Below are 57,671 nucleotides of genomic sequence, written 5' to 3'. Positions count from 1 at the left end.
ACCTTCAGGGTAGGTCGATTGCCACGAACGTAAACGCTCTGGCGTGTGGGAACTCGGAGCGAGACCTCACACGCCAGGGCAGCCGCGCATCAGGGCGTGCGTGGGACCGCAGACACCGCGGGGCGGAAATGGTCGGCGGAAGCGGATGGGGCGACACCGGAGCCGGGCGCGCTGTCCACGCCGGTCGTGGCGGGTGGTGGGATCTGGTCCTGACGGTTGGCCGAGGCGCCCCGGTAGACGGCGCTGAAGGCCAGCGCGACCATGCCGATGCCCATCAGCAGCGCGAGCAGCCAGGCCACCGGACGGTGCCACCGTGCGGCACCCCGGTAGGGGCGCAGAGAGCCGCCGTGGCGCCCGTACGGGCCGTTGTCGTAGTCGTCGAGCCCGTCGTGGTCCAGCGGGTCGCCGTAGGGGCTCCCGCGGCCGTATGCGCCGCCCGACCCGTATCCGTCGTCGTACAGTTCGTCGTCGGCCGGGCCTCCGCCGGCGCGGGCCCGGGCGGCCTCGGCCTCGGCACGCGCCTGGGCGGCCGCCAACAGCCGCTCGACCGCGGTGGCTTCATGGAACTCGGCAGCCCGGACGAAGTCCTCGTCGAACACCACGGAGGCGAAGTCCTCGTCCGCGCCCCCGCGGTCGTCGTCGGGCTCCCAGCCGTCCGAAAACGGCCTGCCCCCCACGTCGTCCGGCACAGCTTCAGCGTAGCCCCGGCGGGTCGTTTTGGGCAGGGAGACTGCAAACTCGCCGGGCACCGAAGATCACCGTACGTGACCGTCCCCGGTCACGATGTACTTCGTCGAGGTCAGCTCCGGCAGGCCCATCGGGCCCCTGGCGTGCAGTTTCTGGGTGGAGATTCCGATCTCCGCACCGAACCCGAACTGCCCCCCGTCGGTGAACCGGGTGGACGCGTTCACAGCGACCGTCGTGGAATCCACCAATTGAGTGAACCGGCGGGCGGCAGCCTGCGACGTGGTGACGATCGCCTCGGTGTGGCCGGAGGACCAGAGCCGGATGTGGGCGACGGCCGCGTCCAGCGATTCGACGACGGCGGCCGCGATGTCGTACGAGAGGTACTCGGTCTCCCAATCCTCCGGCGTCGCCGGCACGACGGTGGCCTTGGACCCCTCGGCGAACTCCAGCACCCGCTCGTCGCCGTGCACCGTCACCCCTGCGTCGGCCAGCGCGTCCAGCGCCCGGGGCAGGAACTCCGCGGCGATGTCCTTGTGAACCAGCAGCGTCTCGGCGGCGTTGCAGACACTCGGCCGCTGGGCCTTGGAGTTGATGAGGATGTCGACGGCCATGCCGAGATCGGTCTGCGCGTCCACGTACACATGGCAGTTGCCGGTACCGGTCTCGATGACCGGAACGGTGGACTCCTCGACGACCGTGCGGATCAGGGAGGCACCGCCGCGCGGGATCAGTACGTCGACGAGACCGCGGGCCCGCATCAGTTCCCGTACCGAGTCACGGTTCTCGCCCGGCACCAGCTGCACCGCGTCGGCCGGCAGCCCGGAGCCGCCGACCGCGTCGCGCAGCACCCGGACGAGTGCGGTGTTGGAGGCGTACGCGGAGGACGAGCCACGCAGCAGAACGGCATTGCCGGACTTCAGGCAGAGCGCCGCGGCGTCCACGGTGACATTGGGCCGGGCCTCGTAGATGATCCCGACCACGCCGAGCGGCACCCGGACCTGGCGCAGGTCGATGCCGTTGGGCAGGGTGGAGCCGCGCACCACTTCGCCAACCGGGTCGGGCAGCGCCGCCACGTCCCGCACATCGGCGGCAATGGCCCGGATCCGCTCGGGAGTGAGGGTGAGCCGGTCGACGATCGATTCGCTGGTCCCGGCCTCGCGGGCACGGGCCACGTCCTCGGCGTTGGCCGCGACGATCTCGGCCGTCCGCACTTCCAGCGCGTCCGCGATCGCCAGCAGCGCGTCGTCCTTCGCCGCGCGCGGCAGTGGCGCGATATCGGCGGCGGCGGAGCGGGCCCGGTAGGCGGCCTGGGCGACCGGGGACATGTTGTCGTACGGCGAAAGCGTGGTCATGCCCGCAGAGTAGTGCGCACACTGCTGGTATCCCGCAGGTATCCCGTGATGCGAGACGCCCGTCCCAAGTGGAGCCGAACTGTCAGTACGGGTGCACACCGACCGGGGCCGCCGGGGGCGGTCCGTATCCCTCGGCGATGCGCTGGTGGTACGTCTCCCGGTCGATGACCTCCAGGCCGACGATCTCCCACGGCGGCAGCTTGGCGCTGGAGCGGTGCTCGCCCCACAGCCGCAGTGCGACCGCCGCCGCGTCGTGCAGGTCCCGCGCCTCTTCCCAGTAGCGGATCTCCGCGTGGTCGTTGGCGTACCGGCTGGTCAGCAGGAAGGGGTGGTCGTTGGCGAGCTGTTCGAGACCGCGTCTGACCTCCTTCAGCGGTGTCTCGGTACCCGAGACGCTGAGCGTGATGTGCCACAGCTTCGACCGGGTGTGTTCCTCCTTCGCCACCACCGGCTCGGGGTCGGTGGTGGTCCCGTCGGCGGTCCGGTCGACGGACCGGACCTCGTCGAAGCCGACACCTGCTCCGACGCTGGTCAAGGCGCGGCCACCCGTTCCTCGGGGCGGCGCCCCCGGGCGAGCTCGTCTCACCGGCGGCCTCCTGTGAATGCGTTGCTGTGCTGTACCCCGCTGTGTCCCCGTTACAAAGTTGACCAGCCCGGGGCCTGGCGTGGGGCGGTTTTCATGAAGGTCTCTGCCCGAAGTCCGGACTTTCAGCCGTTTCAGGGGGCCGGTCAGCGGTGCAGGATGACCAGATCGTCCCTGTGTACGACCTCGCGTTCGTACGCCGGGCCGAGTTCGCGCGCCAGGTCCCGGGTGGACCGGCCGAGCAGCTGCGGAATCTCCTTGGCGTCGAAGTTCACGAGTCCGCGGGCCACGGGGCGGCCCTGGAGGTCGCGCAGTTCCACCGGGTCCCCCGCGGTGAATTCGCCCTCGACGGCGGCGATCCCGGCCGGCAGCAGCGAGCTGTGGCGTTCGACGACGGCCTGCACCGCCCCGTCGTCGAGGGTCAGCGACCCCTGCGGGGTGGAGGCGTGGGCCAGCCAGAGCAGCCGGTCCGCCGAACGACGTCCGGTGCGGCGGAAGTACGTACCGGTGTCGCGGCCGGCGAGGGCGTCGGCGGCGCGGCTTGCGGAGGTCAGGACGACCGGCACTCCGGCGGCCGTGGCGATTCGGGCGGCTTCGACCTTGGTGACCATGCCGCCGGTACCGACGCCCGACTTTCCCGCGCTGCCGATGGTGACATCGGCCAGATCGGCCGGGCCGGTCACTTCGGCGATGCGTGAGGTGCCGGGGGTGCTGGGATCGCCGTCGTAGAGGCCGTCCACATCCGAGAGGAGGACCAGCAGATCGGCGCGGACGAGATGGGCGACGAGCGCGGCGAGCCGGTCGTTGTCGCCGAACCGGATCTCGTCGGTGGCGACGGTGTCGTTCTCGTTGACGATCGGGAGCGCACCCATCGCCAGGAGCTGGTCGAGGGTGCGGTAGGCGTTGCGGTAGTGAGCGCGACGGCTGGTGTCGTTGCTGGTGAGCAACACCTGGCCGACGCGTACGCCGTAGCGCGCGAAGGAGGCGGTGTAGCGGGCGACGAGCAGCCCCTGGCCGACGCTGGCCGCGGCCTGCTGCCTGGCCAGGTCCCGGGGCCGGCGGTGCAGGCCGAGCGGGGCGAGTCCGGCGGCGATGGCTCCGGAGGAGACGAGGACGATCTCCTTCTCCCCGCCGCTCCGGACCTTGGCGAGGACATCGACGAGCGCATCGACCCGGTCGGCGTCGAGGCCGCCGGCCGCGGTGGTCAGGGACGAGGAACCGACCTTGATCACGATCCTGCGCGCTTCGGTCACGCCCTGCCTTGCCCCTGCCACGTGCACGTTCCTGCCCTCGTCGTCTTCATCGCCATCGGCTGCGTCTGCCTGGCCGTCAGGGTACGCGAGCGGGGTGGGCCATCGGACCGAACAGGCGTTCCCGATAATCGGACTCCCGCTTTCCATCTTCCGGCCACGGAGTAATGACCGCACGGCCCGTGGATGTGGCGTGACAACGAAAGTCACATCAAATGATTCACATATTCCGTACCGCCGCAGCCGGTCTCGATCATTGCGCATCAATCCAATTGGCCATCGGGACATCTCATTCACCGGAGCCATGGACGGCGACAATTCCCGTTAAATTGACTTCGCCATTCCGGTCTGTCTCAAATGCCAGAACAAGGATGTGATCGCATGCGGCAGCTCTCCTTGCCCGGGGCCTGGGTGCATGAACCCAAGCTCTTCCCGGACAGTCGCGGCAGCTTCCACGAGTGGTTCAAGAGGTCCGACCTCAACGACGCCGCCGGACACGGTCTGCAGCTGGCACAGGCCAACTTCTCGGTCTCCAGCCGGGGCACCCTGCGTGGCATCCACTTCGCCGATGTGCCGCCGAGCCAGGCCAAGTACGTCACATGCGTACGGGGCGTGGTACTCGACGTCATCGTGGACATCCGGGTCGGCTCCCCCACGTACAAGCAGTGGGAAGCGGTACGCCTCGATGACGTGGTTCATCACGCCGTCTACGTCGCCGAGGGGCTCGGCCACTCCTTCATGGCGCTGACCGACGACACAGCGGTCGTCTACCTGTGTTCCGAGGGCTACGCGCCCGGCCGTGAACGCGGCATCAATCCGCTCGACCCCGAGCTGGGCATCGATTGGCCCGAGGGCGTCACGCCGCTCCTCTCCGACAAGGATGCCGCCGCACCCTCGCTGGCCGAGGCCGAGGAGCAGGGGCTGCTGCCGTCGTACGAGGCCTGTCAGGCGTACTACGCGGAGCTGCGCGCCCGAGGCTGAGCCGGCCGGGACCGCGCGGGAAGTGCGGGCGGCCCCGGCGGAATTCAGCGGGCTTCAGAGGCCGAGGTCATCGCTGCGAGCCGCGCCGTTCCGCTGCGAGCAGGGCGGGAAACGCTTCCTCCAGCGCCGCCCGCCAGTCGCGGATCGGTTCCATCCCGGCCGCCGCCCAGCGGTCGTGCCCGAGCACACTGAACGCGGGCCGGGGTGCCGGCCGGGCGAAGGCGTCGCTGGTGGTGGGGCGGACACGCGTCGGGTCGGCCCCGAGCAGCCGGAAGATCTCCCGGGTGAAGCCGAACCAGGTCGTCTGCCCGCCGCTGGTGCCGTGGTAGATGCCCGCGGGAACGGTGCCGGCCAGGGCGGCCTGCCCGAGCCGGACGAGCCGGTCGGCCAGATCGACGGTCCAAGTGGGCTGCCCACGCTGGTCGTCGACCACATCGAGGGCATCCTTGACGCCCTCCAGTTTGATCACCGTACGGACGAAGTTGGGACCGTACGCGCCGTACAACCAGGCGGTGCGGACGACGTAACCGGTGTCCGGGAGGGTGTCCAGCACCGCGCGTTCCCCGGCCAGTTTGGTCCGGCCGTAGGCGCTGCGGGGGCCGACGGCGGCGTCCTCCGGGTACGGCTTCACGGCGTCCCCGGCGAAGACGTAGTCGGTGGAGACCTGGAGAAGCACGACGCCGTGCTCACGGCAGGCCTCGGCGAGAACCTCGGGGCCCGTGCCGTTGACCCGCAGCGCCGTCTCCTCCTGGGACTCGGCCTCGTCGACGGCGGTCCATGCGGCGCAGTTCACCACGACGGCGGGGCGGTGGAACTGCAGGGCGGCATGCACCAGGGCGGGGTCGGCGATGTCGACGGCAACGCGGTTCGCGGCGACCGCGGTGACGGACTCGCCGGCGAGCCGGACCAGGACGTCCCGGCCGAGCATTCCGGCGGCTCCGGTGACCAGCCAGACGGGGCTCACAGCGCGGCCCTGTCCTTCAGCGGCTCCCACCAGGCGCGGTTGTCGCGGTACCACTGCACGGTCTCGGTGAGACCGGTACGGAAGTCCTTGCGGGGCTCGTAGCCGAGCTGGTTGCGGATCTTCGTGCAGTCGACGGAGTAGCGGCGGTCGTGGCCCCTGCGGTCCTCGACGTGAAGGACGCCGGTCTCCCAGTCGGCACTGCAGGCGTCCAGCAGCAGGCCGGTGAGTTCCTTGTTGGACAGTTCGGTGCCGCCGCCGATGTTGTAGACCTCACCGGCGCCGCCCTTCGTGCGGACCAGTTCGATCCCCTGCACGTGGTCGTCGATGTGCAGCCAGTCGCGGACGTTGGCGCCGTCGCCGTACAGCGGGACCGGCTTGCCGTCCAGCAGGTTCGTGACGAACAGCGGGATGACCTTCTCGGGGAAGTGGTGGTGCCCGTAGTTGTTGGAGCAGCGGGTCACGCGCACGTCGAGGCCGTGGGTGCGGTGGTACGAGAGGGCGATCAGGTCGCTGGACGCCTTGGCCGCGGAGTACGGCGAGTTGGGTGCCAGCGGGTCGGTCTCGGGCCAGGAGCCCTCGTCGATCGAGCCGTAGACCTCGTCGGTGGAGATGTGCACGAAGGTCTCGATGTCCGCCAGATGCGCGGCGTGGACCAGGGTGTGAGTGCCCATCACATTCGTACGGACGAACTCGGCGCCGCCGTCGATGGATCGGTCCACATGGGACTCGGCGGCGAAGTGCACCACCTGGTCGTGCTCGGCCATCAGCTTGGCGACCGGCTCCGCATCGCAGATGTCGCCCTGCACGAAGGCGAAGCCGGGATGGTCCCGGACCTCGTCGAGGTTGGCCGGGTTGCCCGCATAGGTGAGCTTGTCGAACACGGTGACGGCGACATCTCCAGGCCCCTGCGGGCCGAGCACCGTACGGACGTAGTGCGAGCCGATGAAGCCGGCCCCGCCGGTCACCAGGATGCGAGTGGTCATGAGGAGATCTGCACCTTGCTGTGGTCGCCGAGCACGAGTCGGTGGGCGGACGGGGAGCGGGGCGCGGGGGTCACTTCGACGTCATGGCCGATGAGTGACGCCTCGACGCGGCGGACACCGTCGATCGAGGCGCCCCGCAGGACGATCGAGTACTCGATCTCGCTGTCCTCGATCCGGCAGTCCTCCGAGACCGAGGTGAACGGACCGACATATGAGCCACTGATCACCGAGCGGGCGCCGATGATCGCGGGGCCGACGATCCGGCTGCCGCTGACCTTGGCGCCCGCCTCGATCCGGACCCGGCCGATGATCTCGCTCTCGTCATCGACATCGGCGCCCTCGACGGACGGCTCGACGGTCTCCAGCACCGTCCGGTTGACCTCCAGCATGTCGGTGACGTTGCCGGTGTCCTTCCAGTACCCGCGGATCGTGGTGGAGCGGACGTCGTGCTTCTCGTCGATCAGCCACTGGATGGCGTGCGTGATCTCCAGCTCGCCCCGCCAGGAGGGCGTGATGGAGCGCACCGCCTCATGGATGACGGGGGTGAAGAGATAGACGCCGACCAGCGCCAGATCGCTCTTCGGCTCCTTCGGTTTCTCCTCCAGCGCCACCACCCGGCCGTCGCCGTCGAGTTCGGCGACACCGAAGGCGCTCGGGTCGGGCACCCGGGTCAGCAGGATCTGCGCATCGGGCCGGTCGGCGCGGAACTCCTCGACCAGGCCGGCGATCCCGCCGACGATGAAGTTGTCACCGAGGTACATGACGAAGTCGTCGTCCCCCAGGAAGCGCCGGGCGATCAGCACCGCGTGCGCGAGCCCGAGCGGCTCGTCCTGCGGGATGTACGTGACCTCGATGCCGAACCGGGAACCGTCGCCTACGGCCGCGCGGATCTCTGCGGCAGTGTCGCCCACAATGATGCCGACCTCGGTGATGCCCGCTTCCGCGATGGCTTCCAGGCCGTAGAACAGCACCGGCTTGTTCGCCACCGGGACCAGTTGTTTGGCAGAGGTGTGCGTAATGGGACGGAGCCGGGTGCCGGCCCCACCGGAAAGTACGAGAGCTTTCATTTTCCCTGCCCGATGGTGAGATTCCGGTCATGTCGCGACCGCGACCTTCGGGGCGATTTTACTGAGATTCACTGTCCGATCTGCCGCGAATGCACCCACGGAATCGAGATGTGCTCGATTGACACTCGAAAACATTTTCTCGTCTCGTACGTTTCTTCCACTGCGAGAGAGGATTGCGGGAATTATTCTCCGCACCGACCGCGTCCCCGCCCGCCCGGGGCCTCCCCGGGCGCAGGTCCGCACTCCATCTACAGGGAGCGGCCCGCGAACTGTCCGCTCACAGTTGCCTGACGGGGTGTGCACAGCCGCACGATCATCATCTAGAATGGTTGTACGAAGCTGCATATTGTTACATAGTCCTCACCTGCGCCACACAAGTGGATGACGTGCCTTCTCTACGGTGGGGGCGGTTCACACCCACTTCCGGGGCCCCGGCCCTGGCTTGACCAGTCGGCCCGATCACCGTGCCATCCGGCCGCAACGTGCCCTGCGCGAGCTCGAGCTGCTTGGAGTCCCCCGAGTGCAACCTCTTCCCCTCACTATGCGGCCTGCCGCGAAGCCCTTCTTCATCTTCGTGCTGGCCGCGTCGTTCGTCGCCCAGGCCACCGCCGCGCTTCTTCCGAACGTCCCCCTGCTCATCGCAGCCACGGCAACCGGTCTCGCGACAGAAGCCGCCCTGCACCGCTGGCAGCCAGGCCTGAACTCGCAGTTCACCAAGGTCAGGGCCGATGTCACGATACGACAGGTCATACGTGACCTCCTGCTCGTCGTGGGCGTGCTCGAGCTGAACAGCCGGCAGCAGGAGACGGCCTACCTCCCCCTCGTCTGCGGGCTGCTCTTCTTCTACGCGCTCCACTTCGCCGGCCACGCCACGGCGATACTTGTGCGCACCAGCCGCACCATGCCCCTGCTCACGCGCAACATCGACGCCTCCGCCCTGCGGATCACCCCGGCGCCCCCGGCGCTGCTGATGGGCGGGCCCGGACCGCGGCTGCTGCTGTTCGGTCTGCCCGCGACCGCGGGTCTGCTGGTGACGGCGGCGAGCGACGAGCCGGAGTTCGCCGCGGCCGGCATCGGGCTTTCGGTCCTTCTCGCCTGCGCCGGACTGGCCACGCTGCTGTGGCGGCTTGCCCGTCGCCGTCCTGCCTCGCAGGAAGAGGTGCTCGCCTGGTTCGACGCCTGGCTCGCCGAGTACCGGCCGACCGTCGGCATGTACTTCTCGGGCGGCTCCTCGTCCGCCTACCAGGCCAATATGTGGCTGGACACGCTGGCCCGGACCGACGGCCGCCCGCTCATCGTGCTGCGCGAGCGCTTCATGATGCAGAAGATCGGCGCGACGGACATCCCCATCGTGTGCATCCCCAGGGTCGCCCAGCTGATGCGTCTCGAGCACTCGACGCTCAAGATGCTGATCCACCCCGCGAACTCGGGCAAGACCTCGCAGGTCCTGCGCATCCCGACGATCAAGCACGCCTTCGTCAACCACGGTGAGAGCGACAAGCTCTCCAGCTGCAATCCCTACGCGAAGGCGTACGACGAGGTCTGGGTCGCGGGACCGGCCGCCCGGGAGCGCTACGCCCAGGCCGAGGTCGGTATCGACGACCGTGACGTGGTGGAGATCGGCCGCCCCCAGCTGGCGCCGATCGCCCCGTACGCGGGCCCGCCCACCGGCCCGTTCACCACCGTGCTCTACGCCCCGACCTGGGAGGGCTGGGACGGCAACCCCGGCAACACATCGGTGATCCTGGCCGGCGAGAACATCGTCCGTGCGCTGCTCGCCGATCCCGGGGTACGGCTCCTCTACAAGCCGCACCCGATGACGGGTTCGGTCGATCCGCGTGCGGGAGCCGCGAACGAGCGCATGCAGGAGCTGATCCGCGAGGCCAACCGCCGGCGCACCGGCTCCCGGCCCGGCCCCGAGGCCGCGGCCGCGCTGGCCCTGCGGACCACGGAGCTGGAACGGATCACCGCCTCCTCCTTCCGGAAGGGTTCGGACGACGCGGAGCGGATGCTGGCTCAGAGCGCGCCGGTTGCGGGCCGCGCCGAAGCGGTCGCCGCGGCCACCGCCGCCTGGGAAGAGACCTACTGGGAATCCCTGCCCGACTGGGAGCACCAGATCATCACGGCCCCGCAGCCGGCGCTGTACGCCTGCTTCAACCAGGCGGATCTGCTGATCAGCGATGTGTCGAGCGTGGTCACCGACTACCTGGCGAGCGAGAAGCCGTACGCCGTCGCGAACACCAGCGAGCTGCCGGAGGACGCCTTCCGAGAAGCGTTCCCGACGGTCCGCGCGGCGACGATCCTCACCCCGGACGCCGAGGGTGTGGCGGCGCTGCTGCACTCCGTACGCAATCCGGAGCACGACACTCTGGCCCGGAGCCGTGCTGAGCTGAAGCTTCATCTGCTCGGCCCCTCGGATCCGCCGTCGCTGGAGCGCTTCAACGAGGCGGCACGCAGTCTCTGCGCGACGGCGGACGGTCACCGTGCGCGCATGGCGCAGCGGCTGCTGTCCATGATTCCGGCGCCGCGCGGGGCCGTGGCCGAGGAAACGACGGCGGTGGAGGCTTCGAAGTCCCTGCTGAAGGCAACGCCCGAGGCATAACGCCCGGCGCACCGGCACAACGGCGAAGGGGCCCGCAGGTATGCGGGCCCCTTCGCCGTTGCTCTTCGTCACGGGTGGTGGAGCTTACGGGTGTTGACGGATTTACGGGTGGTGGTGGAGCCAGCCCTGCCACGCTGAGTCGATCATCTCGTCCACTCCGTACGTGGCCGACCAGCCCAGCTCCGTCCGGATCCGGTCGGCCCCGGCAACCACGCGCGCCGGGTCACCGGGACGGCGGGCCGTCACCTCCGGGGTGAGGTCGCCGCGGCCGGTCACCTTGAGGATCCGGTCGACCATCTCCTTCACGGAACTGCCCTCACCGCGGCCGATATTGAGCGTGAGGTCGGTACCGCTCCCGGCCTCGTCGAGCCTGCGCGCGGCCGCAAGGTGCGCGGAGGCTATGTCCTCCACATGGATGTAGTCACGGATGCACGTGCCGTCGGGCGTCTCGTAGTCGTCGCCGAAGATCCTCGGTCCCTCACCGGCCGCCAGCCGCTCGAAGACCATCGGAATGAGATTGAACACTCCGGCATCGGCGAGCTCGGGGGATGCGGCACCCGCGACATTGAAGTAACGGAGCGAGGCGCAGCGCAGTCCGTGGGCCCGAGCGGCTGCATGGATCAGCCATTCTCCGACGAGCTTCGTCTCGCCGTACGGGCTCATCGGCAGACACGGAGTGTCCTCCGTGACCAGATCCACATCCGGCATGCCGTAGACGGCGGCCGACGAGGAGAACACCAGCCGGTCGACGCCCGCCGCGACCATGCTCTCCAGGAGTGTCTCCAGCCCGGTCACGTTCTCCCGGTAGTAGTGGAGCGGCCGCTCGACGGACTCGCCCACCTGCTTCTTCGCCGCGACATGCACCACGCCTGTCACACCGTGGTCACGGATCGCCGCGTCGAGCAGCTGCCGGTCGAGCACGCTGCCGACCACCAGGGGCACCCCGGCGGGAACCTTCTCGGCGTTTCCCGTCGACAGGTCGTCGTACACGACTACCGACTGACCGCCCGCGAGCATCGCACGCACGACATGCGCGCCGATATATCCCGCCCCACCTGTAACCATCCAGGCCATTTGCGCGTCTCCCTGTACGAGGTCATACCGTCGGCTTCACTCTACGTGTGGGAAAAATGGAGTCGAGTAAATAGGACCAATCGACACTATCGTTCAATATGCCCCCTCGCAGGGGGGCGCCGGGACGGACACCTCCGGGTGAAGTCCCGGCCAACGCAGGGCCACAACGAGCCAATGACGATCAATTACGCTGTCCGGGTACTTCGGCGCCGTCCCGTCGTTCGACGGTACGAATCGGTGCCATCACACGGACCCTCGACAGCTCTCAGGACTGGTGAAGGATGCCTCGACTGACACTCATCGTGCCTGCCTACAACGTGCAGGGATACATCCGGGAGTGCATCGACTCCGTACTGCAGCAGGACTTCACCGACTTCGAGATCGTCGCCGTCGACGACTGCTCGCCGGACAGTTCCGGCGAGATCCTGGACGAGTTCGCCCGTCGCGACACCCGCGTGCGCGTCCTGCACCTCGGTGAGAATATGGGCCTGGGCCGCGCCCGCAACGCCGGCATCGAACAGGCGACCGGTGACTATCTGCTGTTCCTGGACAGCGACGACACCCTTGCGCCCGGCTCCCTGGGCGCCATCGCCCGGCGGCTCGACGCGACGGACGACCCCGACGTCCTGATCTTCGACTACACACGCAGCTACTGGGACGGCCGGCGCCTGCCGAACCAGCGCGCCGACCTGCTCGCCGAGACCGGCCCCGCGGTCTTCTCGTTGGCGGACCGGCCCGAGCTGCTGGATCTGCTGCAGATCGTATGGAACAAGGCATACCGACGCGACTTCGTCACCCAGCACGGCTTCCAGTTCCCGCCCGGCTATTACGAGGACGCCCCCTGGACGTACTCCACCCTGATAGCCGCGGACCGCCTGGCGGTGCTCGACCGCACGTGCGTCTTCTACCGGCAGCGACGCGAGGGCGGCAACATCCTCCGTACCGTCAGCCGCAAACACTTCGACGTCTTCGACCAGTACGATCGCATTTTCGCCTATCTGGAAAAGCACCCCGAGCTCGACCACTGGCGCACGGCAGTCTTCCGGAAGATGGCCGACCACTATCTGACCATCATGGAGAAGCCGGGCCGGCTGCCGCGCAACGCACGGTCCGAGTTCTTCCACCGGGCGTCCGCGGACTACAGACGCAGACTGCCGGACGGCTTCGTACGCCCCTCGGGCGGCCGCGGCTACAAGTACGCGCTGCTCGGCATGGGCTCCTATCCGGCGCTGGCCGCCGCCACCCGGGCCCGTCGGCTGCGCAACCGGTCCCGCCTTCGCAGCCGCGAACGCGTCATCCGCGCCAAGCGCGCTGCCATGGGGATGTTCTACCAGTCCCAGCTGAGGCTGGGACTGGACGACAACCTGGCGGTGTTCTCCGCCTACTGGAGCCGCGGCTACTCCTGCAACCCCGCGGCCATCGACGCCGAACTGGCCCGTCTGGCCCCGCACATCCGCCGGGTCTGGGCGGTCAGGGCCGACCAGGTCGGCCGGGTGCCCAAGGGCGTCGAGGTGGCGGTCGTGGGCTCCCGTTCGTACTGGACGGCGGTGGCCCGCGCCAAGTACCTGGTCAACAACGTGAACTTCGCCAACGCGGTGGTCAAGCGCGAGGGCCAGGTTCATCTCCAGACCCATCACGGCACCCCGTTGAAGACCATGGGGCTCGACCAGATGAACTTTCCGGCCTCCACCAGCATGGACTTCGAGGACCTGCTCAAGCGCTGTGACCGCTGGGACTACAGTCTCTCCTCCAACCGGTTCTCGACCACTGTGTGGGAGCGGGTGTACCCGTGCCGGTACACCTCCCTGGAGACCGGCTATCCGCGCAACGACGTCCTGATCAACTCAACTGCCGCGGACGTGGCAAGGGTTCGCCGCGAGCTCGGCCTGAAGGACGGCTCCAGCGTCTTCCTCTACATGCCGACCCACCGCGAGTACCAGAAGGACTTCACCCCGCGGCTCGACCTTCCGCGGCTGGCCGATGAACTGGGCGAGGACGTCACTCTCCTGGTGCGCGGCCACTACTTCTACAAGCCGAACGGGCGGATGGCCGAGCTCCAGACCAGCGGCCGCATCATCGACGTGTCGGCGCACCAGCGGGTCGAGGACCTGTACCTCGCCTCGGACGCCCTGATCACCGACTACTCGTCAGCAATGTTCGACTATGCGAATCTTGATCGGCCGATCGTGATTTTCGCCGACGACTGGGACACCTACAAGGCGGTCCGCGGTACGTACTTCGACCTGATGGCCGAGCCTCCCGGCGCCGTTGCGACCAGCCAGGCGCAGCTCACCGAGATCCTCGGATCCGGCGAGTGGCAGAGCGAGAAGTCCGCCACCTTCCGCAGCCGGTTCCGCGAACGATACTGCGACTACGACGACGGTCACGCGGCGGAGCGTGTCGTCCGCAAAGTCTTCCTGCGCGAGGAGAGTCTCCTTCCCGTCGTACCGCTTGCCGAACGCAAGCCGGCACCCTCCCCAGCTCAGGCGCTCGAACCGGTCGAGCGGGTCTGACCCGAAAGGAATCCTGAAAGACATGACCCCTCGGCTCAGTGTCATCGTCCCCATCTACAACGTGGAACGCTATCTCCCGGCCTGCCTCGACTCGCTGGCGTCGCAGACGCTGCGTGAGATCGAGGTCCTGATGGTGGACGACGGGTCCCCGGACGGCTCCGCGGCGATAGCCGCCGAATACGCGGCCCGCGACCCGCGGTTCACCCTCATACGCAAGGAGAACGGCGGTCTCGGCGCGGCCCGCAACACGGGCATCTCGCACATATCTCCCGATGCGGAGTTCCTGACCTTCGTCGACAGCGACGACATCATCCCGCCGGACGCCTACCGGCTGATGACCGCGAGCCTCGACGAAAGCGGCTCCGACTTCGCCACCGGGAACGTCTTCCACCTCAAGGGCGAGAAGTCCTGGCAGGTGCCGCTGCTCAAGATGCTGGCGGGCGAGGCCCGCAAGCGGACGCACATCTCGAAGAACCCCAAGCTCGTCGCCGACCGCATCGCCTGCAACAAGGTGTTCCGGCGCACCTTCTGGGAGAAGCACGGGTTCGCCTTCCCCGAGGGCATCCTGCACGAGGACATCCCCGTCGTCCTCCCTGCCCACTACCGGGCCGAAGCGGTCGACATCATCGGTGAGCCGACGTACTTCTGGCGGCTGCGCGAAGGCGAGTCCGCCCCGTCGATCACCCAGCGCCGCCGGGAGCCCCAGGCGATCAGGGACCGGGTCACCGCGGTGAGCCTGGTCAGCGACTTCCTCTCCCAGCAGGAGGGCCCCGAGTTCGCCGAGTACAAGCGGCAGTACGACGACCGCGTACTCCGTGACGACCTGCGGCTGTTCCTGCGGGTGCTGCCCGACGCGACCGCGGAGTTCCACGAGGCCTTCCTCGAGGCCGCCAACCGCTATCTCGACACGATCGACCCGCAGATCGTCATGGCCCTGCCCGCGGACCTGCGGGTGCAGTGGCTGCTCGTGCGCAAGCACGCCATGCCCGAGCTGATCGCGCTGCTGGCCTCGCAGCGCCGCAAGGAACCCGTCGAGGTTTCCGGCGCCTTCCGTAAGTACGCGAGCTTCGCCCCGCTGGAGTCGAGCTCCGTCGAGCTGCCCAAGGCCGCACTGCGCATCGACCGGGACCTGGACCTGCGCGCGCCGCTGCGCTCGGTCGAGTGGAGGAACGGCCGGCTGGTGCTGTCCGGCGACGCCTGGATCGACAAGATAGACATGTCGACGAAGCGCAGCAGCATCAAGGTCGTCCAGCTCAAGCGGGACAACTCGCGGCGCCGGCTGTTCCTGCCCGCGAGGAACGTCCACCGCCCCGAGTGCACCACCAGCTCCGGTCAGAAGCGCTACAACTACGACTGGGCCGGCTGGGAGCTCGAACTCGACCCCGCCAAGTTCCGCAAGGGCGGCGCCTGGCAGGAGGGTCTGTGGCACGTCGGCATCAACGTCTACTCCTCGGGCCTGGTGCGGCGCAGCGGTGTGTGGGCGCGCGGCGGGTCGGCGGCCAACTTCCCGCCCTACCAGTGGCTCGACAAGGACTTCCGGCTGCTGCCCAGCGTCGAGCGCAGCGCGCTCAAGCTCCGCATCGAGAAGGTCCTCGCCCTCGTCACCGACCGCCGGCTGGACGGCGACCAGCTGAAGATCCGCGGTGAGCTGCGGGTCACGCTGAAGCAGGGCGAGACGCTCGACCTGCGGCTGGCCAACCCCAAGAGCGGTGAGATCAAGAAGTTCCCGGCGACTGTGGAGCGGACCGGCGACACCGCCACGTTCCGCGTGCGCGTACCCGTCGCCGAGGTGGCCCTGCTCGCCGCCGACGCGGTGGACGAGAAGGCCCAGCCCGAGCGCCGGCTGTGGAGCACGACCCTGCTCGCCACGGCCTCCGACGGCACGGAGCGCCAGTTCAGCAGCGTCGTCCGGGAGGGCCTCGCCGACCTCCGCCTCGACCTGCCGGAGAGCTTCGGCGACGAGGGCACCCATCAGGAGCTGGCCCTGGTCTCGGGCCACAACGGATATCTGAAGATCATCGGCCGGGCGCGGCGTGCCGTGATCACCGACATCTCCGAGCGCGACGGCCGGATCGTCGTCAGCGGCCGCACGAGTCCCCGGCTCGTCGGCGCCGAGCTGGTCCTCAAGGCCCGCAGCCGCTTCGACGAGCGGGTGGCGACCGTCGAATGGGCCGCGGACGGGACCTTCACCACCTCTTTCGACCCGTCGGTCATGGGCGGCTCCGGCCAGGTTCCGCTCAAGGCGGGACGGTGGAACCTCTTCCTGCGGTCCGGACAGGAGAGCGTCCCGGACGCGGCCTTCGTCATCGACCGGCTCGCCACCTCCCAGTTCCCGCTGCACACCGAACTGGGCGGCCGCCGCTACTGGTTCGAGCACCGCTGGGGCGACTTCCCGCAGCTCAACTGCCGTTCCGAGCTGAGCGACATGGAGCTCGGCCCGTACCGGCAGCTGCAGCTGCGCCGTGAGGTCTACGAGCTCGGCCGCGAGAAGCCGCTGCTCGACCAGGTCTTCTACCTGAGCTACAACGGCAAGCAGTACTCCGACAGCCCCCGCGCCATCCACGAGGAGCTGCTGCGCCGCGGCAGTGACCTCAAGCACCTGTGGGCCGTCCGGGACGGGCAGGTCGTCCTGCCGCCGGCCACGGAGAAGGTCCGCATGTGGGGCCGCGAGTGGTTCGAGGCCCTGTCCAGATCCCGGTACATCGTCACGAACGGGCACCTGCCCGAGTGGCTGGTGCGCCGCCCCGGCCAGGTGATCGTGCAGACCTGGCACGGCACGATGCTGAAGAAGATCGGCCATGACATCGAGACGCTCTACTTCGACCGCGAGTACCAGAACCGGCTGGCGCTCGAGGCGAACAACTGGAGCCTGCTCGTCTCGTCCAACCGGTTCAGCACGCCCATCCTGAAGCGCGCCTTCTCGTACGACGGCGAGATCTTCGAGGCGGGCTACCCGCGCAACGACTACCTCTACTCCCCCGACCGGGAGAAGATCGTCGAGCAGGTCAAGGCGAAGCTCGGCCTGCCCGCCGGGAAGAAGGTCGTCCTCTACGCGCCGACCTGGCGCGACGACCAGTCACACAGCGCCGGCCAGTACCTGTTCGACCTGCGTCTGGATCTGGAGGACGCACGCCGCCGGCTCGGGGACGACCACGTGCTGCTGATCCGCCGCCACTCCAACGTGGTCGACGCCGTGCCGGGGGCCGGGAACGGCTTCGTCTGGGACGTCTCCGAGTACCCGGACATCGCCGATCTGTATCTGGCCGCCGACATCATGATCACCGACTACTCGTCCGTGATGTTCGACTACGCCCACCTCAAGCGGCCGATGCTCTTCTTCACGTACGACCTGGAGCACTACCGCGACACCCTGCGCGGGTTCTACTTCGACTTCGAGAAGGACTCGCCCGGCCCGCTGATCCGCACCTCCGGTGAGCTGATCGATTCCATCCGGAACATCGACAGCGTCTGGCCCGAGTACCGCGAGCGCTTCGACCGCTTCCACCACCTGTTCTGCGACCTGGACGACGGCCGGGCCTCGCAGCGGGTCGTGGACCGCATGATGGAGCAGCCCGCGGAGCTCTCCGACGGGAACTAGCCACATACAGAAGGGCGGGCCCGCGGAGAAGATCTCCGCGGGCCCGCCCTTCCGTCCCCTGTCCGTGCCGTCCTACGGCTGTACGTCCACCGTCTTGAAGGCGAGCTGCGACAGGGCCGTGAAGTACGGCCTGATCTCGATCCTGGTGACCGGAAGCGGTACCGGCTTGCCGCCGTTCAGCGCCCTGGTCACCCGGCGCCTCACCTTGGCCGGCAGTGTCGTGCCGGGCTCGGGCAGTACCCGGATCACCGGACGGGGGAAGGTGAACACCCCGATCGGTTGCAGGACGTCGGTGGCCAGCTTGCCGACCTGGACCCGGTCCGCCTCCTCCGCGGGCCGCAGCCACATGTCCCAGATCTGCTCGGGTCCCTCGTGCGCACGCACCAGCGCGGCGCAGTCGACCCGAGCGGCGATCCGGCGGCCCTCCACGGCCGCCACCGGGAAGGTCAGCACCCGTTCCTTGTCCTTGCGGTGCACCGCCTCCAGGACCGCGCCCCGGCCGAGCTCCACACCCCAGCCGACCGCTTCCACCTCGATGGTCTCGGTGCTGACCGCCAGCGCGTCGATCTCCACATGGGCGTCGCGCACCACGCTGCGGATCCGGAGGCGGTCCATCTCCCCCCGATGCGGCAGCAGCAGCTCCAGGGCCGGGGCGCCGTCCTCCCTGGGCAACGGGACATTGAACACATCACGTAGGTCGCAGCCGTAACCGTCCACCGTCAACGGCGCCTCGTTGCCCGCCGGTGTGCGTAGCGACAGCTCCCAGGTCCCCTCGGGCAGTCCGCCGCGCCACGGCACCACTGCGGTGCCCCCGGGTTCGATCGCGAACCGCCGCTCCTGGTCCAGCCTGCCGACCAGCCGGCAGGCGATCTCGGCGCAGTGCGCCTCCGGGGGCAACGCGCCGACCTCGATCCGGACCGATCCCTCCGGGTCCACCTGTACGCCGGCCGCCGTCAGCAGTGCCCGGCGGGCGAACGCGTCGTGCAGGATCGCCTCGAAGCGCTCGCAGCTCGCGGGCTCGTGGAAGCGCACGGCATTGCGTACCGCGGCCTCGCCCATCAGCTTGCGGCGCTCGTCGTTCTCGACCAGTTCGAGGACGGCCTCGGCCATGGCGTCGCTGTTGCCGCACGGGACGAGGAGACCGTCCTCGCCGTGGGTGATGATGTTGCGCGGTCCGTGGTCGGCGTCAGTGCTGACCACAGGCAGACCGGCGGCCATCGCCTCGACGATCACATTGCCGAACGCCTCCCGTCTGGACGGGAGTACGAAGATCGAACCCTTGCTGAATTCCGGGGCGACCGGGGCGACCGGTCCCATCAGCGCCACGGTGTTGTGCAGGCCGAGGTTCTCGATCTGCTTGCGCAGATTGGCCTTCTCCGTTCCTTCGCCGTAGATGCGCAGCCGCCAGTCGGGATGCTTGCGTACGACGGTGGCGAAGGCTTCGACGACCGCCGCGAAGTTCTTGTTCTCCTTGAGGAGACCCGCCGCGATGATGATCTTGTTGGTGCTCTTGGACTGCACCGGGGCGGCGGGCACGCAGTTCGGCATGACGGCCAGCCGGTTACGGACGCCGGGCACCTGCTTGCCGATGCTCTCGGCCTCTTCGGGCGTGGCAGCGGTGAGCGCGTCCAGCGAGTGGTACGCCTTGAACAGTCGGCCCTGGTAGTACTTCGCGTAGATCGAGGGCATCGAGTGCTCCTGCGTGACCCGCAGGTAGTCACCCTCGGCGTAAGAGAGCATGATCGTGTTCCGCGGGCTGGAGCTCACCACGACATCGGAGTCGGTGGTCGCGAGGAATTCCAGCAGCCGCAGTTCGGCCAGCCTGCTGACCACCGGCTTCTTCTCTGCCGGGTCGACCGGGTAGACCTTCGGGAAGGCCTCGATCAACGGGTGCTCCAGGTCGGAGACGGGGGAATGCCCCCGCAGGTCGGTGAGGACGCGCACAGAGACCCGCGGGTCGAGCGGGAAATACGACTTGTCCCGCACCTTGCGCAGGGCCACGATCTCCACCTCGTGCCGGGAGGCGAGCGCGCCCGCAAGGTTCTGCGTCGCGCTGACCACCCCGCCCATATGGCACAGGTCACGTACCAGGAATGAAATCTTCAACAGCGTCTTTCGGCCGGGCCGCAGCTCGCAGCAATCCCCGGGCAGCCTCGCGCGACTGTCATCAACGCTCCCCCTACCCCCTCGGTCGGCGCGAGGGCAGGCCTCTGTCCTCGCATGAGGTAGACAGACAGAAGTACCAAAAGGCTGCGCAGCGGGCGCAAGTTTATCCAATCTTTGGACAAAACCCGCCGTTTACCATGTTCCGTACGGAATCAGGCCGCGCATTCGAACAACAGGCCGTCCGACAAGGAGCAGGAGAGCCGGCCGGACACTCTCCCCGGAACGGCCGAGGGGCCTGTCCCCGGACCAGAGATTTCTCTGGTCCGGGGACAGGCCCCTCGGCATCCCGCGCTACGCGAACGGGTCGAACTCCTGATATTCCTTGCTGACTTCGTCCCGCTCCGACACACGGTCGCGACGGCGCTGAGCGGCCGGACGCGGCGCTTCGAGACGGTGGTCCTCGCCACGGCGCCCGAGCATCTCCGCACCCGCCGCCACGGTCGGCTCCCAGTCGAAGACGACCGCGTTGTCCTCGGCGCCGATGGCCACACCGTCGCCCGCCCGGGCGCCGGCCTTCATCAGCTCGTCCTCGACACCGAGACGGTTGAGACGGTCCGCCAGATAGCCGACGGCCTCGTCGTTGTTGAAGTCGGTCTGCCGCACCCAGCGCTCCGGCTTCTCGCCGCGCACCCGGTAGATGCCGTCCTCCTCCAGCGTGACGGTGAAGCCCGCGTCGTCCACGGCCTTCGGGCGGATGACGATGCGGGTCGCCTCCTCCACGGGCTTGGCGGCACGCGCCTCGGCGATCACACCGGCGAGCGCGTAGGAGAGCTCCTTGAGGCCGGTGCGGGCGACGGCGGACACCTCGAAGACGCGGTAGCCGCGCTCCTCGAGTTCCGGTCGGATCAAGTCGGCGAGGTCCTGGCCGTCCGGGACGTCGATCTTGTTGAGGACGACGATGCGGGGCCGGTCGTCCAGACCGCCGTACTGCTTCAGCTCCTCCTCGATCATGTCGAGGTCGGAGACCGGGTCGCGGTCGGACTCCAGCGTCGCCGTGTCCAGCACGTGCACGAGGACCGAGCAGCGCTCGACGTGCCGCAGGAACTCCAGGCCGAGGCCCCTGCCCTGGCTGGCGCCCGGGATCAGGCCCGGGACGTCGGCGATGGTGTAGACGGTGCTGCCCGCGGTGACCACGCCCAGGTTCGGGACGAGCGTGGTGAACGGGTAGTCGGCGATCTTCGGCTTGGCCGCGGACAGGACCGAGATCAGCGAGGACTTGCCGGCGCTCGGGTAACCCACCAGAGCCACATCGGCGACGGTCTTGAGCTCCAGGACAATGTCCCGGGACTCGCCCGGCTCGCCGAGCAGCGCGAAGCCGGGGGCCTTGCGGCGGGCGGAGGCGAGTGCCGCGTTGCCGAGGCCGCCGCGGCCGCCCTGGCCGGCCACGAACGTGGTGCCCTGACCGACCAGGTCGGCCAGCACGTTGCCGTTCCTGTCGAGCACGACCGTGCCGTCGGGGACCGGCAGGACGAGGTCCTGACCCTCCTTGCCGGTGCGGTGGTCGCCCGCGCCGGGCTGACCGTTGGTGGCCTTGCGGTGCGGACTGTGGTGATAGTCGAGGAGTGTGGTGATGTCCTGGTCGACGACCAGGGTCACATCGCCGCCACGGCCGCCGTTGCCGCCGTCCGGGCCGCCGAGCGGCTTGAACTTCTCACGGTGAACGGAGGCACAGCCGTGGCCTCCGTTACCCGCGGCGACATGCAGCTCGACGCGGTCCACGAAGGTGGTCATGGTTGGAACCTCCAGTTACATACATGCAGAAATGTTTCAAGCTCATGCTGTCTCTCTTAGGAGAAACACGCGAAAGGCGGACCCGCTTCCCATACGGGAAGTGAGGTCCGCCTCCGCAGAAACCGCTCGACGAGCGCCGAAATTACTCGGCGATCGGAACGATGTTCACGACCTTGCGGCCACGGTGGGTGCCGAACTCGACCGCACCAGCGGCGAGCGCGAACAGCGTGTCGTCGCCGCCACGGCCGACGCCCGTGCCCGGGTGGAAGTGGGTGCCGCGCTGGCGGACCAGGATCTCACCGGCGTTGACGGCCTGGCCGCCGAAGCGCTTGACGCCGAGCCGCTGAGCGTTGGAATCGCGCCCGTTCCGGGTGGACGATGCGCCCTTCTTGTGTGCCATCTTTTCTCAGTCCCTTACTTCGCAGCCGCGGGGATACCGGTGACCTTGATCGCCGTGTACTGCTGGCGGTGACCCTGGCGACGGCGGTAGCCGGTCTTGTTCTTGTAGCGAAGGATGTCGATCTTCGCGCCCTTGTGGTGGTCCACGATCTCGGCCTGGACCTTGATCCCGGCCAGCACCCACGGGTCGCTGGTCACGGTGTCGCCGTCGACCACGAGCAGGGTCGAGAGCTCGACCGTGTCACCAACCTGGGCAGTGGAAATCTTGTCAACCTCAACGATGTCACCGACAGCAACCTTGTGCTGGCGGCCACCGCTGCGCACGATGGCGTACACGCGGATCTCACTCTCGCTCGGAACGGAAACCCCTGATGCCAGCCGCTCACACGGGTCCGAAGACCCGCGACGATCCGGATTGGACGAGCGGCCTCTCCCGTACGAGCGGGAGGTCAGTGCTCAGAGGTGTGGCGAACAAACGCCGACGGTCAAGGCTACGGGGCCTTGGACAGCCGGTCAAACCGGGCCCCTGATTCAGGCCTCGACAGCCTTCACGTACTCGGCGTAGGCATCCCGGATCCCGTCCGCGGACAGATTCAGGTGCTCCAGGATCGTGTAGCGCCCCGGCCTGGTCTGAGGAGCGAATTCGACCACCGAGACGAACTCGTCCGCAGTGAAGCCGATCTCCTCGGCCAGCACGGGCAGGCCGTGGCCCCGCAGCGTCCGGGCCATCTGTACGGACTCCTCGCGGGCACCGCGCAGATGCATCGCGAACGCCGCGCCCAGACCGCACTGCTCGCCGTGGCTGGCGGCACGCCGAGGGAAGAGCAGATCGAAGGCGTGGTTGATCTCGTGGCACGCGCCGGAAGCGGGGCGGCTGTCGCCCGCGACCGACATCGAGATACCGGTGATCACCAGCCCTTCGGCCAGCACCTGCAGGAAACTGTCGTCCCCGATGCCGCCGGGGTGGCGCAGCACCGCCTCACCGGCCTGGCGGGCCATCGCGGCAGCGAGGCCGTCGATGTCCTCGCCCTTGACCTCATGGGCCAGCTCCCAGTCCGCGACCGCGGAGATGTTGGACAGCGCGTCGCCGATCCCGGAGCGCACGAACCGGGCCGGGGCCTCGCGGATGATGTCGAGGTCGATCAGGACCGCGATCGGGTTCGGGACACCGTACGAGCCACGGCCCGCGTCGTTGTCCAGCGTGGCGACCGGCGAGCAGAGACCGTCGTGGGAGAGGTTCGTCGCCACCGCGACCAGCGGCAGCCCGACACGCGCCGCGGCGAACTTCGCACAGTCGATGATCTTGCCGCCGCCGAGGCCGACCACGGCGTCGTAACGCCCGGACTTCATGGCCTCGGCGAGCTTGATCGCATCTCCCAGGGAGCCGCCGCCGACCTCGAACCAGGAAGCACTCGGCAGGCTCGACGAGAGCCGCTCGCGCAGCGCCTGACCGGACCCTGCGCTGATCGCGACCGCCAGCTTGCCCGAGCTGGAGATCCTCTGGTCCGCGAGGACGCTCGCGAGATCGGCCAGGGCACCCGCGCGGATATCGACGACGATCGGCGCCGGTATGAGGCGGGTCAGTACTGGCACGCGATCCTCCTGCCCTTGGCGAGGTCCTCGTGGTTGTCGATCTCGACCCACTGGATGTCGCCGATCGGCGCCACGTCGACCTTGAAGCCGCGGTTGACGAGCTCCTGGTAGCCGTCCTCGTAGTACAGGTCCGGGTCGCGCTCGAACGTCGTCCGCAGCGCGTCCGCGAGCTCGTCGGCCGCATCGCCCTCGATGAGGGTGACACCGATGTACTCGCCCGTCGCGTCCGCCGGGTCCATCAGCTTGGTGATCCGCTGGACGCCCTTCTCGGGGTCCACGACGACCTTCATCTCCTCGTCGGCGAGCTGCTTCACCGTGTCGAGGGCAAGGATGATCCGCTTGCCGTCACCGCGGGCGGCCAGCAGCGTCTTCTCGACAGAGACCGGGTGCACCGTGTCGCCGTTGGCGAGGATCACGCTGTGCTTGATCGAGTCGCGGCCGCACCAGAGGGAGTACGCGTTGTTCCACTCCTCGGCCTTGTCGTTGTCGATCAGCGTGATCGTGACGCCGTACTTCGCCTCAAGAGCCTCCTTGCGGGCGTACACGGCCTCCTTGCGGTAGCCCACGATGATCGCGACCTCGGTCAGCCCCACCTCGGCGAAGTTGCCCAGCGTCAGATCGATGACGGTGAGGCTCTCCTCGTCACCCTCGGGGCCTACCGGCACCAGGGCCTTCGGAAGGGTGTCGGTGTACGGACGCAGACGCCGTCCGGCACCGGCTGCGAGTATCAGGCCGATCATGAAGGTTCTCCTTGCTTCCTGGGTCGTGCTCTACGAGCTCATTGTCCGGTCGCGGCGCGTCCGACGACGGCCCGAGGACAGTTGCCTCGGTCACTTGAGCGAAGCCGCCCCGGCCGGGTCCGGTCCCGCGCAGTCTCCGAGGACCGGGGCGGGTGCGGCAGGTGCACCGAACGCATGCCGACCGGCCACTGGTACGGGCCGGTCCGGAAGCGTCGGCTGCTGCAGAGGCCGGGCCTGGTCAGGCCCGGCCTCTGAAAGGCCTGCGGCGACTACTGCTCCGCCGCCGCCGTCTTCTTCGCCGCCGCCTTCTTGGCCGTCGTCTTCTTCGCGACGGTCTTCTTGGCAGCCGTCTTCTTGGTGGCTGCCTTCTTGGCGGTGGCCTTCTTGGCGGTCTTGCGGGCCGTCTTCTTCGCCGGGGCCTCGGCCTCCGCGGTCTCCGCGGCTTCCGGGGCAACGGCGGTGGCGTCGGCCGGGGCCGGTTCGGCCTCGGGCTTCGGCTCGGTGGAGCCCGTCACCACGACGACCTCCGCACCTTCCGCACCTGCGGGCGAGCCCGCGGGGGCGGTGACCTTGCGGGTCACCCGGCGCCGGGCACGCGGCGGGGCGGCCACCTCCTCGGGTGCGGCCTCGGCCACCGGGGCCTCGACCACCACGGCCTCGGCAGCAACCACGTCCGCTACGGGCAGCGGCGCCTCGACCGGCTCGGCCGCGGCCGGCGAGCCCGCCGGAGCGGTCGCCTTGCGGGTCGCGCGACGGCGCGTACGGCCCTGCGGAGCCTCGGCCACCGGCGCCTCGACGACCGGGACAGGCTCGGTCACCGGCTCCGGCTCCACGACCGGGGTGGGCTCGGCCGCCGTCCTCGGGGCGCCGGCCGGGGCCGATGCCTTGCGGGTCGCGCGCCGACGGCCACGGCCGCGCGAAGCGGCCGCCTCGGCCTCGGCCGGGCTGCTGTACAGCTCCTCGTCCGGTACGAACTCCGGCTCGGGAAGTGCCACCGGAGCGGCGACCTCGGCAGCCACCTCGGCCTCGGTCTCCACCTCGGCCTCTACATACTCGTGCTCGTGCTCGAGAGCCTCGGGCTGCTCACCGGCGCCACCGCGGCCGCGCTTCTTCGCACGCTTGCCGTTGCCGCCGCCTCCGACCGTGGTCGGCTGCTCCATGTGCACGATCACGCCGCGCCCGTTGCAGTGGACACAGGTTTCGGAGAAGGACTCCAGCAGACCCTGGCCCACCCGCTTGCGGGTCATCTGGACCAGGCCCAGCGAGGTGACCTCGGCGACCTGGTGCTTCGTACGGTCGCGACCCAGGCACTCCAGCAGACGCCGCAGCACCAGGTCCCGGTTGGACTCCAGGACCATGTCGATGAAGTCGATGACGACGATGCCGCCGAGGTCGCGCAGCCGCAGCTGGCGCACGATCTCCTCGGCCGCCTCCAGGTTGTTCCTGGTGACGGTCTCCTCGAGGTTGCCGCCCTGACCGGTGAACTTGCCGGTGTTGACATCGACGACGATCATCGCCTCGGTCTTGTCGATCACCAGCGAGCCGCCGCTGGGCAGCCAGACCTTGCGGTCCAGCGCCTTCATCAGCTGCTCGTCGATCCGGTAGGTCGCGAAGATGTCGACCTCGGAGGTCCACCTCGACAGACGGTCCGTCAGGTCGGGGGCAACGTGTGCGACGTAACCGTGGATGGTCTCCCACGCGTCGTCACCGGCCACGATGACCTTCGAGAAGTCCTCGTTGAAGATGTCGCGGACGACTCGGACCGTCATGTCCGGCTCGCCGTAGAGCAGCGTCGGCGCGTTGGCGCTGCCGTTGCTCTTCGACTTCTTCTGGATGTCCTCCCACTGCTGCTGCAGCCGCTCGACATCGCGGCGCAGCTCGTCCTCGCTCGCACCCTCGGCGGCGGTGCGCACGATGACGCCCGCGTCCTCGGGGACGATCTTCTTGAGGATGGTCTTCAGCCGGGCGCGCTCCGTGTCGGGCAGCTTGCGGCTGATACCGGTCATCGAGCCCTCGGGCACATAGACCAGGTAACGGCCGGGCAGCGAGACCTGGCTGGTCAGGCGGGCGCCCTTGTGGCCGATCGGGTCCTTCGTCACCTGGACGAGGACGGACTGGCCGGACTTCAGCGCGGTCTCGATCCGGCGCGGCCCATGGGCCATGCCGAGCGCCTCGAAGTTGACCTCACCGGCGTACAGGACAGCGTTGCGGCCCTTGCCGATGTCGACGAAGGCAGCCTCCATGGACGGCAGTACGTTCTGCACCTTGCCCAGGTAGACGTTGCCGACGTAGCTGGTGGCCTGCTCCTTGTTGACGTAGTGCTCGACGAGCACGTTGTCCTCGAGGACGCCGATCTGGGTGCGCTCGCCGTTCTGACGGACGACCATCACGCGCTCGACGGCCTCGCGGCGGGCCAGGAACTCCGCCTCCGTGATGATCGGGACGCGACGGCGGCCCTGCTCACGGCCTTCGCGGCGACGCTGCTTCTTCGCCTCCATACGGGTCGAGCCCTTGATGGACTGAACCTCGTCGAAGCCGGTGCCGGGCTCGCGCTCGGCTTCCTTCTTCCGGGGCTCACGGACCTTGACGACCGTACGCTCCGGGTCGTCCGTACCGGCTTCGGCCTCGGGCGAGGCGTCACCGCTGCGACGGCGGCGACGACGCCGACGACGGCTGCTGCTGGAGCCGGAAGCGGACAGCTCGTGGTCCTCTTCCTCCTCCTCGTCGGCCTCGTGAGCGCCCTCGTGCTCGTCCTCGGACGTGTCGGCGGCGTGCTCGTCGGCGTACTGCTCCGCAGCTTCTTCGGCCTCGGTCGACTCACCGCGGCGACGGCGACGGCCACCGCGACGGCGACGGCGCGAAGGCCGGTCCCCGTACTCGTCCGGCTCCTCGCCCTCGTGCTCGGCCTCGCCTTCGGCCTCCAGCTCGTGCTCGTCCTCGGCCGGCTCCTCAGCCGGGGCGGGCGTGCGCTCGGCGGCGGGCTCGGTCTCGGCGGCCTCGCCGCGACGGCGGCGACGCCGACGGGAGCCGCCCTGCGGCGCGGCCTCGGCGACGGGGGCCGCCTCGGCAGCGGCCTCGTCGGTCACGGCGGTCTCCTCGACCGTCTCGATCTCTTCCTCGGCCTCGTCGTAACGCGAGGGGGTGCCGGCGGCCGCAGCCGCAGCCGCGGCGGTCTCCGGGGTCTGGAACATCGGCTCGGCGAAGACCGGCGCCTGGAAGACGGCCACGGCCGGGCGCGTCGCGCGACGGCTCTTACGGGCGGGCTCCTCGACCTTTCCGGTGAACTCCGGCCTGCCCGCGGCGGCGGTGGCCCGCCGGCGCTGACGGCCACGCGGCGCGGCGCCCTCGGCGCTCTCGGCCGCCTCCTCCGGCTCGGCGGCCGGCTCCTCGGCGGCAGCGGCCTCGACCGGGGTCTCGGTGACGATCTCGACAGGGGCAACGGCCTCGGCGGCCTGCGGCGCACCCGCCGGAGCGGTCGCCTTACGGACCGCCCGACGACGGCCGCGCGGGGCCTCCGGCTCGGCGGTCTCGGCGACAGGTGCGGCCTCCACGGCCTCCACGGCCTCAGCGGTCCCGGTGTCGGCCGGCGTGGTCTGCGGCGTACCGGCCGGAGCGGATGCCCGGCGGCGGGTACGGCGGGGTGCCTCGGCCACGACCGGCTCGGCGGCGGGCTGCTCGGGCGCCTCGGTCTCGACGGCCGGGGTGGGCTCGACGACCTCCACGACCTCGGCGGCCGGCGGAGCACCTGCCGGAGCGGTGGCCTTGCGGGACGCCCGGCGACGCGCACGCGGCGCCTCAGCGGTCTCAGCGGCCTCAGGGGTCTCTTCGACGGGGGCGGTCTCGGCCTCGGCGACTTCGGCGGTCTTCTCGGCCTTCGGCGTACCCGCCGGAGCGGTCGCCTTACGGGTCGCCCGGCGACGCGCACGCGGCGCCTCAGCGGTCTCAGCGGCCTCAGGGATCTCTTCGACCGGGGCGGTCTCCGCAGTCGCTACGGGGGCAGCACTGGAGGTCTCCACGACCTCGGCGGCCTCCGGCGCACCCGCGGGGGCGGTCGCCTTGCGGACCGCACGGCGACGAGTACGCGCCGGCGGTGCGGCCTCCGCCTCGTCGGCGGCGAGGGTGGTGTCGGACACTGCGGCGTCAGCGGCCGGTATGGCCGGCGCCGCAGCCTCCGAGCCGGCGGCGCCCGACGGCGGGCCGGCCGGGCGGGAAGCTGCACGGCGCCTGCGGCGCGGCGGCAGCTTGTCCCCGGGGGTGTTGTTCTCTTCGGCGTTCCCGGTCGTGCCGGGCTCGTTCGGTTCGAGCATGCGGGCGGTTCTCCCGTCACGCTCCCGGGCGCCACGCCTGATTCCGGTCCGGCACGGTCCGCATGGGAAACGCGGTACCGCCGTCCGGGGCGCGGGCGCCGCACAGGAGCTGAATGTCTGGCTCGCCGGTTCCGTACGCGATGTACGCACGGCCTGGCGAAAGTCTTATGGGTCAGCGCGCGGCCCGACCCAGGTGGCTCCCGAGTCCGAGGACTGCGCTACAACGACCGCCTTACGCGGAACCTGCACCTTCCGGCGCCGTCGCGACGGCGGTCCCGGTGGCCGTGGGTAGCACGGTCGGGGCTGCTTCGCGGTCGGGCGCGAGCGGGTCGGTCACCGTGCCGGACTCCTCGTCGAAGAGCCCCTGCGCCAGCCTGGTCACCGCTGCGGGGACCGGCGGCGCCAGGTCGGCCACAACGCGGAGACCGGACAGGACGTCGTCAGGTCGCACGGCAGGTGTCACGTGCCGAACAACCAGCCGCAGTATCGCACAGGGCTTGTCCCCCGGCCTATCAGCCTGGGGATCGACGGCTTCCAGATCCGCGACAGCCGCGCGGGCGTCGAAGGTCCGCATGCCGTTCTTCGTGCGGCGCTGGACCTCGACGCTCTCGGCGCCGAGGAAACCGGCGACGGCCTTCTCGGCGTCCTCGAACGGGACCCCGTCGAGCCGCATCTCCCAGACGGAGGCAGTCAGCCGATCGGCGAGACCCGAGGTGCGGGCCTCCACGGCGTCGGTGATGTCGAGGCCGTCCGGGAGCGACGCGTCGAGCAGGTCGCGCAACGTGTCGGGATCCCGCGGCTCGGCGAGAGCGATCTCCAGGAACTCGGCCTCGCTGCCCGTGCCGGTGGGTGCGGCATTGGCATACGACACCTTGGGATGCGGGGTGAAGCCCGCCGAGTAGGCCATGGGCACCTCGGCGCGCCGCAGCGCCCGCTCGAAGGCACGCTGGAAGTCGCGGTGGCTGGTGAACCGGAGGCGGCCGCGCTTGGTGTAGCGCAGTCGGATGCGCTGCACTGCCGGTGCGGGCGGCGGGCCTTCGGGCTGTCGCTTGCCCAGTGGTTCTTCTCCTCGGTGCGGAGCGGACGCGGTGGCACGCCGCCCTCGAAATACGGGTGGCCCGGGGGTGTCCGGTCCGGCTCACCCCTGCTTTCGCAGGGAGATCTCTGGTTCGGGCGCCGCGCTGGGCACAGTCGTTGTACTACCCAGAGTACGCGCAAGAGGGGCCACCGGTTCCCGGGGCTCGGGGACCGGGCCCCGGCCGACCAGCGCCCGCCATGCGTCGCGGCGGGCCCGGCGCACGGTCTCGCGTGCGGTGCGCAGGGCGCCGCGGGCCGCGCGTCCCGCCTCGACGGCGGCGCGTCTGGCCGGGGCCCAGACCATGTCGCGTACGAAGTGTCCGACGGGTGTGCACACCGTCCGGTAGGTCCAGGCCACCGGGGCGCCGATGAGATGCCACGCCAGCCAGGCGAGAGCGCGGCCGACGGCCCGCGAGAGGTACCTGGCGATGCGCCAGGCGACACCGATCGCGGTGGCGATCTCCCGGCCGACCGGGGCGAGGACCCGCCGCCAGATCCACCCCACGGGGGTGACGAGCACCGTCATGACCAGCCAGGCGACGGCTGCACCCAGCCCCCGGGCCGCCGCGACGAGGCCGCGCGCCACCACGCCGGCCAGCCAGGCGATGCCGTGGCCGAGCGGGGTCAGCAGTTCGCGGTACGTCCAGGCCAGCGGCGCGACGATCAGGTACTCCGCGAGCCGGCTGAGGGTGAGCGCGAGCGGGACCAGGACGTACCGCCACACGCCGGCCACCGGCCACACGAAGAGAGCGGTGAGCAGCCGGCCGATCGCGGTGGCGACGCCCCGTCCGGCGGGGGCGAGCAGTACGCGGTACACCCGGCGCAGCCCGTGCCCGACCGGGGTGAGGACCGACGCGTAGAGCCTGACGGCCGGCGCGACGATGCCGTACCGAACCGTGGGCACGACCACGTACCGCCACAGCGCCACCCACGGCCGGACGAAGACGGCCGCGCCCAGCCACCGCACGCCCCGGCCGACCACGGCGGCCAGCCACCACAGTCCGTGCCCCAGCGGGGTGAGGACCGACTCGTACAGCCGGACCAGCGGGATCACCAGGAGGACCTGGCACAGCCACGCCAGCGCCCGGCCCACGGGGCGCAGCAGCATCCGGTCGGCGGCGCGGGAGGTGGCGACGAGCGCGTCCCAGACCATCCGTACGGGCAGGACGATCACGAGCACCACGATCCGTACCGGAATCCTGATGAGCGTGGTCAGACAGCCGTCGCCGGACTCGTAGTACGCGGGCGCCTGATGGTTGCCGTACGCGCGGGGCTGCTTCTCCTGGTCCATGCCGGACAGGACGCGAAGACCCGGCCCAGAGTTTCCCGGGCCGGGTCTTCGTCATCGAGCTGTCAGAGGGGCGGGGGAACACACGCCCCTCCTGGGCGTGCTCGCACCACTGGGCGTCTACCTGGTCATGGGGGAACGAGCGAAGAATGTGCTCGGCAACTGGCGCGACTGGGCCGTACAGCACAACGTCGCAGTGATGGCCGTCCTCTCCCTGGTACTCGGGCTCAAGCTGGTCGGGGACGGCGTGAGCATCCTCGCCTCTTGAGGGTGGCCGCCGGAGCGGCCACCACCTCGTCCTCAGTCGCCCCGGCCAGGGCATGACTCACCCGACCGGGTACCTCGCTCGCCTCAGTGCGCGTGCCCGCTGGGAGCAGGCGCGGCGTTCTTGACCGCCAGCGGCAGCAACTTCTTGCCGGTCGGCCCGATTTGGATAGACGTATCCATCTGCGGACACACGCCACAGTCGAAGCACGGGGTCCAGCGGCAGTCCTCGACCTCGGTCTCGTCGAGCGAGTCCTGCCAGTCCTCCCAGAGCCAGTCCTTGTCGAGACCGGAGTCCAGGTGGTCCCAGGGCAGGACCTCCTCGTACGTGCGTTCACGGGTGGTGTACCAGTCGACGTCCACCCCGAATCCGGGAAGCGTCTTCTCGGCGCACGCCATCCAGCGGTCGTACGAGAAGTGCTCGCGCCAGCCGTCGAAGCGGCCGCCGGACTCGTAGACGGCGCGGATGACGGAGCCGATGCGGCGGTCGCCGCGTGAGAGCAGGCCCTCGACGATGCCGGGCTTGCCGTCGTGGTAGCGGAAGCCGATCGAGCGGCCGTACTTCTTGTCGCCGCGGATCTTGTCGCGCAGCTTCTCCAGGCGGGCGTCGGTCTCCTCGGCACTGAGCTGCGGGGCCCACTGGAACGGGGTGTGCGGCTTGGGTACGAAGCCACCGATGGAGACGGTGCAGCGGATGTCGTTCTGCCCGGAGACCTCGCGGCCCTTGGCGATGACGTTGACCGCCATGTCGCCGATCTGGAGGACGTCCTCGTCGGTCTCGGTGGGCAGGCCGCACATGAAGTACAGCTTCACCTGACGCCAGCCGTTGCCGTACGCGGTGGCGACGGTCCGGATGAGGTCCTCTTCCGAGACCATCTTGTTGATGACCTTGCGCAGGCGCTCGGAGCCGCCCTCGGGGGCGAACGTGAGGCCCGAGCGGCGGCCGTTGCGGGTCAGCTCATTGGCCAGGTCCACGTTGAACGCGTCGACGCGGGTGGAGGGCAGCGAGAGGCCGATCTTGTCCTCGGTGTACCGGTCGGCGAGGCCCTTGGCGATGTCGCCGATCTCACTGTGGTCCGCGGAGGACAGGGACAGCAGGCCGACCTCCTCGAAGCCGGTCGCCTTGAGACCCTTCTCGACCATTTCGCCGATGCCGGTGATGCTTCGCTCCCGCACGGGGCGCGTGATCATGCCGGCCTGGCAGAAACGGCAGCCGCGGGTGCAGCCGCGGAAGATCTCGACGGACATCCGCTCATGGACGGTCTCGGCGAGGGGGACGAGGGGCTGCTTCGGGTACGGCCACTCGTCGAGGTCCATCACGGTGTGCTTGGAGACCCGCCACGGCACGCCCGACTTGTTCGGCACGACGCGGCCGATGCGGCCGTCCGGGAGGTACTCGACGTCGTAGAACCTCGGTACGTAGACGCCACCGGTCTTCGCAAGCCGGAACAGCACCTCCTCGCGCCCACCGGGGCGGCCCTCGGCCTTCCAGCCGCGGATGATCTCGGTGATCTCCAGGACCGCCTGCTCGCCGTCGCCGATGACCGCGCAGTCGATGAACTCCGCGATCGGCTCGGGGTTGAAGGCGGCGTGGCCGCCCGCGAGGACGATCGGGTCGTCGAGGCCGCGGTCCCGGGCGTTGAGGGGGATGCCCGCGAGGTCCAGGGCGGTGAGCATGTTGGTGTAGCCGAGCTCGGTGGAGAAGCTCAGCCCGAAGACGTCGAACGCCTTCACCGGGCGGTGGCTGTCCACGGTGAACTGCGGGACCTTGTGCTCACGCATCAGCTCTTCGAGGTCCGGCCAGACGCTGTACGTGCGCTCGGCCATGACGCCGTCGCGCTCGTTGAGTACCTCGTACAGGATCATGACGCCCTGGTTGGGCAGTCCGACCTCGTACGCGTCCGGGTACATCAGAGCCCAGCGGACGTCACACTCGTCCCACGGCTTGACGGTGGAGTTCAGCTCACCGCCGACGTACTGGATGGGCTTCTGCACATGCGGGAGCAGAGCTTCGAGCTGTGGGAAGACCGATTCGACAGACATCGCGAACTTTCGAGAGCCGGCAAGGGTGACCATCCAGCGTACCCCGGTGCTCAGCCTTCCAGCGCCGCCCGCAATTTCGACCGGGACGCCCGTTCCCACACCTCGGGAAGCTCCTGCTCGCGGGCGGTGGCGATCGCCTCCTCGTGCCCGTACAGCAGTCCCCAGGTGAATGCGGTCTCCCCCGCGGCGTGCGCCTGGGCGGCCAGTGTGCGCAGGGCGTCGCGGGCGACGACGCTGTCCTGGTGGTCGCCGAGCACGGTCTGCACGGCCTTCATCCGCCGGGCGAACTTCTTGGCGGGGCGGCCCAGCGCGGCGGTCGCCGCCTCCCCCGCATACCGGGCGCGCTTCGCCGCCTTGCGGGCGTCGTGCATGGCGAGGTCGCGGTCGGGGCCGGGCCGGAGTTCCAGGGCGTGGCCGATACGGGTGGCGAGGCGCTCGTAGTCCCGCAGCACGGCGCGGGGCAGTGCGTCCTCGGGGGCGTGGGCCGCGGCGGGCAGCAGCGGCGGCGCGGCCTGGAGTGCGTCGAGGCTTTCCAGGAGGGCCAGGTAGCGCTTGCCGTCGAGTACGCCGACGGTCCGGCGCCGGGAGCCGGTCCTGCGGGCCACGGACCAGATCCGGTGCCGGCTGCGGACGGGGCCGAGGACCAGGGTGCGGGGCAGGTCGGCGATCCGGGCGCGCAGGCGTTCGTCGAGGACCTCCTGGTCGCGGTCGATTCCGAGCTCGGCCGCCAGCCATTTCAGCTCGTCGCCGACGGGGTCGGTGACGGTGCGGTCGAGGATCTTCCGGTACGTCCTGAAGGCGCTGCGCAGTCGGCGGGTGGCGACCCTCATCTGGTGCACGGAGTCGGGGAGGTCGCGGCGTACGGCGGGGTCGAGGGCGACGACGGCGGTGATCTGGTCGCGTACGTAGGCCATGACGTGGTCGCCCGCCGTCCGGGGCCGTGGTGCGGTCTTCTTCGAGGTGCGCTGCTTCTTCGGGGCCGTCTTGCTTTCCGGGGCTGTCTCGGCGAGGGCCCGGGCCAGTTTGGAGGCCGATGCGGACGGCTTTACGCCGACCTTGCGGAGCCGGTGTTCGACGGCGTCGAGGAAGGCCGGGTCGCCGTCGTCGGCGAGTTCGACCTCGATCTCGGTCCAGGCCGCTGTGCCGCTGCCGCCCGCGAGCCGAACGGCCCGGACCTCGTCGACGCTGAGTTCGGCGAGGAGCGACCCGTCGGGGCCGAGCAGATGGTGGACGTCGCGGGAGGAGAGCAGCCGGACGACGGGGACGAGTTCCGACTCTCTGACCCGGGAGCGCAACAGCGCGGCGAGGCTGCCCGGGAGGGTGTCGGAGAGCGGGGCCCGGATCTCGTCGCGGATCCCGGAGGCGACGGGGAATTTGAGGTGCCAGCCCGCGTCGTCGCCGCCGGTGCGGCGACGCAGGGTGAGTGAGTCGGCGGCGAGCCGCTGGTCCTCGGTGTCGTAGTAGACGGCGTCGAGTTCCATGACGCCGCGGTGGTCCACGGCCGCGACCCCGGCCACCCGGGTGAGCTCGGGGAGCCGGGTGTCGACGGTGGCTTCGTACTTCCGCTCGATTTCGCGCTTCGAGTCCGCCATGCACCGAATCTAGACGCGTTTGCCGCCGCCCGGCAGGGGGCCTGGCGGATGGGTCACCTGCTCAGGCCGTTATCGGTCGCTGCATCCTGATCGATTGGAGCAGTCCGATGGCCACCCAGACGGCGAACATGGACGACCCTCCGTACGACACGAACGGCAGGGGGAGTCCGGCGACGGGCATGATGCCGAGCGTCATGCCGATGTTCTCGAACGCCTGGAAGGCGAACCAGGCGATGATTCCGGCGGCGACGATCGTGCCGTACAGCTCGCTGGTCTCGCGGGCGATCCGGCAGGCGCGCCACAGGACGATGCCGAGGAGGACGAGGATCAGTCCGGCGCCGAGGAAGCCGAGTTCTTCGCCCGCGACGGTGAAGACGAAGTCGGTCTGCTGCTCGGGGACGAACTGACCGGTGGTCTGGGTGCCCTGGAAGAGGCCGGTGCCGGTGAGGCCGCCGGAGCCGATCGCGATGCGGGCCTGGTTGGTGTTGTAGCCGACACCCGCCGGGTCGAGTGCCGGGTTGGCGAAGGCGGCGAAGCGGGCGATCTGGTAGTCGTCGAGCAGACCGAGCTGCCAGACGGCCACGGCTCCGGCGACGCCGGCGCCGAGGAGGCCGAAGATCCAGCGGTTCGACGCCCCGGAGGCGAGGAGCACGCCGAGCACGATGACGGCCATGACCATGACGGAGCCGAGGTCCGGCATTCCCATGACGATCACCATCGGGAGGAGCGCGAGGCCCAGCGCCTTGGCGACGGTCCGGTGGTCGGGGTGCACCTGGTCGCCCGCGTCGACGCGGGCGGCGAGGATCATCGCCATGACGAGGATGATGGTGATCTTGGTGAATTCGGACGGCTGCAGGGAAAAGCCGCCGCCGACGATGATCCAGGCGTGGGCGCCGTTGACGGTGGCGCCGAGCGGAGTGAGGACGGCGAGGACCAGGAGCACCGAGAGGCCGTAGAGGATCGGGACGGCACCGCGCAGGGTGCGGTGGCCGAGCCAGATCGTGCCGACCATCAGGGCGAATCCGATGCCGGTGTTGAGGGCGTGCCGGAGCAGGAAGTAGTACGGGTCCCCGTGGGTGAGGGCGTCGCGGCCGCGGGTCGCGGAGTAGACCAGGGCGGAACCGATGACGGACAGCGCGATGGCGGAGCCGAGGAGTGGCCAGTCGAGCCGGCGTACGACGGAGTCGCGGGCGGTGAGCCGGCCCCAGGCGGAGCGCTTGGGGGCGTACCGGGAGACGGAGAAGCCGGACATCAGTCACGCCTCCCGAGCACCGCTGCGAGTGTCTGCTCCGCCGGGACCTTCTGCGAGTCCGGGTCGTAGGGCTTGATCGTCGGGGCGTCGATCGAGCCGTCGTGCTGAATCTTGGGCAGGGACTTCTGCGGGGTGGGCAGCAGCGCCTTCTTGAGGTCCTGCTTGCCGGAGTCGTCGAGTCCGTACAGCGCGTCGTAGATGTTGCGGACGGCAGGCCCGGAGGCGCCGGAGCCCGTACCACCCTGGGAGATCGTCATGACGATCGAGTAGTCCTTGGTGTACGTCGCGAACCACGAGGTCGTCTGCTTGCCGTAGACCTCGGCCGTGCCCGTCTTGGCGTGCATCGGAATCTTGTCCTGCGGCCAGCCGCCGAACCTCCAGGCGGCGGTACCGCGGGTCGCGACGCCCGCCAGCGCCCCCTCCATCTCCTTCAGGGTCTTGGCGCTGACCGGCAGCTTGCCGTGCGAGTTGGGCCCGATCATGCTGACGTGCTTGCCGTCGGGGCTGACGATCGCCTTGCCGACGGTCGGGTCGTAGAGCGTGCCGCCGTTGCTGATGGCGGAGTAGATGGTCGCCATCTGGATCGGGGTGACGAGAGTGTCGCCCTGACCGATCGAGTAGTTGATCGAGTCATAGGCGTGCAGCTTCATGCCTTCGAGGCAGTTCTCGTGGGCGAGCACGGTGTTGAAGTCCTTCTTCTTGGGCCACTTCTTGGCCTGTTCGCACCACGTGTCCTTGTTGGCCTTCCAGAAGTCCTTCTTCCACTGGCGGTCGGGGACGCGGCCGGTGACCTCGTTGGGGAGGTCGATGCCGGTCTCCTTGCCGAGGCCGAACTGGTGGGCGGTCTTGAAGAACCAGTCCTTGGCGTTCTTCTTCGGCTTCATCCCGCCGTCCTTCTGCCACTGCTGGTAGCCGAGGGCGTAGAAGACGGTGTCGCAGGAGACCTCGAGTGCCTGGCCCAGGGTGATCGGGCCGTGGCTCTGCGATTCGAAGTTCTTGTAGGTGTGGCCCTCGGCGGTGTACGAGCTGCCGCAGGTGTAGTGGCCGTCGAACGGGTAGCCCGCCTGGATGGAGGCCGCGGTCGAGACGACCTTGAAGATCGAGCCCGGTGCGGCCTGGCCCTGGATGCCCCGGTTGAGCAGCGGATAGTTGGACTTCTTGCTGGTCATCCGGGCGTAGTCCTTGCCCGAGATGCCGCCGACCCAGGCGTTGGGGTCGTAGTCGGGCAGAGAGGCCATCGCGACGACGCGGCCGGTCTTGGCCTCCATGACGACGACGGCACCGGAGTCGGCCTTGTAGTTCTCGTTGGTGTTCTTGTCGAACTGGGTGCGGGCGACCTTCATCGCGTCGTTCAGCTCGTACTCCGCGACGGCCTGGACCCGGGCGTCGATGGAGGTGACGACGCTCGATCCGGGCTCGGCCTTGTCGTCCTTCGCCTGGCCGATGACCCGGCCGAGGTTGTCGACCTCGTAGCGGGTGACGCCGGCCTTGCCACGCAGTTCCTTGTCGTACGTACGCTCCAGGCCGGAGCGGCCGACCTGGTCGGAGCGGAGGTACGGCGAGTCGGTGTCCTTGGCCTTGGTGATCTCTTCGTCGGTGACGGGCGAGAGGTAACCGAGGACCTGGGCGGTGTTGGCCTTGCCGGGTGCGGCATAGCGGCGTACGGCGGTGGGTTCGGCGGTGATGCCGGGGAAGTCCTCCGCACGTTCGCGGATCTGGAGGGCCTGCTGGGTGGTGGCCTCGTCGGTGACCGGGATCGGCTGGTACGGCGAACCGTTCCAGCAGGGTTGCGGCGTCTTCGCGTCGCAGAGCCGGATCTTGTCGAAGACATCCTTCGGCTTCATGCCGAGCACATCGGCGAGCCGGGTCAGGACGCCCTTGCCGTCGTCGTCCATCTTCATCAGATCGGTGCGGTCGGCGGAGACGACGAGGCGGGTCTCGTTGTCGGCGAGGGGCACTCCCCGCGCGTCGAGGATGGAGCCGCGGACCGCGGGCTGGACGACCTGCTGGACGTGGTTGTTCTTCGCCTCGTCGGTGTACTCCTGGCCGTTGCGGATCTGGAGGTACCAGAGGCGGCCGCCGAGCGTCAGCAGTAGGGAGAAGACGAGGACCTGGATGATGATGAGCCGGATCTGGACCCGCTGGGTCCGGCCCGTCTCCGGGATGTTGCTCACGGGGCGCCCCCGGTAGTGGTCGGGTCGGGGGTCCGGGGAGTGTCCCCGGCGAGGTTCAGCCTCACAGTCGCTTGACTCCCTTGATCCGTCCGGCCCGTGCCGCTCGGCTGCGGGCAGCCTTCAAACGCAGTCCGCCGCGCGGGCCGCCGATCCTGAGTCCGGTGCCGGAGGAGAGCCAGCCCGCGGCCATGTCGCCGCCGCTGGAGGACTCGGAGAGCGGGTCGTTCTCGGTGCGTCTGGCGAGCGCCATGATCAGTGGAACGGTGAACGGCGCGAGGAGCAGATCGTAGACGGCTGCGGTGAACAGCAGGCTGCCGAGGCCGACATGGCGGGCGGCGGTGTCCCCGACGAGGGCGCCGACGAGGGCGTACAGCAGGGTCGACACGATCGCTGCGGCCACGACGGCGGCCATCGGGACGAACGCGGACTTGAACCGGCCGTTGTCCGGCCGGACAAGTCCGGCGCAGTAGCCGATGATGCAGAGGACCAGGGCGTACCGTCCGGCGGCGTGGTCGGCGGGCGGTGCCAGGTCGGCGAGGAGGCCCGCGCCGAAACCGATCAGGGCGCCGGCGACATGTCCGTACACGAAGGCCAGACCGAGGACGACGAGGAGCAGCAGGTCGGGGACGGCGCCGGGGAGCTGCAGTCGGGCCAGTACGGAGATCTGGACGACGAGGGCGATCACGACCAGGGCGGTGGAGAGCAGAGTCCGGTTGAAGCGCATGGGGATCAGCTCTACCTCTGCTCGTTGACCGCGGTGCCGGTGGATCCGGTGGGGTTCGGACTCCCGCTGGGAGTCCCGTTGACGTTCCCGACCACCTTGCCGTTGGTGTCGACGATGTCGCCGTTGGGCGAGATCGTGACGGTGACCGTCGGGGTGGGCTTCGGCTTCTCGGCCTTCTTCGGCAGGACCATGTCGCGGGGGTCCTCGCGCGGTGCCTGGACGACGATGCCGACGATGTCGAGCTTGCTGAAGGCGGCGTACGGGCGGACGTAGACGGTTCGGGTGAGGTCACCGCCCGACGGGTCGACGCGGACGACCTCGCCGACCGGGACGCCCGGCACGAACGGCTTGCCCTTGCTGGAGCCGAAGGTGACCAGCCGGTCGCCCTTCTTCACCTTGGCCTTGCCGTTGAGGAACTGGACGGACAGCGGACGGTCGCCCTGGCCGGTGGCGAAGCCGAGCTCGTCGGTCTTCTCCATCCGGGTGCCGACGGTGAAATCGGGGTCGTTGGCGAGGAGCACCGTCGCGGTGCCCGGGCCGACGGTGGTGACCCGGCCGACGAGTCCGTCGCCGTTGATGACGGTCATGTCGCGCTTGATGCCGTCGTCGGAGCCGGCGTCGATGGTGACGGTCCAGGAGAAGCCCTGGGCCGCTCCTATGGCGATGACCTCGGCAGCCTTGATGCCGTACTGCCCGGCGGACGACTTCTTCAGCAGCTTGTCGAGTTCGCGGACCCGGTTGCGGTTGCGGTCGTCGCTGCCGAGCTTGGCCTTCAGCGCGGCGTTCTGCTGTTCCAGAACGGCGATCCGGTCGTGTCGTGCACCGGATGCACGGATCGCCCCTATGGCGTTGCCCACCGGATCGACGGCTGCCGCGACGCCTTTCTCGACCGGCCCAAAGACCGTTGCGGCGGCCTGCCGGGCGCCGTCCACCGGCGACTCCTCGCCGCCGCGGATGTCCACCGTAATCAGTGCGAATGCGATGGCGATCAGCAGCACCAGGAGCAGCCGGCTCTCTCGTGTGTCCCTCACGTGCGGCGGCCGTGCCTTCCTCGTCGGAATGTTCGTGCCTGTATATCAACGATCCGCCGTACGGGGCGGCAGCGCCCGTACGGCGGACCGCTGTGTTGTCGACCCGGTATTACCTGCGGGGCTGGGCGTCCAGCACCTGCTGGAGCGCCTCGAACTCCTCGACACACTTGCCGGATCCGAGCGCCACGGAGTCCAGCGGGTCCTCGGCGATATGGATCGGCATGCCGGTCTCCTGGCGCAGCCGCTCGTCCAGTCCGCGCAACAGCGCACCGCCCCCGGTGAGGACGATGCCGCGGTCCATGACGTCACCGGACAGCTCCGGCGGGCACTTGTCGAGCGTCGTCTTCACGGCGTCGACGATCGCGTTGACCGGCTCCTCGATGGCCTTGCGGACCTCGGCTGCGGAGATGACCACGGTCTTGGGCAGTCCGGAGACCAGGTCGCGACCGCGGATCTCGGTGTGCTCGTCCTTGTCCATCTCGTACGCCGAGCCAATGGTGATCTTGATCTGTTCGGCGGTCCGCTCACCGAGGAGGAGCGAGTACTCCTTCTTGATGTGCTGGATGATCGCGTTGTCCAGCTCGTCGCCGGCGACCCGGATCGACTGGGCAGTGACGATTCCGCCGAGCGAGATGACCGCGACCTCGGTGGTGCCGCCGCCGATGTCGACGACCATGTTGCCGGTGGCCTCGTGGACCGGCAGGCCCGAGCCGATGGCCGCGGCCATCGGCTCCTCGATGATGTGCACCTGGCGCGCACCGGCCTGCGTCGACGCCTCGATGACGGCGCGTCGCTCGACCCCGGTGATGCCGGAGGGAACGCAGACGACGACACGCGGGCGGGCCAGATAGCGGCGCTTGTGGATCTTCAGGATGAAGTAGCGGAGCATCCGCTCCGTGATCTCGAAGTCGGCGATCACGCCGTCCTTCAGGGGCCGCACGGCAACGATGTTGCCCGGCGTGCGCCCGATCATCTTCTTGGCCTCGGAGCCGACTGCCAGGATGCCGCCGGTGTTGGTGTTGATGGCCACGACGGACGGCTCGTTCAGAACGATGCCGCGCCCCCTGACGTACACCAGCGTGTTGGCAGTCCCGAGGTCGATAGCCATGTCACGGCCGATGAACGACATTGAGTTCCCCTTGTTCCCCATGAGGATGCGTCGGGCCTTCCCAAGAAAGCGATGATGGCTTGATTTTGGTAGGCGAAGTGAGCGCTGCGGGCGTGGAAGATTCCATCGTAGTGCCGTATGCACGGACACCGCGCGAGGGGCCTTCGCCAGTTTGGGCGGAACGGGTGGCCGTTCCACTCATGGTGACGCTACGTCGGAGGGATGCGTTCCCCCGATCGGCGGTCATATGCCGAAGGGCGACCGAATTACTTCGGTCGCCCCAGGTCACCAGCGCTGTTCGGCTGATCCGAGGTCAGGAAAGTCCCGGAAAGAACAGCTTCAGTTCTCGCTCTGCGGACTCCTCGGAGTCCGAGGCGTGGATGAGGTTCTCGCGGGTGATCGTCCCGAAGTCGCCACGGATCGATCCGGGCGCGGCGGCGATCGGGTCGGTCGGGCCGGCCAGGGCGCGGACGCCCTCGATGATCCGCTCGCCCTCGGCGACCAGGACGACGACCGGGCCGGACTGCATGAACTCGACGAGCGGCTCGTAGAACGGGCGGCCGACGTGCTCGGAGTAGTGCTGCTCCAGGATCGCACGGTCCAGCGTGCGCAGCTCCAGCGCGGTGACCTGCCAGCCGGCCTTGCGCTCGATCCGGCCGACGATCTCGCCGATCAGCCCACGCCGGACGGCGTCGGGCTTGAGAAGGACGAGGGTGCGCTGAGTCATGTGCGGCTCCTTGAAGGCATGCGGGTGCGGTGAGGCGAGATTACAGGGCTACGCGGACGAGCCGACGGCCGGGTTTGCCCGCCGTGACCGGCTTCGGCCGGGCCGCCGGGGTCCTACGTGGTCGCTTCCTGCGCCGCCCAGCGGGCCTTGGCCTCATCGATCTTGCGCCCGTAGTGCACCGAGGCCCACCAGAGGGCGCCGAAGAGCAGACCGAGGATGTACATCATCGGGATGAAGAACCCGCCGGCGACCAGCGCGATCTGCAGCGCCCAGCCGAGCTGCACGCCGCCGGGGCGGGTGATCACGCCGCAGAGCAGGACGGACAGCAGCATGCCGATGCCACAGACCGTCCAGACGGTGGCGTTCGACAGGTCGTCGGACTTCATGGCGACGAGTCCGGCGAAGCCGATCACGAAGAACTCGCCGATCAGCGTCGATGCACAGAGCGTACGCACAGGGTCAGTGCCTTCCCAGAAGCAGCCGGGCCTCGCCGACCGTGATCACGGAACCGGTGACGAGGACGCCTGCGCCCGCGTACTCGTTCTCCTCCTCGGCGAGGGTGATCGCCGCCTCCAGCGCATCGTCGAGGCGCGGTTCGACCTGGACGCGGTCACCGCCGAAGACCTCGACCGCGACGGCGGCCAGTGCGTCGGCGTTCATCGCGCGGCCGGTGGAGTTCTGTGTGATGACGACCTCGGCGAAGATCGGCTCGAAGGCTTCGAGGAGTCCCCGTACGTCCTTGTCGTCGCTGGCGCCGACTACGCCGATCAGCCGGGAGAACCCGAATGCCTCGGACAGCCCGTCGGCGGTGGCGCGGGCACCCGCCGGATTGTGGGCGGCGTCCAGGACCACGGTCGGGCTGCTCCGTACGACTTCGAGGCGGCCGGGCGAGCGCACCGAGGCGAAGGCCCGGCGGATCGTCTCGTGGTCCAGCGAGCCGGACTGCTCGGCACCGATGCCGAAGAACGCCTCGACCGCGGAGAGCGCCACCGCCGCGTTGTGCGCCTGGTGGGCGCCGTACAGCGGGAGGAAGATCCCCTCGTACTCGCCACCGAGGCCACGCAGTGTCAGCAGCTGTCCGCCGACCGCGATCTCGCGGGAGACGATGCCGAACTCCATGCCTTCGCGGGCGACCGTGGCGTCGACCTCAACGGCCTTCTTCAGCATCACCTGGGCGGCATCGACCGGCTGCTGAGCCAGGATGACCGTGGCGCCCTGCTTGATGACTCCGGCCTTCTCCCCGGCGATCTCGGCGGGCGTGCCGCCGAGCCGGTCGGTGTGGTCCAGCGAGATGGGGGTGACGACGGCGACGGAGCCGTCGATCACGTTCGTCGCGTCCCAGCTGCCGCCCATACCGACCTCGACGACCGCGACATCGACCGGTGCGTCGGCGAAGGCCGCGTACGCCATGCCGGTCAGCACCTCGAAGAAGGAGAGCCGGTACGGCTGCTGGGCGTCGACCATCTCGACGTACGGCTTGATGTCCTGGTACGTCTCGATGAACCGCTCGGGGTCCATCGGTGAGCCGTCCAGGCTGATCCGCTCGGTGATCGACTGGACGTGCGGCGAGGTGTAGCGGCCGGTGCGCAGGTCGAAGGCGCCGAGCAGCGCCTCGATCATGCGGGCCGTGCTCGTCTTGCCGTTGGTGCCGGTGATGTGGATCGAGGGGTACGCGCGCTGCGGCTCACCGAGCACGTCCATCAGTGCGGCGATGCGCGCCACCGAGGGTTCGAGTTTGGTCTCGCCCCAGCGGTCGGCGAGCTCCTGCTCCACCGCGCGCAGCGCCTTGTCCACCTCCGGGTCGGCGGGGCGGGCGGGGACCTCGTCGCCCGGCACCGGTCCCGAGGCGGTGCGCAGGGTGCGGCTGCCGGCCTCGATCACCGCCAGGTCGGGGTCGCGTTGGGTCGCTTCGTCGACGATCTCCGCGAAGGTGTCGTCGGACTGGGACGCGTCGTGCCGGTCGGAAGGGCGGGGCTCACTCACGGGGCCCAGTCTACGGACCGGGACGGACATCCGGCGCAGCGCCCGGGCAATGGGCACGAATGGGCGCCCGTACGGCGAAGCCCCCGTGCCCCTGGTCGGTCAGGGGCACGGGGGCTTCGCACTCAGGTCATCAGCTCTGCGGCAGGTTCGCCAGCTGAGCGGTGATCCGTGCGATGTCCGCATCGGCCTTGGCGAGCCGGGTACGGATCTTGTCGACCACGTTGTCCGGGGCCTTGGCCAGGAACGCCTCGTTGCCGAGCTTCGCGTTGGCCTGGGCCTTCTCCTTCTCGGCGGCGCCCAGGTCCTTCGTCAGGCGCTTGCGCTCGGCCTCCACGTCGATGGTGCCGGACAGGTCGAGGGCGACGGTGGCCCCCGCGACCGGCAGCGACGCGGTGGCGTGGAATCCGTCGCCGGCGGGCTGCAGGCGCAGCAGCTGGCGGATGGCCGCCTCGTGCGGGGCAAGCGCCGTGCCGGTCAGGGTGAGCTCGGCCGGGACCTTCTGGCCGGGCTGCAGGCCCTGGTCGGAGCGGAACCGGCGGACCTCGGTGACGACCTGCTGGACGAGCTCGATCTCCTGTTCGGCGGCCTCGTCACGGAAGCCGGAGTCCTTCGGCCAGTCGGCGGTGACCAGGGTCTCCTTGCCGGTCAGCGTGGTCCACAGCGTCTCGGTGACGAACGGGACGATCGGGTGCAGCAGCCGCAGCATCACGTCGAGGACCTCACCGAGGACCCGGCCGGAGACCTTGGCCTGCTCGCCGCCGGCGAAGAACGTGGTCTTCGACAGCTCGACGTACCAGTCGAAGACCTCGTCCCACGCGAAGTGGAAGAGCGCCTCGCTGAGCTTGGAGAACTGGAAATCGTCATAGAACGCGTCGACTTCGGCGACGGTCTTGTTGAGCTTCGACAGGATCCAGCGGTCCGTCGCGGACATCTGCGACGGGTCGGGCAGCTCGCCCTCGATCGTGGCGCCGTTCATCAGCGCGAAGCGCGTGGCGTTCCAGATCTTGTTGGCGAAGTTGCGCGAACCCTGGACCCAGTCCTCGCCGATCGGGACGTCGACACCCGGGTTGGCGCCGCGCGCCAGGGTGAAGCGCAGCGCGTCGGAGCCGTACTTGTCCATCCAGTCCAGCGGGTTGACCGCATTGCCGAAGGACTTGGACATCTTCTTGCCGAACTGGTCGCGGACCATGCCGTGCAGGGCGATGGTGTGGAAAGGCGGGGTGCCGTCCATCGCGTACAGGCCGAACATCATCATCCGGGCGACCCAGAAGAAGAGGATGTCGTAGCCGGTGACCAGGACGGAGTTCGGGTAGAACTTCGCCAGGCTCTCGGTCTGCTCCGGCCAGCCGAGCGTCGAGAACGGCCACAGGCCGGAGGAGAACCAGGTGTCGAGGACATCTGTCTCCTGCGTCCAGCCCTCGCCGCTCGGCGGCTGCTCATCGGGGCCGACGCAGACGATCTCCCCGTTCGGGCCGTACCAGACGGGGATGCGGTGGCCCCACCACAGCTGACGCGAGATGCACCAGTCATGGAGGTTGTCGACCCAGTCGAAGTATCGCTTCTCCATCTCCTGCGGGTGGATCTTGACCCGGCCGTCGCGGACCGCGTCGCCCGCCGCCTTGGCCAGCGGGCCGACCTTGACCCACCACTGCATGGACAGCCGCGGCTCGATCGTCGTCTTGCAGCGCGAGCAGTGGCCGACGGAGTGGACGTACGGACGCTTCTCGGCGACGATCCGGCCCTCGGCGCGCAGAGCGCCGACGATGGCGCTGCGCGCCTCCAGCCGGTCCAGGCCCTGGAAGGGACCGTGCGCCGTGATGATCGCGTGCTCGTCCATGACGGCGAGGCTCGGCAGACCGTGCCGCTGGCCGATCTCGAAGTCGTTCGGGTCGTGCGCGGGCGTGACCTTGACGGCGCCCGTGCCGAACTCGGGGTCGACGTGCTCGTCGGCGACGACCGGGATACGGCGGCCGGTGAGCGGCAGCTCGATCTCCTTGCCGACCAGGTGCCTGTAGCGGTCGTCCTCCGGGTGGACGGCCACGGCCGTGTCGCCCAGCATCGTCTCGGCACGGGTCGTCGCGACGACGATGGAGTCGTCGCCCTCGCCGTACCGGATGGAGACGAGCTCGCCGTCGTCGTCCTGGTACTCGACCTCGATGTCCGAGATGGCCGTGAGACAGCGCGGACACCAGTTGATGATGCGCTCGGCCCGGTAGATCAGCTCGTCGTCGTAGAGCTTCTTGAAGATGGTCTGGACGGCCTGGGACAGACCCTCGTCCATGGTGAAGCGCTCACGCGACCAGGCGACACCGTCACCCAGGCGCTTCATCTGCCCGGAGATCTGTCCGCCGGACTCGCCCTTCCACTGCCAGACGCGGTCGATGAAGGCCTCGCGCCCCAGGTCGTGGCGGGACTTGCCCTCCTTGGCAAGCTCACGTTCGACAACGTTCTGCGTGGCGATACCGGCGTGGTCCATGCCGGGCTGCCACAGCGTCTCGTAGCCCTGCATCCGCTTGCGGCGGGTGAGGGCGTCGATCAGCGTGTGCTCGAAGGCGTGCCCCAGGTGGAGGCTGCCCGTGACGTTCGGCGGCGGGATGACGACGGTGAACGGAGGCTTGTCGCTTGTCGCGTCGGCCTCGAAGTAACCACGTTCTACCCAGCGCTCATACAGCTTCCCCTCTACCTCGGCCGGTGCGTACTGGGTCGGCAGTTCGGGGTTGCTGGCTGGCGTCTGCTGAGTGTTCTCGGTCACGGGGGACAGTTTAGGGCCGTCACAGTCGTGCACTGAAACCGGTTTGTTGAGTAACGGTGTGGCTCCTGCCGCCCCATGTCAGTGGGGCTTCCGACAGGATGTTCGGAACGCATAGGCATTCTGGAGGGGACAGCGCAGATGAGCTACAACCAGCCGGGCCCGTACGGGGGCCAGCCGCCGCAGGGCCAGCCCGGACCGTACGGGGGCCAGCCGCCGCAGGGTCAGCCCGGCCCGTACGGCCAGCAGCCGGGCCCGTACGGCCAGCAGCCGGGCCCGTACGGCGGTCAGCCGCCGCAGGGCGGCCAGCCGGGGTACGGGTATCCGCAGCAGGCCCCCCAGGGTGTTCCTCAGCAGCCCCAGCCGGGCTACGGCTACCCGCAGGCCCAGCAGCCGGGCCCGTACGGCCAGCAGCCCCAGGCCCCGTACGGCCAGGCTCCCTACGGCGGCCAGGTCCCGATGCCGCCGGCTCCGCCGAAGAAGAAGACGGGCCTGATCATCGGTGTCGTCGTGCTCGCGCTGGTGGTCATAGCGGGCGGGGCGTACTTCCTGACGTCGGGCGGGGGCGCGAGCAACAGCGATGTCGCGGACTCCACCAAGGGCTACAAGCTGACGCCGGCTGCGACGCTGGACGGCTACAAGAAGTCCGCGAGCGATTCGGCGCCGTCGGGGCCGATGACCGGCACCGACAAGTCCAAGACCGAGGCCTTGGGCATCAAGAACCCCCAACAGGCAGGTGCCTCCTACCAGGCCGGTTCCACGGACAATCCGCTCGCCGTCAAGACCGTGACCCTTTCCGGTATCTGGGGCGATGTCACCGACCCGGCGAAGGTCATCGACAACTCCTTCAACAACGCGGAGTCGGAGCTCACGAAGGGCGCCACGGGGATGGAGGTCAATCTCATCGGCAGCCCCGAGGTCGTCACTCCGGCCGGATTCGACGGCGCGCTGATGAAGTGCCAGAGCATGAAGGTGATCAACAAGGAGGGCGACGGCACCGCCGCCAAGGGCCCCAAGGAGTTCGAGGTCCCGGTCTGCGTCTGGGCCGACTACAGCACGGTCGGCACCGTCCTCGGCGTCGACGTGGCACTCTCCATGACCGGCAAGGGCATGCCCCAGGACGACGTGGCCGCCCTGACCGCCAAGCTCTACAACACGTCCCGCACCAAGATCTGATCGAGCAGTACGTGCAGGGGCGCCCGGCCGACCGGCCGGGCGCCCCTTCACGTACGTGTCGCTGCCGCTACGCGGACTTCTCGTGCCGTCCGCCGTCGTTCTTGCCGATCGTGCGCGGCTCGCGCGGGACCAGCGTCGGGTTGACGTTGTTGCGGACCACGTCCGCCGTGATGACGACGCGGGCGACGTCCTTGCGGGACGGCACCTCGTACATCACGGACTGCAGAACTTCCTCCATGATGGCCCGAAGACCACGCGCGCCGGTGCCGCGCAGGATCGCCTGGTCGGCGATGGCCTCCAGCGCCGGGCGGTCGAAGTCCAGCTCCACACCGTCGAGTTCGAACAGCCGCTGGTACTGCTTCACCAGTGCGTTGCGCGGCTCGACGAGGATCTGCAGCAGCGCCTCGCGGTCCAGGTTGTGGACCGAGGTCAGCACGGGGAGGCGGCCGATGAACTCGGGAATCATCCCGAACTTCACCAGGTCCTCCGGCATGACCTCCTGGAACTGGTCGCTCGCCTCGATCTCGCGCTTGGAGCGGATCGTCGCGCCGAAGCCGATGCCCTTGGCGCCCGCCCGGGACTCGATGATCCTCTCCAGGCCGGAGAAGGCACCGCCCACGATGAACAGCACGTTCGTCGTGTCGATCTGGATGAACTCCTGGTGCGGGTGCTTCCGGCCGCCCTGCGGCGGTACGGAGGCGGTGGTGCCCTCCAGGATCTTCAGCAGGGCCTGCTGGACGCCCTCGCCGGAGACATCACGGGTGATCGACGGGTTCTCGCTCTTGCGGGCGACCTTGTCGATCTCGTCGATGTAGATGATCCCGGTCTCGGCCTTCTTGACGTCGTAGTCCGCGGCCTGGATCAGCTTCAGCAGAATGTTCTCGACGTCCTCGCCGACATAGCCGGCCTCCGTCAGCGCCGTCGCGTCGGCGATGGCGAACGGAACGTTGAGCATGCGGGCCAGCGTCTGCGCGAGGAGCGTCTTGCCGGAGCCCGTGGGACCCAGCAGCAGGATGTTGGACTTGGCCAGCTCGATGGCGTCGTCCCGGCCCTGCGCGCCGGCGTTCTCGCCCGCCTGGACCCGCTTGTAGTGGTTGTACACAGCGACCGAGAGGGCCTTCTTCGCGGGCTCCTGACCGACGACGTACCCCTCGAGGAACTCGTAGATCTCGCGCGGCTTGGGAAGTTCCTCCCACCGCACCTCGGAGGTCTCCGCGAGCTCCTCCTCGATGATCTCGTTGCAGAGATCGATGCACTCGTCGCAGATGTACACACCGGGTCCCGCAATGAGCTTCTTCACCTGCTTCTGGCTCTTTCCGCAGAACGAGCACTTGAGCAGGTCGCCGCCATCACCGATGCGTGCCACGAGGTGCTTCCCCTTCGCCTGGGAGCAGCTTGGTGCAGCGGCTCCTGGTGCCTCTATCCGACGGTACCTTGCCTGGCCCCCCGTTCGGGCCCCCCTTGGCACGGTTCACGCGGTCACGACCGTGTGAACCGACCGCGCCAAGGGGTAAAGACCGACGTCAGGCCATCGCTCCGGCCGCGCTCTTGCGGGTGGAGACGATCTGGTCGACGAGACCGTAGGCGAGGGCGTCCTCGGCGGTCAGGATCTTGTCGCGCTCGATGTCGTCGCGGATCTTCTCCAGCGGCGTGGTGGAGTGCTTGGCCAGCATCTCCTCCAGCTGGGTACGCATCCGCAGGATCTCGTTGGCCGCGATCTCCAGGTCGGAGAGCTGCTCACGGCCCGTCTGCGAGGACGGCTGGTGGATCAGCACACGGGCGTTGGGCAGTGCCATGCGCTTGCCGGGCGTACCGGCGGCGAGCAGCACGGCCGCGGCGGAGGCCGCCTGGCCCATGCAGACCGTCTGGATGTCCGGCTTCACGAACTGCATCGTGTCGTAGATCGCGGTGAGCGCCGTGAACGAGCCGCCGGGGCTGTTGATGTAGATCGAGATGTCGCGGTCCGGGTCCATCGACTCCAGGCACAGCAGCTGCGCCATGACGTCGTTGGCGGAGGCGTCGTCGATTTGGACGCCGAGGAAGATCACGCGCTCCTCGAAGAGCTTCGCGTACGGGTCGTACTCACGCACACCCTGCGAGGTGCGCTCCACGAAGCGCGGCACGATGTAGCGGTTGTCCACCTGCGGGCCGGTGTAGAGACCGCTCGCGGAGGCGCCGGGGAAGTTGTTCATGTGGGTGTTCACCATCCTGGTGGCGTTCTGGGGGCTGGGGCTGCGGGCTGGGCGGACAGGGCTCAGGCCCCGGTGCCGCCGCCGCCCGGAACGCCCGAGGCGATCGTGATGATCTCGTCGATGAGGCCGTACTCCTTGGCCTCCTCCGCGGTGTACCAGCGGTCGCGGTCACCGTCGCGAATGATCGTCTCCACGGTCTGGCCGGAGTGGCGGGCTGTGATCTCCGCCATCCGCTGCTTCGTGCGGAGCAGGTACTGCGCCTGGATCTTGATGTCCGACGCGGTACCACCGATGCCGGCCGAACCCTGGTGCATGAGGATGTCGGTGTTCGGGAGCGCGAAGCGCTTGCCCGCGGTGCCACCGGTCAGCAGGAACTGGCCCATCGAGGCCGCCATGCCCATACCGATGGTGACCACGTCGTTCGGGATGTACTGCATGGTGTCGTAGACCGCCATGCCGGCCGTCACCGAGCCACCGGGGCTGTTGATGTAGAGGTAGATGTCCTTGTCCGGCTCCGCGGCAAGGAGAAGCAGCTGCGCCGTGATCTTGTTGGCGATGTCATCGTCGACCTGCTGACCGAGGAAGATGATGCGCTCGCCGAGCAGTCGGCTGTAGACCTGGTCGCCGAGGCCACCACCGAGGGACGGCTCTCCGGCGGCGTAAGGCATCAGATTCGTCACGTATCCACCTGCTCGTCTCTGACGGCTCCGGCCGTCTCAGCGTCTTCGTACCGGGCGGGCGGGGACTCCCCCACCCTTCCTATTCATGGACCCTAACGCGCAGGTAGGACAACGCCATCCCGCTTCCGCAACTGTTCGCTGGGAGCGCAAGCTGAGCAGTGCGCACAAGGGTTGTGGGGGTCGGCCACCGATACGACGACGGGCTCCGGACGCTGAGCGTCCGGAGCCCGTCGTACGGGTTCAGCGCGAGGCTCAGGCCTCGGTCTTCTCCTCGGCGGCGGCCTCGGTGTGACCCTCGGCGGCCTCGACCGTCTCGATGGCCTCTTCCTCGTCGTCCTCGAGCTCGACGAGCTCACCGTTGGTGTCGACGACCTTGGCGGCCTCGACGACCACGGCGAGCGCCTTGCCGCGGGCGACCTCGCCCACGAGCATCGGGACCTGGCCGCCCTCGACGACGGCCTGGGCGAACTGGTCGGGGCTCATGCCGGAGGAAGCAGCGCGCCGCATGAGGTGCTCGGTGAGCTCCTCCTGGTTGACGCTCAGCTTCTCCTTGTTGACGAGCTCGTCCAGGATGAACTGGGTCTTGATGCCCTTGATCGCCTGCTCGGAGGTCTCGGCCTCGAACTCCTCGACCGTCTTGCCCTGGATCTCCAGGTACTTCTCGAGGGTCAGACCCATCTGACCGAGCTGGTGGTGCTCGAGGTTGTGCTTGCGGGTCTGGACCTCGTCCGCGAGCAGCTTCTCGGGGATCGGGACCTCGGCCAGCTTCAGCAGCTCGTCGAGAACGCGCTCCTGGGCCTGGGTGGCCTGGTCGTACTGCTTGGTGTTCTCGAGGCGCGTGCGGCTGTCCGCCTTCAGCTCGTCGAGGGTGTCGAACTCGCTCGCCATCTGGGCGAACTCGTCGTCCAGCTCGGGGAGCTCACGGGCGGCGACGGCGGTGACCTTGACAGTGACCTCGGCCTCCTTGCCCTCGGCCGAGCCACCCTTCAGCTCGGAGGTGAAGGTGGCCTCGCCACCCGCCTCCAGGCCGGTGACGGCCGCGTCGATGCCGTCGAGAAGCTCGCCGGAACCGATGGTGTACGAGACACCCTCGGCCACGCCGTCCTCCAGGACCTCGCCGTCGACCTTGGCCTGCAGGTCGATCGTGACGACGTCGCCCTCTGCGGCGGCGCGCTCGACCGGGTTGGTGGAGGCGAAGCGGTCACGGAGCTGTTCCACGGCCTTCTCGACGTCCTCGTCGCTGACCTCGAGGGCGTCCACGGTGACCTCGATGCCGGAGTAGTCCGGGATCTCGATCGCGGGGCGCACGTCGACCTCGGCGGTGAAGGCCAGCAGCTCGCCGTCCTTCAGCTCGGTGATGTCGACCTCGGGCTGGCCCAGAACGTTGAGCTCACCCTCGTTGACAGCCTCGGTGTAGAACTTCGGGAGGGCGTCGTTGACGGCCTCCTCCAGCACAGCACCACGGCCGAACCGCTGGTCGATGACGCGGTTGGGGATCTTGCCCTTACGGAAGCCCTTCACCGTGACCTGCTGGTTGATCTTCTTGTACGCCGCGTCGAGGCTGTCCTTGAGCTCCTCGAAGGGCACCTCGATGCTGAGCCGAACCCGAGTCGGGTTCAGGGTCTCCACGGCGCTCTTCACGGTTCGGTCTCCTTGGTGGCTGACTTCTTGGGGTTCTGCTCGGCCACCGGACAGCGGCTCCGCGGATCGAGCCCGGTACATCAGACACACGGGCACGCAATTTGCATAGTAACGGCAAGGGGGATGACTCCCACAATGCGATCTTGCATGTGGTCGGGGTGGCCGGATTCGAACCGACGACCTTCCGCTCCCAAAGCGGACGCGCTACCAAGCTGCGCCACACCCCGTCGGTGCGACACGTAGGGTACATGCAGACCGGCAGTACACAGACCGCTTTACCGGGGCGGCGTGGATTGCGGCACCCGGTGCCGCGATGAGGTGTGCGGACAACGTCCGCGACCCGCTACGATGCTGCTCGTGCCGCGGTCTCGAGGACCTGCGGCGCCTGCGGGCGTAGCTCAATGGTAGAGCCCTAGTCTTCCAAACTAGCTACGCGGGTTCGATTCCCGTCGCCCGCTCCATGCGTGGGCCCGGTTCGGCGATTTGCTCGCCGGACCGGGCCTTCTGCGTTCCGCCTCCCGCCTTCTGCGGTGCGGATCAGAAGCTGATCTGGTTGATGGTCTCCGCTATCGAGTTCATGAACCTGTTGATCGACGGCGCCATGCCGGTCGATGCCAGGAAGAAGCCGAAGAGCACCGCGACGATCGCGGGTCCGGCCTTGATGGAGCCGCCTCGGATCAGGACCACCAGGATGATCGCCAACAGAAGCACCACAGACAGTGAGATGGCCACGACTGATCACACCCTTGGTCGGTCCGCCTTGCCGGCCCGGAAGCGTGCGGCTGAGCACTCCTCCGTTGCGTCCATCGTGCCACCAACTCCCCTGTGGTTGCTGCCAGGTGACGAATCGAACTGTCGGGATCACGCCATCCTCACACTCCGCGCGCGCGGGGGCGGACAGGCCCGTCGACCCGCCCTTCCGGGCTCCGCCCGGGAGGCGGCCTGCAGCACGGGGCGGCCGGCGGGCGCCGATCAAAAAACCGGGACTGCGATCGTTTCCATATCCACACAGGTTGTTCACACGCGTTTCGCCACCCCAGATGCGATGAAATTCACTCCGCTCAACCGCCTGGCGATATGCACCATTTAAGGAGGATCAATCGGGCGATAGGGGGCGGTTTTCGGTAGTTTCACTTTCCATTGGGCGGGAACACGCAATATCTGCTGGCAGTTTTACGAATTCCAATCGAGGCGTCTAAGGTGCTTTAGATGTTCCACGCTCCGAACACATTTCAGAGGGCCCCGCTCCCCCCAGAGCCCCGGGAGTCGGAGCCCAGACGCCAGGGCGGCACGACCATCACCGCGAGGCCCCCCGCACCCGTGGTGAACCAGCCCTCGGCGGTCGCGCCGACGAAGCGGCGTGACGCCTACTTCGACAACGCCAAATATCTGGCGATCGTGCTGGTCGCCGTGGCGCACGCGTGGGTGCCGGTGATGGACGGGAGCCGGACCGCCCGTGCGCTGTACATGGTTGCCTACACGTTTCACATGCCGGCTTTCATCATCATCTCCGGCTATTTCTCACGCTCGTTCGATATGAGCGCCAAGAAGATGAAGCGCCTGGTCACCGGCGTCGCCGTGCCCTATGTGGTGTTCGAGACGGCGTACTCGCTCTTCAAGCGGTACGCGGACGACTCGCCGGATCATCCGATCAGCCTGATCGACCCCTGGTTCCTCACCTGGTTCCTGGCCGCGCTGTTCATCTGGCGGCTCACCACGCCCGTCTGGCAGGCGCTGCGTCACCCGCTGCCGGTCGCGCTCGTCATTGCCGTGCTCGCGTCATTCTCCCCCACGATCGGCGACGATCTCGACCTCCAGCGGGTCCTGCAGTTCCTGCCGTTCTTCGTGCTCGGGCTCCAACTGAAGCCCGAGCATTTTCAGTTGGTGCGCCGGCGTGAGGTGCGGCTGCTGTCGCTGCCGCTGTTCGCCGGGGCCACCCTGTTCGCGTACTGGGCGGCGCCGCGAATGCAACTGGGCTGGTTCTACCGCAGCAACAGCGCGCCTGAGATGGGCGCCCCGTGGTGGTCGGGTGCGGTGATGACGCTGATGATGTTCGGCTGCGCGTTGCTGCTCACCATCGGGTTCCTGGCATGGGTGCCGCGTCGCCACATGTGGTTCACCGTGCTGGGCGCCGGGACGATCTGCGGCTATCTGCTGCACGGTTTCCTGGTCAAGGGTGCCGGCTACGTCGGCTTGTTCGACCGGTACGAGTGGCTGGCCTCGCCGGGCGGGCTGGTCCTCGTCTCGCTGGTCGCGGCCTGCGCGGTGACGCTGATGTGTACGCCGCCGGTGCGACGGGCGCTGCGTTTCGTGACCGAGCCGGACATGGACTGGGCGTTCCGGCGGGACGCCGCCAGGCTCTGAGTGGATCAGTCCTCCGTGGTGTTGGCCGGATCCAACTGTTCGGTGGACGAATCGCCGGCGCTGAGTCCGAGCAGCGCGCGTACCTGCGCATATTTCGCGGTCAGCCGGGTACGTGTCGCCGGGTCCAGGACCGCGAGGCGGGCCGGGTCGGCGTTGTGGGCAAGGTCGGATTCCTTGATCAGCAGGGCACCCGGGGTGGCGAGGATGCGCCGGGTGTACGCAGCCAGGTCCTCCCCGTCCCGTTTGGTGACGGCGAGGACCATGTCCTTGACCTGCTGCGGCAGCTCGGCGGCCGCCAGCCACTCGGCGGACAGAGCGTCGTCCTCGACGGCGTCGTGCAGCCAGGCGGCGGCGATCTGGTCGACGCTGCCGCCCCTGGCCCGTACACCGTCCGCGACGGCGGCGAGGTGTTCGGCTTACGGGCGTCCCGCCTTGTCCTGCCGGCCGGCGTGCGCGCTGCGGGCGATCGCCTCGACTTCGGTCAGGGTCAGGGGTGTGCGTGGCGTGGGCATGGGACGACTCTACGGACGGGCGGTCGTCCGGCGCAGGGCCACGTGGACGGGCGTCGTCATCACGGCCGGGCGCAGAGTGCCCGGTCCTGGCTCCGTACGGCTCAGGACCGGCGGGACAGCAGCAGCAGCGCCCGGTCGTCGTTGACGTCCTTCGCGCACGCCTCGATCAGATGCCAGGCCGCGCCGTCGAAGCCGGTGACGACATGGCGGTCGGCCTCGCCGGTCAGCCGGTCCATGCCCTCCGTGATGTCCCGGTCGGACGCCTCCACCAGGCCGTCCGTGAAGAGCATCAGCACATCGCCGGGGGCCAGTGAGCCCTTCACCGCGTCGAACTGTGCCCCGTCGTACACCCCGAGCAGCGGGCCCTCCGCAGCCTTCTCCTCCCACCGGCCGCTGCCCGCGTGCAATTGCAGGGCCGGCGGGTGGCCCGCGGAGAGGAGCTCGTAGTCGCCCGATTCGAGGTCCAGCACCAGATGGATGGAGGTGGCGAAGCCCTCGTCCCAGTCCTGGCGCAGCAGATAGGCGTTGGCCGCGGGCAGGAAGCCGTGCGGGGGCAGCGAGCCGAGCAGGCCACCGAACGCGCCGGACAGCAGCAGGGCGCGGGATCCCGCGTCCATGCCCTTGCCGGAGACATCGGTGAGTACGGCCTCCAGGGTGCGGCCGCCGTTGGTGCGGGCCGCGACGACGAAGTCGCCGGAGAACGACTGGCCGCCCGCCGGGCGGAGCGCCATCTCGCGGTGCCAGCCCTGCGGCAGCCGCGGCAGGGCGCTCTGCACCCGGATGCGTTCGCGCAGGTCGAAGAGCATGGTGCCGCCGCGCCGCCACGGCACGCCGACCCTGGCCCGGAACTGGGCGAGGATCAGGCCGAAGAAACCGCAGGCCGCGACCACCAGGACGGTGCCCGGGGTCACCCGGGCCGGCCCCTCCGAGTAGGGGCCGAGCGCGATCGACTCCACGATCAGGGCCACGGCGGCGGTCGCGTACAGCCCCAGCAGGCTGGCCGGCCGCAGCAGCAGACCGCCCGCGACGATCGGCAGGACGAGCGCGGCCGGTGCGCACCACACGGCGTTCAGCAGCGTGCCGCAGGTGATGGCCGGGATGGTCAGCAGCAGGCCGACCAGGGCGATCCAGTCGGAGCCGTCGCCGCGGAAGTAGTCGACGCCGGATTTGCGCAGCGCTATGCGCGCCCGGTGCACCGATTTCTGCAATCGGGCCGGGTACGAGTCTGCTCCTGCGCGACGGGCCATTGCGGGGACCTTATCCACACGAGCGCCTCAGGTGCAGGGGGACCCCTGTGACAATGCGTTCGAAAACGGGTCGCCCGTCTGCCCTACCCCTGGTAGGCATGGCATATGACTACTGAGCTGCGGGTGTTGCGTCCGTCCGAATGGAACGAATGGTTCGGGAGCCTGGAGCTCGCGTTCGGCGGTGTCGCCGACTCTCCTGAGGAGCGCGAGCTCTGGGAGGAGCTGACCGAGCACGAGCGGTCGATCGGCATCTGGGACGGTCCGGACGTGGTCGGTACGGCGGGGGCCTTCAGCTTCCGACTGACCGTGCCCGGCGGGGCGCTGGTGCCCGCAGCCGGCGTGACGATGGTCGGTGTAGCGGCCACACACCGCAGGCGCGGACTGCTGACCTCGATGATGCGGCGTCAGCTCGACGACGTGCGGGCGCTGGGTGAACCCCTCGCCGTGCTGACGGCCTCGGAGCCCGCGATCTACGGCCGGTTCGGGTACGGGGCGGCCACGAAGCAGATGTCCCTGGGGATCGACACGGACCGGGTGCGGCTGGCGGTGCCGGACGGCACGGACGAGGTCCGCCTGCGGTACGCCAGGCCGGACGAGGCGACCGCCGCGTGCGAGGGCGTGTACGAGCAGCTGGTGGCGGGGCGGCCGGGGACGCCGGCGCACGGTCCCGGCTGGGAGCGGAGGGCGCTGATCGACCCGGCGAGCGCGCGGCAGGGGGCGTCGCCGCTGCAGTGCCTGCTGGCGGAGCGGGCGGGTGAGGTCGTCGGGTACTCGACGTACCGCATCAAGCCGGACTGGGACGCGGCGGGCCCCAAGGGCCGGATCGCCGTGGACGACCTGTCGGCGCTGGACCCGGCGGCGTACGCGGCGCTGTGGCGGTTCCTCTTCGAGATCGACCTGACGTCGACGGTCGAGGCGCGGAACCGGCCGGTCGACGATGCGGTTCTGCATCTCGTCTCGGACGTGCGCCGGTGCAACATCAAGCTGCGCGACTCGCTGTACGTACGGCTGGTGGAGCTGGGCGCGGCGCTGGAGGCGCGGGCGTACCGGGCGGCGGTGGACGTGGTGTTCGAGGTCGAGGACGCGTTCTGCCCGTGGAACGCGGGGCGTTGGCGGCTCACGGCCGACGCGAAGGGGGGCGCGTCGTGCAAGCGGACGGATGATCCGGCGGATCTGGCGCTTTCCGTACGGGAGCTGGGATCGGTGTACCTGGGCGGCGAATCGCTGGTCTCACTGGCACGGGCCGGGCGGGTACAG

The 57,671-nt window shown here is 69.0% G+C and carries 42 protein-coding genes, 2 tRNA genes and 1 pseudogene; 9 read left to right on the top strand and 36 right to left on the bottom strand.

All coding sequences use genetic code 11. The features are described from left to right. Nucleotides 1-89: 89 nt before the first annotated feature. The 4 genes from ACWCP8_RS29020 to proB all read right to left on the bottom strand — a co-directional run bounded on the left by ACWCP8_RS29020 (nt 90) and on the right by proB (nt 3,875). Nucleotides 90-689 (bottom strand): SCO2584 family spore wall biosynthesis protein, encoded by a 600-nt coding sequence (locus ACWCP8_RS29020; RefSeq protein WP_451119055.1) that lies wholly within the window; start codon nt 687-689, stop codon nt 90-92. A 66-nt stretch (nt 690-755) separates the two neighbouring features. Next, the gene (locus ACWCP8_RS29015; RefSeq protein WP_329163832.1) at nt 756-2,039 is read right to left on the bottom strand and encodes a glutamate-5-semialdehyde dehydrogenase; all 1,284 of its coding nucleotides are present in this window, start codon (nt 2,037-2,039) and stop codon (nt 756-758) included. Nucleotides 2,040-2,121: 82 nt separating this feature from the next. Next, nucleotides 2,122-2,625 carry a hypothetical protein gene (locus tag ACWCP8_RS29010; RefSeq protein WP_326630404.1) on the bottom strand — a complete coding sequence of 168 codons (504 nt, stop codon included), beginning with the start codon at nt 2,623-2,625 and terminating at the stop codon, nt 2,122-2,124. 143 nt (nt 2,626-2,768) lie between these two features. Beyond that, nucleotides 2,769-3,875: a glutamate 5-kinase gene (gene proB / locus ACWCP8_RS29005; protein ID WP_352262769.1), complete on the bottom strand. Its 1,107-nt coding sequence runs from the start codon at nt 3,873-3,875 to the stop codon at nt 2,769-2,771. 378 nt (nt 3,876-4,253) lie between these two features. Here proB and ACWCP8_RS29000 point away from each other — a divergent pair, with 378 nt between their 5' ends. Continuing rightward, a complete protein-coding gene (locus ACWCP8_RS29000) occupies nt 4,254-4,853 on the top strand; it encodes a dTDP-4-dehydrorhamnose 3,5-epimerase family protein (protein WP_352262097.1) in 600 nt (199 codons plus the stop codon). A gap of 67 nt (nt 4,854-4,920) precedes the next feature. Here ACWCP8_RS29000 and rfbD read toward each other — a convergent pair whose 3' ends face one another. Genes rfbD through ACWCP8_RS28985 form a run of 3 tightly spaced genes read right to left on the bottom strand, consistent with a single transcriptional unit; the run spans nt 4,921 to nt 7,867 of the window. Next, nucleotides 4,921-5,817 (bottom strand): dTDP-4-dehydrorhamnose reductase, encoded by an 897-nt coding sequence (rfbD, locus tag ACWCP8_RS28995; RefSeq protein WP_451119052.1) that lies wholly within the window; start codon nt 5,815-5,817, stop codon nt 4,921-4,923. Next, nucleotides 5,814-6,800, bottom strand: coding sequence for a dTDP-glucose 4,6-dehydratase (gene rfbB, locus ACWCP8_RS28990; protein ID WP_451119050.1), 987 nt, complete (start codon nt 6,798-6,800; stop codon nt 5,814-5,816). The genes rfbD and rfbB overlap by 4 nt, the downstream gene beginning before the upstream one ends. Then, the gene (locus tag ACWCP8_RS28985) at nt 6,797-7,867 is read right to left on the bottom strand and encodes a glucose-1-phosphate thymidylyltransferase (RefSeq protein ID WP_352262103.1); all 1,071 of its coding nucleotides are present in this window, start codon (nt 7,865-7,867) and stop codon (nt 6,797-6,799) included. The genes rfbB and ACWCP8_RS28985 overlap by 4 nt, the downstream gene beginning before the upstream one ends. 541 nt (nt 7,868-8,408) lie before the next feature. Between ACWCP8_RS28985 and ACWCP8_RS28980 the strand changes: the two genes are divergently transcribed. Then, the gene (locus ACWCP8_RS28980) at nt 8,409-10,469 is read left to right on the top strand and encodes a hypothetical protein (protein ID WP_451119090.1); all 2,061 of its coding nucleotides are present in this window, start codon (nt 8,409-8,411) and stop codon (nt 10,467-10,469) included. Between the two features lie 102 nt (nt 10,470-10,571). Here the strand turns inward: ACWCP8_RS28980 and galE are convergent, their stop codons facing one another. Next, nucleotides 10,572-11,543, bottom strand: a complete 972-nt coding sequence (gene galE / locus ACWCP8_RS28975; RefSeq protein ID WP_352262107.1) for a UDP-glucose 4-epimerase GalE — start codon at nt 11,541-11,543, stop codon at nt 10,572-10,574. Nucleotides 11,544-11,824: 281 nt separating this feature from the next. Between galE and ACWCP8_RS28970 the strand changes: the two genes are divergently transcribed. Both ACWCP8_RS28970 and ACWCP8_RS28965 read left to right on the top strand, forming a co-directional pair. Next, nucleotides 11,825-14,056, top strand: coding sequence for a bifunctional glycosyltransferase/CDP-glycerol:glycerophosphate glycerophosphotransferase (locus ACWCP8_RS28970; RefSeq protein WP_451119047.1), 2,232 nt, complete (start codon nt 11,825-11,827; stop codon nt 14,054-14,056). Nucleotides 14,057-14,078: 22 nt separating this feature from the next. After that, nucleotides 14,079-17,654, top strand: coding sequence for a bifunctional glycosyltransferase/CDP-glycerol:glycerophosphate glycerophosphotransferase (locus tag ACWCP8_RS28965; RefSeq protein WP_451119045.1), 3,576 nt, complete (start codon nt 14,079-14,081; stop codon nt 17,652-17,654). A gap of 72 nt (nt 17,655-17,726) precedes the next feature. Here ACWCP8_RS28965 and ACWCP8_RS28960 read toward each other — a convergent pair whose 3' ends face one another. The 9 genes from ACWCP8_RS28960 to ACWCP8_RS28920 all read right to left on the bottom strand — a co-directional run bounded on the left by ACWCP8_RS28960 (nt 17,727) and on the right by ACWCP8_RS28920 (nt 30,958). Beyond that, complete coding sequence (locus ACWCP8_RS28960; RefSeq protein WP_451119043.1) at nt 17,727-19,760, bottom strand: glycosyltransferase family 4 protein; 2,034 nt, start codon at nt 19,758-19,760, stop codon at nt 17,727-17,729. Between the two features lie 351 nt (nt 19,761-20,111). After that, entirely contained in the window at nt 20,112-21,551 is a 1,440-nt protein-coding gene (gene obgE, locus ACWCP8_RS28955) for a GTPase ObgE (protein WP_352262115.1), read from the bottom strand. Nucleotides 21,552-21,693: 142 nt separating this feature from the next. Continuing rightward, a complete protein-coding gene (gene rpmA, locus ACWCP8_RS28950; RefSeq protein ID WP_028813462.1) occupies nt 21,694-21,951 on the bottom strand; it encodes a 50S ribosomal protein L27 in 258 nt (85 codons plus the stop codon). A gap of 14 nt (nt 21,952-21,965) precedes the next feature. After that, the gene (gene rplU / locus ACWCP8_RS28945; RefSeq protein ID WP_352262118.1) at nt 21,966-22,286 is read right to left on the bottom strand and encodes a 50S ribosomal protein L21; all 321 of its coding nucleotides are present in this window, start codon (nt 22,284-22,286) and stop codon (nt 21,966-21,968) included. Nucleotides 22,287-22,481: 195 nt separating this feature from the next. Further along, nucleotides 22,482-23,543, bottom strand: coding sequence for an iron-containing alcohol dehydrogenase family protein (locus ACWCP8_RS28940; RefSeq protein ID WP_352262120.1), 1,062 nt, complete (start codon nt 23,541-23,543; stop codon nt 22,482-22,484). Next, nucleotides 23,531-24,283: a phosphocholine cytidylyltransferase family protein gene (locus ACWCP8_RS28935; protein WP_326814359.1), complete on the bottom strand. Its 753-nt coding sequence runs from the start codon at nt 24,281-24,283 to the stop codon at nt 23,531-23,533. The genes ACWCP8_RS28940 and ACWCP8_RS28935 overlap by 13 nt, the downstream gene beginning before the upstream one ends. A gap of 269 nt (nt 24,284-24,552) precedes the next feature. After that, the gene (locus ACWCP8_RS28930; protein ID WP_451119040.1) at nt 24,553-28,590 is read right to left on the bottom strand and encodes an Rne/Rng family ribonuclease; all 4,038 of its coding nucleotides are present in this window, start codon (nt 28,588-28,590) and stop codon (nt 24,553-24,555) included. Between the two features lie 232 nt (nt 28,591-28,822). Continuing rightward, complete coding sequence (locus tag ACWCP8_RS28925) at nt 28,823-29,605, bottom strand: TIGR03936 family radical SAM-associated protein (protein ID WP_326603706.1); 783 nt, start codon at nt 29,603-29,605, stop codon at nt 28,823-28,825. Nucleotides 29,606-29,728: 123 nt separating this feature from the next. Next, on the bottom strand, nt 29,729-30,958 hold the full coding sequence (locus ACWCP8_RS28920) for a hypothetical protein (RefSeq protein WP_451119037.1): 1,230 nt from the start codon (nt 30,956-30,958) through the stop codon (nt 29,729-29,731). Between the two features lie 97 nt (nt 30,959-31,055). Between ACWCP8_RS28920 and ACWCP8_RS28915 the strand changes: the two genes are divergently transcribed. Further along, on the top strand, nt 31,056-31,223 hold the full coding sequence (locus ACWCP8_RS28915) for a GAP family protein (RefSeq protein WP_382843610.1): 168 nt from the start codon (nt 31,056-31,058) through the stop codon (nt 31,221-31,223). Between the two features lie 83 nt (nt 31,224-31,306). Here ACWCP8_RS28915 and ACWCP8_RS28910 read toward each other — a convergent pair whose 3' ends face one another. The 11 genes from ACWCP8_RS28910 to ACWCP8_RS28860 form a co-directional block, all read right to left on the bottom strand. After that, nucleotides 31,307-33,262, bottom strand: coding sequence for a TIGR03960 family B12-binding radical SAM protein (locus ACWCP8_RS28910; RefSeq protein WP_451119035.1), 1,956 nt, complete (start codon nt 33,260-33,262; stop codon nt 31,307-31,309). 50 nt (nt 33,263-33,312) lie between these two features. Then, nucleotides 33,313-34,854, bottom strand: a complete 1,542-nt coding sequence (locus ACWCP8_RS28905; protein ID WP_451119033.1) for a CYTH and CHAD domain-containing protein — start codon at nt 34,852-34,854, stop codon at nt 33,313-33,315. 61 nt (nt 34,855-34,915) lie between these two features. Then, the gene (gene rodA, locus ACWCP8_RS28900; RefSeq protein ID WP_352262132.1) at nt 34,916-36,106 is read right to left on the bottom strand and encodes a rod shape-determining protein RodA; all 1,191 of its coding nucleotides are present in this window, start codon (nt 36,104-36,106) and stop codon (nt 34,916-34,918) included. Then, on the bottom strand, nt 36,106-38,280 hold the full coding sequence (mrdA, locus tag ACWCP8_RS28895; protein WP_352262134.1) for a penicillin-binding protein 2: 2,175 nt from the start codon (nt 38,278-38,280) through the stop codon (nt 36,106-36,108). The genes rodA and mrdA overlap by 1 nt, the downstream gene beginning before the upstream one ends. A gap of 61 nt (nt 38,281-38,341) precedes the next feature. Beyond that, nucleotides 38,342-39,004 carry a rod shape-determining protein MreD gene (gene mreD, locus ACWCP8_RS28890; RefSeq protein ID WP_352262136.1) on the bottom strand — a complete coding sequence of 221 codons (663 nt, stop codon included), beginning with the start codon at nt 39,002-39,004 and terminating at the stop codon, nt 38,342-38,344. A gap of 11 nt (nt 39,005-39,015) precedes the next feature. Beyond that, nucleotides 39,016-40,035: a rod shape-determining protein MreC gene (gene mreC, locus ACWCP8_RS28885; RefSeq protein WP_451119030.1), complete on the bottom strand. Its 1,020-nt coding sequence runs from the start codon at nt 40,033-40,035 to the stop codon at nt 39,016-39,018. Between the two features lie 109 nt (nt 40,036-40,144). Beyond that, nucleotides 40,145-41,164: a rod shape-determining protein gene (locus tag ACWCP8_RS28880; protein ID WP_352262140.1), complete on the bottom strand. Its 1,020-nt coding sequence runs from the start codon at nt 41,162-41,164 to the stop codon at nt 40,145-40,147. Between the two features lie 292 nt (nt 41,165-41,456). Beyond that, nucleotides 41,457-41,870, bottom strand: a complete 414-nt coding sequence (gene ndk, locus ACWCP8_RS28875) for a nucleoside-diphosphate kinase (protein WP_451119028.1) — start codon at nt 41,868-41,870, stop codon at nt 41,457-41,459. 113 nt (nt 41,871-41,983) lie between these two features. After that, a complete protein-coding gene (locus ACWCP8_RS28870) occupies nt 41,984-42,325 on the bottom strand; it encodes a DUF4233 domain-containing protein (protein ID WP_352262144.1) in 342 nt (113 codons plus the stop codon). Nucleotides 42,326-42,329: 4 nt separating this feature from the next. Next, on the bottom strand, nt 42,330-43,853 hold the full coding sequence (folC, locus tag ACWCP8_RS28865) for a bifunctional tetrahydrofolate synthase/dihydrofolate synthase (RefSeq protein WP_352262146.1): 1,524 nt from the start codon (nt 43,851-43,853) through the stop codon (nt 42,330-42,332). Between the two features lie 130 nt (nt 43,854-43,983). Further along, nucleotides 43,984-46,605: a valine--tRNA ligase gene (locus tag ACWCP8_RS28860; protein WP_352262148.1), complete on the bottom strand. Its 2,622-nt coding sequence runs from the start codon at nt 46,603-46,605 to the stop codon at nt 43,984-43,986. A 138-nt stretch (nt 46,606-46,743) separates the two neighbouring features. Between ACWCP8_RS28860 and ACWCP8_RS28855 the strand changes: the two genes are divergently transcribed. Next, nucleotides 46,744-47,778 (top strand): hypothetical protein, encoded by a 1,035-nt coding sequence (locus ACWCP8_RS28855; RefSeq protein ID WP_451119025.1) that lies wholly within the window; start codon nt 46,744-46,746, stop codon nt 47,776-47,778. Nucleotides 47,779-47,845: 67 nt separating this feature from the next. On the opposite strand, the gene clpX is transcribed toward ACWCP8_RS28855, so the two are convergent. The 5 genes from clpX to ACWCP8_RS28830 form a co-directional block, all read right to left on the bottom strand. Then, nucleotides 47,846-49,144 carry an ATP-dependent Clp protease ATP-binding subunit ClpX gene (clpX, locus tag ACWCP8_RS28850; protein ID WP_352262152.1) on the bottom strand — a complete coding sequence of 433 codons (1,299 nt, stop codon included), beginning with the start codon at nt 49,142-49,144 and terminating at the stop codon, nt 47,846-47,848. A gap of 157 nt (nt 49,145-49,301) precedes the next feature. Further along, nucleotides 49,302-49,985: an ATP-dependent Clp protease proteolytic subunit gene (locus tag ACWCP8_RS28845; RefSeq protein ID WP_030921266.1), complete on the bottom strand. Its 684-nt coding sequence runs from the start codon at nt 49,983-49,985 to the stop codon at nt 49,302-49,304. A 47-nt stretch (nt 49,986-50,032) separates the two neighbouring features. Next, nucleotides 50,033-50,638: an ATP-dependent Clp protease proteolytic subunit gene (locus ACWCP8_RS28840; RefSeq protein WP_267008104.1), complete on the bottom strand. Its 606-nt coding sequence runs from the start codon at nt 50,636-50,638 to the stop codon at nt 50,033-50,035. 264 nt (nt 50,639-50,902) lie between these two features. Next, nucleotides 50,903-52,291, bottom strand: a complete 1,389-nt coding sequence (tig, locus tag ACWCP8_RS28835; RefSeq protein ID WP_451119023.1) for a trigger factor — start codon at nt 52,289-52,291, stop codon at nt 50,903-50,905. A 150-nt stretch (nt 52,292-52,441) separates the two neighbouring features. Continuing rightward, nucleotides 52,442-52,518: transfer RNA gene (locus tag ACWCP8_RS28830), tRNA-Pro, on the bottom strand. A gap of 160 nt (nt 52,519-52,678) precedes the next feature. Between ACWCP8_RS28830 and ACWCP8_RS28825 the strand changes: the two genes are divergently transcribed. Continuing rightward, nucleotides 52,679-52,752, top strand: a tRNA-Gly gene (locus ACWCP8_RS28825). 76 nt (nt 52,753-52,828) lie between these two features. Here ACWCP8_RS28825 and ACWCP8_RS28820 read toward each other — a convergent pair. After that, nucleotides 52,829-53,023 carry a hypothetical protein gene (locus ACWCP8_RS28820; protein WP_136325240.1) on the bottom strand — a complete coding sequence of 65 codons (195 nt, stop codon included), beginning with the start codon at nt 53,021-53,023 and terminating at the stop codon, nt 52,829-52,831. Nucleotides 53,024-53,500: 477 nt separating this feature from the next. Here ACWCP8_RS28820 and ACWCP8_RS28815 point away from each other — a divergent pair, with 477 nt between their 5' ends. Then, nucleotides 53,501-54,655: an acyltransferase family protein gene (locus tag ACWCP8_RS28815; protein WP_451119020.1), complete on the top strand. Its 1,155-nt coding sequence runs from the start codon at nt 53,501-53,503 to the stop codon at nt 54,653-54,655. A 5-nt stretch (nt 54,656-54,660) separates the two neighbouring features. Here ACWCP8_RS28815 and ACWCP8_RS28810 read toward each other — a convergent pair. Beyond that, a pseudogene (locus tag ACWCP8_RS28810) lies at nt 54,661-55,167 on the bottom strand (HD domain-containing protein). Nucleotides 55,168-55,268: 101 nt separating this feature from the next. Continuing rightward, entirely contained in the window at nt 55,269-56,414 is a 1,146-nt protein-coding gene (locus ACWCP8_RS28805; RefSeq protein ID WP_451119018.1) for a PP2C family protein-serine/threonine phosphatase, read from the bottom strand. A gap of 105 nt (nt 56,415-56,519) precedes the next feature. Here ACWCP8_RS28805 and ACWCP8_RS28800 point away from each other — a divergent pair. Continuing rightward, the coding region (locus tag ACWCP8_RS28800; protein ID WP_451119016.1) for a GNAT family N-acetyltransferase at nt 56,520-57,671 on the top strand (1,152 nt) is incomplete at its 3' end.

Source organism: Streptomyces sp. NPDC002206 (assembly GCF_053593595.1).
The sequence above is the reverse complement of the archived record's forward strand: the minus strand, read 5'-3'. Positions and strand labels throughout refer to the sequence as shown.

Coding starts and splice junctions, on each gene's coding strand:
- obgE (WP_352262115.1), bottom strand. CDS start 21,551: ATGACCACCTTCGTGGACCGCGTCGAGCTGCATGTCGCCGCGGGTAAC.
- ndk (WP_451119028.1), bottom strand. CDS start 41,870: ATGACTCAGCGCACCCTCGTCCTTCTCAAGCCCGACGCCGTCCGGCGT.
- ACWCP8_RS29000 (WP_352262097.1), top strand. CDS start 4,254: ATGCGGCAGCTCTCCTTGCCCGGGGCCTGGGTGCATGAACCCAAGCTC.
- mreD (WP_352262136.1), bottom strand. CDS start 39,004: ATGCGCTTCAACCGGACTCTGCTCTCCACCGCCCTGGTCGTGATCGCC.
- galE (WP_352262107.1), bottom strand. CDS start 11,543: ATGGCCTGGATGGTTACAGGTGGGGCGGGATATATCGGCGCGCATGTC.
- ACWCP8_RS28970 (WP_451119047.1), top strand. CDS start 11,825: ATGCCTCGACTGACACTCATCGTGCCTGCCTACAACGTGCAGGGATAC.
- ACWCP8_RS28920 (WP_451119037.1), bottom strand. CDS start 30,958: ATGGACCAGGAGAAGCAGCCCCGCGCGTACGGCAACCATCAGGCGCCC.
- ACWCP8_RS28905 (WP_451119033.1), bottom strand. CDS start 34,854: ATGGCGGACTCGAAGCGCGAAATCGAGCGGAAGTACGAAGCCACCGTC.
- rpmA (WP_028813462.1), bottom strand. CDS start 21,951: ATGGCACACAAGAAGGGCGCATCGTCCACCCGGAACGGGCGCGATTCC.
- ACWCP8_RS28910 (WP_451119035.1), bottom strand. CDS start 33,262: ATGTCTGTCGAATCGGTCTTCCCACAGCTCGAAGCTCTGCTCCCGCAT.
- ACWCP8_RS28805 (WP_451119018.1), bottom strand. CDS start 56,414: ATGGCCCGTCGCGCAGGAGCAGACTCGTACCCGGCCCGATTGCAGAAA.
- ACWCP8_RS28840 (WP_267008104.1), bottom strand. CDS start 50,638: ATGCCTTACGCCGCCGGAGAGCCGTCCCTCGGTGGTGGCCTCGGCGAC.
- ACWCP8_RS29015 (WP_329163832.1), bottom strand. CDS start 2,039: ATGACCACGCTTTCGCCGTACGACAACATGTCCCCGGTCGCCCAGGCC.
- ACWCP8_RS28930 (WP_451119040.1), bottom strand. CDS start 28,590: ATGCTCGAACCGAACGAGCCCGGCACGACCGGGAACGCCGAAGAGAAC.
- ACWCP8_RS28985 (WP_352262103.1), bottom strand. CDS start 7,867: ATGAAAGCTCTCGTACTTTCCGGTGGGGCCGGCACCCGGCTCCGTCCC.
- ACWCP8_RS28965 (WP_451119045.1), top strand. CDS start 14,079: ATGACCCCTCGGCTCAGTGTCATCGTCCCCATCTACAACGTGGAACGC.
- ACWCP8_RS28815 (WP_451119020.1), top strand. CDS start 53,501: ATGTTCCACGCTCCGAACACATTTCAGAGGGCCCCGCTCCCCCCAGAG.
- ACWCP8_RS28855 (WP_451119025.1), top strand. CDS start 46,744: ATGAGCTACAACCAGCCGGGCCCGTACGGGGGCCAGCCGCCGCAGGGC.
- ACWCP8_RS28980 (WP_451119090.1), top strand. CDS start 8,409: ATGCGGCCTGCCGCGAAGCCCTTCTTCATCTTCGTGCTGGCCGCGTCG.
- rodA (WP_352262132.1), bottom strand. CDS start 36,106: ATGTCCGGCTTCTCCGTCTCCCGGTACGCCCCCAAGCGCTCCGCCTGG.
- ACWCP8_RS28845 (WP_030921266.1), bottom strand. CDS start 49,985: ATGGTGAACACCCACATGAACAACTTCCCCGGCGCCTCCGCGAGCGGT.
- ACWCP8_RS28880 (WP_352262140.1), bottom strand. CDS start 41,164: ATGTCGTTCATCGGCCGTGACATGGCTATCGACCTCGGGACTGCCAAC.
- rfbB (WP_451119050.1), bottom strand. CDS start 6,800: ATGACCACTCGCATCCTGGTGACCGGCGGGGCCGGCTTCATCGGCTCG.
- ACWCP8_RS28935 (WP_326814359.1), bottom strand. CDS start 24,283: ATGATCGGCCTGATACTCGCAGCCGGTGCCGGACGGCGTCTGCGTCCG.